The 57,671-nt window shown below is 41.1% G+C and carries 44 protein-coding genes (1 of these 44 only partly in view); 30 read left to right on the top strand and 14 right to left on the bottom strand.

Annotated features, from left to right (window positions below):
- The 7 genes from BUB08_RS17060 to BUB08_RS17090 all read left to right on the top strand — a co-directional run.
- Positions 1 to 682 carry the end of a DUF6377 domain-containing protein gene (locus BUB08_RS17060; RefSeq protein ID WP_073003127.1) on the top strand. 956 nt of this gene lie to the left of the window's left edge, so only the last 682 of its 1,638 coding nucleotides appear in the window; its start codon lies off the left edge, out of view; the stop codon is at positions 680 to 682.
- Between the two features lie 312 nt (positions 683 to 994).
- Positions 995 to 3,967 carry a SusC/RagA family TonB-linked outer membrane protein gene (locus BUB08_RS17065; protein WP_073003128.1) on the top strand — a complete coding sequence of 991 codons (2,973 nt, stop codon included), beginning with the start codon at positions 995 to 997 and terminating at the stop codon, positions 3,965 to 3,967.
- 12 nt (positions 3,968 to 3,979) lie between these two features.
- The gene (locus BUB08_RS17070; protein WP_073003129.1) at positions 3,980 to 5,518 is read left to right on the top strand and encodes a RagB/SusD family nutrient uptake outer membrane protein; all 1,539 of its coding nucleotides are present in this window, start codon (positions 3,980 to 3,982) and stop codon (positions 5,516 to 5,518) included.
- A 35-nt stretch (positions 5,519 to 5,553) separates the two neighbouring features.
- Positions 5,554 to 6,951, top strand: a complete 1,398-nt coding sequence (locus BUB08_RS17075) for a cadherin repeat domain-containing protein (protein WP_073003130.1) — start codon at positions 5,554 to 5,556, stop codon at positions 6,949 to 6,951.
- A 4-nt stretch (positions 6,952 to 6,955) separates the two neighbouring features.
- Positions 6,956 to 8,452, top strand: a complete 1,497-nt coding sequence (locus BUB08_RS17080) for a glycoside hydrolase family 30 protein (protein WP_083570832.1) — start codon at positions 6,956 to 6,958, stop codon at positions 8,450 to 8,452.
- Positions 8,453 to 8,464: 12 nt separating this feature from the next.
- Positions 8,465 to 9,799, top strand: coding sequence for a DUF5125 domain-containing protein (locus tag BUB08_RS17085; protein WP_073003131.1), 1,335 nt, complete (start codon positions 8,465 to 8,467; stop codon positions 9,797 to 9,799).
- A 345-nt stretch (positions 9,800 to 10,144) separates the two neighbouring features.
- Entirely contained in the window at positions 10,145 to 10,945 is an 801-nt protein-coding gene (locus BUB08_RS17090) for an HAD-IIA family hydrolase (protein WP_073003180.1), read from the top strand.
- 96 nt (positions 10,946 to 11,041) lie between these two features.
- Here the strand turns inward: BUB08_RS17090 and BUB08_RS17095 are convergent, their stop codons facing one another.
- Positions 11,042 to 12,457 (bottom strand): sialate O-acetylesterase, encoded by a 1,416-nt coding sequence (locus BUB08_RS17095; RefSeq protein WP_073003132.1) that lies wholly within the window; start codon positions 12,455 to 12,457, stop codon positions 11,042 to 11,044.
- 83 nt (positions 12,458 to 12,540) lie between these two features.
- Positions 12,541 to 13,602 carry an endolytic transglycosylase MltG gene (gene mltG, locus BUB08_RS17100; RefSeq protein ID WP_073003133.1) on the bottom strand — a complete coding sequence of 354 codons (1,062 nt, stop codon included), beginning with the start codon at positions 13,600 to 13,602 and terminating at the stop codon, positions 12,541 to 12,543.
- A gap of 122 nt (positions 13,603 to 13,724) precedes the next feature.
- On the opposite strand from mltG, the gene BUB08_RS17105 reads away from it, so the two are divergent.
- Positions 13,725 to 14,915 (top strand): FprA family A-type flavoprotein, encoded by a 1,191-nt coding sequence (locus BUB08_RS17105; RefSeq protein WP_073003134.1) that lies wholly within the window; start codon positions 13,725 to 13,727, stop codon positions 14,913 to 14,915.
- A gap of 203 nt (positions 14,916 to 15,118) precedes the next feature.
- Here the strand turns inward: BUB08_RS17105 and yaaA are convergent, their stop codons facing one another.
- Both yaaA and BUB08_RS17115 read right to left on the bottom strand, forming a co-directional pair.
- A complete protein-coding gene (gene yaaA, locus BUB08_RS17110) occupies positions 15,119 to 15,886 on the bottom strand; it encodes a peroxide stress protein YaaA (RefSeq protein ID WP_073003135.1) in 768 nt (255 codons plus the stop codon).
- 59 nt (positions 15,887 to 15,945) lie between these two features.
- Positions 15,946 to 18,309, bottom strand: a complete 2,364-nt coding sequence (locus BUB08_RS17115; protein ID WP_073003136.1) for a tetratricopeptide repeat protein — start codon at positions 18,307 to 18,309, stop codon at positions 15,946 to 15,948.
- Between the two features lie 176 nt (positions 18,310 to 18,485).
- On the opposite strand from BUB08_RS17115, the gene BUB08_RS17120 reads away from it, so the two are divergent.
- Positions 18,486 to 19,694, top strand: coding sequence for an NAD(P)-dependent oxidoreductase (locus BUB08_RS17120; protein WP_073003137.1), 1,209 nt, complete (start codon positions 18,486 to 18,488; stop codon positions 19,692 to 19,694).
- A gap of 46 nt (positions 19,695 to 19,740) precedes the next feature.
- On the opposite strand, the gene BUB08_RS17125 is transcribed toward BUB08_RS17120, so the two are convergent.
- The 4 genes from BUB08_RS17125 to BUB08_RS17140 are packed head-to-tail and all read right to left on the bottom strand — an operon-like array spanning position 19,741 to position 24,044.
- Positions 19,741 to 20,481, bottom strand: coding sequence for a TerB family tellurite resistance protein (locus tag BUB08_RS17125; protein ID WP_073003138.1), 741 nt, complete (start codon positions 20,479 to 20,481; stop codon positions 19,741 to 19,743).
- On the bottom strand, positions 20,465 to 21,067 hold the full coding sequence (gene coaE / locus BUB08_RS17130; protein WP_073003139.1) for a dephospho-CoA kinase: 603 nt from the start codon (positions 21,065 to 21,067) through the stop codon (positions 20,465 to 20,467). The genes BUB08_RS17125 and coaE overlap by 17 nt, the downstream gene beginning before the upstream one ends.
- An 18-nt stretch (positions 21,068 to 21,085) precedes the next feature.
- On the bottom strand, positions 21,086 to 22,075 hold the full coding sequence (locus BUB08_RS17135; RefSeq protein ID WP_073003140.1) for a CdaR family protein: 990 nt from the start codon (positions 22,073 to 22,075) through the stop codon (positions 21,086 to 21,088).
- Positions 22,076 to 22,097: 22 nt separating this feature from the next.
- A complete protein-coding gene (locus tag BUB08_RS17140; RefSeq protein WP_073003141.1) occupies positions 22,098 to 24,044 on the bottom strand; it encodes an ATP-binding protein in 1,947 nt (648 codons plus the stop codon).
- Positions 24,045 to 24,279: 235 nt separating this feature from the next.
- Here BUB08_RS17140 and BUB08_RS17150 point away from each other — a divergent pair, with 235 nt between their 5' ends.
- The gene (locus tag BUB08_RS17150) at positions 24,280 to 25,608 is read left to right on the top strand and encodes a UDP-glucose dehydrogenase family protein (protein WP_073003143.1); all 1,329 of its coding nucleotides are present in this window, start codon (positions 24,280 to 24,282) and stop codon (positions 25,606 to 25,608) included.
- A gap of 3 nt (positions 25,609 to 25,611) precedes the next feature.
- Positions 25,612 to 26,565 carry a UDP-glucuronic acid decarboxylase family protein gene (locus BUB08_RS17155; protein ID WP_073003144.1) on the top strand — a complete coding sequence of 318 codons (954 nt, stop codon included), beginning with the start codon at positions 25,612 to 25,614 and terminating at the stop codon, positions 26,563 to 26,565.
- 7 nt (positions 26,566 to 26,572) lie between these two features.
- On the opposite strand, the gene BUB08_RS17160 is transcribed toward BUB08_RS17155, so the two are convergent.
- Complete coding sequence (locus BUB08_RS17160) at positions 26,573 to 27,055, bottom strand: DUF456 domain-containing protein (protein ID WP_073003181.1); 483 nt, start codon at positions 27,053 to 27,055, stop codon at positions 26,573 to 26,575.
- Between the two features lie 339 nt (positions 27,056 to 27,394).
- Here BUB08_RS17160 and rpmB point away from each other — a divergent pair, with 339 nt between their 5' ends.
- The 5 genes from rpmB to BUB08_RS17190 all read left to right on the top strand — a co-directional run bounded on the left by rpmB (position 27,395) and on the right by BUB08_RS17190 (position 30,239).
- A complete protein-coding gene (rpmB, locus tag BUB08_RS17165) occupies positions 27,395 to 27,637 on the top strand; it encodes a 50S ribosomal protein L28 (protein ID WP_073003145.1) in 243 nt (80 codons plus the stop codon).
- Between the two features lie 11 nt (positions 27,638 to 27,648).
- Positions 27,649 to 27,837, top strand: a complete 189-nt coding sequence (gene rpmG / locus BUB08_RS17170) for a 50S ribosomal protein L33 (RefSeq protein ID WP_073003146.1) — start codon at positions 27,649 to 27,651, stop codon at positions 27,835 to 27,837.
- 11 nt (positions 27,838 to 27,848) lie between these two features.
- Complete coding sequence (locus BUB08_RS17175; RefSeq protein ID WP_073003147.1) at positions 27,849 to 28,004, top strand: DUF4295 domain-containing protein; 156 nt, start codon at positions 27,849 to 27,851, stop codon at positions 28,002 to 28,004.
- Positions 28,005 to 28,130: 126 nt separating this feature from the next.
- A complete protein-coding gene (gene ftsY / locus BUB08_RS17180; protein WP_073003148.1) occupies positions 28,131 to 29,087 on the top strand; it encodes a signal recognition particle-docking protein FtsY in 957 nt (318 codons plus the stop codon).
- A 378-nt stretch (positions 29,088 to 29,465) separates the two neighbouring features.
- Positions 29,466 to 30,239: an SAM-dependent methyltransferase gene (locus BUB08_RS17190; RefSeq protein ID WP_073003150.1), complete on the top strand. Its 774-nt coding sequence runs from the start codon at positions 29,466 to 29,468 to the stop codon at positions 30,237 to 30,239.
- A gap of 49 nt (positions 30,240 to 30,288) precedes the next feature.
- On the opposite strand, the gene BUB08_RS17195 is transcribed toward BUB08_RS17190, so the two are convergent.
- Together BUB08_RS17195 and BUB08_RS17200 are read right to left on the bottom strand one after the other, a co-directional pair.
- Entirely contained in the window at positions 30,289 to 31,635 is a 1,347-nt protein-coding gene (locus tag BUB08_RS17195; RefSeq protein WP_073003151.1) for a GntP family permease, read from the bottom strand.
- 12 nt (positions 31,636 to 31,647) lie between these two features.
- Positions 31,648 to 32,502, bottom strand: coding sequence for a Nif3-like dinuclear metal center hexameric protein (locus BUB08_RS17200; RefSeq protein ID WP_083570833.1), 855 nt, complete (start codon positions 32,500 to 32,502; stop codon positions 31,648 to 31,650).
- A 362-nt stretch (positions 32,503 to 32,864) separates the two neighbouring features.
- On the opposite strand from BUB08_RS17200, the gene BUB08_RS17205 reads away from it, so the two are divergent.
- Both BUB08_RS17205 and BUB08_RS17210 read left to right on the top strand, forming a co-directional pair.
- Complete coding sequence (locus BUB08_RS17205) at positions 32,865 to 34,175, top strand: sodium:proton antiporter (RefSeq protein ID WP_073003153.1); 1,311 nt, start codon at positions 32,865 to 32,867, stop codon at positions 34,173 to 34,175.
- Positions 34,176 to 34,424: 249 nt separating this feature from the next.
- Complete coding sequence (locus BUB08_RS17210) at positions 34,425 to 35,306, top strand: tetratricopeptide repeat protein (protein WP_139249774.1); 882 nt, start codon at positions 34,425 to 34,427, stop codon at positions 35,304 to 35,306.
- Positions 35,307 to 35,332: 26 nt separating this feature from the next.
- On the opposite strand, the gene BUB08_RS17215 is transcribed toward BUB08_RS17210, so the two are convergent.
- Entirely contained in the window at positions 35,333 to 36,040 is a 708-nt protein-coding gene (locus tag BUB08_RS17215) for a class I SAM-dependent methyltransferase (RefSeq protein ID WP_175550035.1), read from the bottom strand.
- Positions 36,041 to 36,059: 19 nt separating this feature from the next.
- Entirely contained in the window at positions 36,060 to 36,875 is an 816-nt protein-coding gene (locus BUB08_RS17220; protein WP_073003156.1) for an FRG domain-containing protein, read from the bottom strand.
- A gap of 192 nt (positions 36,876 to 37,067) precedes the next feature.
- Between BUB08_RS17220 and BUB08_RS17225 the strand changes: the two genes are divergently transcribed.
- The 12 genes from BUB08_RS17225 to BUB08_RS17280 all read left to right on the top strand — a co-directional run bounded on the left by BUB08_RS17225 (position 37,068) and on the right by BUB08_RS17280 (position 55,584).
- Complete coding sequence (locus BUB08_RS17225; protein ID WP_217651647.1) at positions 37,068 to 37,652, top strand: RNA polymerase sigma-70 factor; 585 nt, start codon at positions 37,068 to 37,070, stop codon at positions 37,650 to 37,652.
- Between the two features lie 79 nt (positions 37,653 to 37,731).
- The gene (locus tag BUB08_RS17230) at positions 37,732 to 38,748 is read left to right on the top strand and encodes a FecR family protein (protein WP_073003157.1); all 1,017 of its coding nucleotides are present in this window, start codon (positions 37,732 to 37,734) and stop codon (positions 38,746 to 38,748) included.
- 152 nt (positions 38,749 to 38,900) lie between these two features.
- The gene (locus tag BUB08_RS17235; protein WP_083570835.1) at positions 38,901 to 42,266 is read left to right on the top strand and encodes a SusC/RagA family TonB-linked outer membrane protein; all 3,366 of its coding nucleotides are present in this window, start codon (positions 38,901 to 38,903) and stop codon (positions 42,264 to 42,266) included.
- 18 nt (positions 42,267 to 42,284) lie between these two features.
- Positions 42,285 to 43,799, top strand: coding sequence for a RagB/SusD family nutrient uptake outer membrane protein (locus BUB08_RS17240; protein WP_073003159.1), 1,515 nt, complete (start codon positions 42,285 to 42,287; stop codon positions 43,797 to 43,799).
- Between the two features lie 192 nt (positions 43,800 to 43,991).
- Positions 43,992 to 45,962 carry an FG-GAP repeat domain-containing protein gene (locus tag BUB08_RS17245; RefSeq protein WP_073003160.1) on the top strand — a complete coding sequence of 657 codons (1,971 nt, stop codon included), beginning with the start codon at positions 43,992 to 43,994 and terminating at the stop codon, positions 45,960 to 45,962.
- A 278-nt stretch (positions 45,963 to 46,240) separates the two neighbouring features.
- Positions 46,241 to 47,317, top strand: coding sequence for a uroporphyrinogen decarboxylase family protein (locus tag BUB08_RS17250; protein WP_139249776.1), 1,077 nt, complete (start codon positions 46,241 to 46,243; stop codon positions 47,315 to 47,317).
- 82 nt (positions 47,318 to 47,399) lie between these two features.
- Positions 47,400 to 48,320, top strand: a complete 921-nt coding sequence (locus BUB08_RS17255; protein WP_073003162.1) for a dihydrodipicolinate synthase family protein — start codon at positions 47,400 to 47,402, stop codon at positions 48,318 to 48,320.
- Between the two features lie 23 nt (positions 48,321 to 48,343).
- Positions 48,344 to 49,825 carry a sodium:solute symporter family protein gene (locus BUB08_RS17260; protein ID WP_073003163.1) on the top strand — a complete coding sequence of 494 codons (1,482 nt, stop codon included), beginning with the start codon at positions 48,344 to 48,346 and terminating at the stop codon, positions 49,823 to 49,825.
- Positions 49,826 to 49,828: 3 nt separating this feature from the next.
- Positions 49,829 to 50,443 carry a NanQ anomerase/TabA/YiaL family protein gene (locus BUB08_RS17265; RefSeq protein ID WP_083570836.1) on the top strand — a complete coding sequence of 205 codons (615 nt, stop codon included), beginning with the start codon at positions 49,829 to 49,831 and terminating at the stop codon, positions 50,441 to 50,443.
- 32 nt (positions 50,444 to 50,475) lie between these two features.
- Positions 50,476 to 51,666 carry a beta propeller repeat protein gene (locus BUB08_RS17270; protein WP_073003164.1) on the top strand — a complete coding sequence of 397 codons (1,191 nt, stop codon included), beginning with the start codon at positions 50,476 to 50,478 and terminating at the stop codon, positions 51,664 to 51,666.
- Positions 51,667 to 51,893: 227 nt separating this feature from the next.
- Complete coding sequence (locus tag BUB08_RS17275; RefSeq protein ID WP_073003165.1) at positions 51,894 to 54,338, top strand: family 78 glycoside hydrolase catalytic domain; 2,445 nt, start codon at positions 51,894 to 51,896, stop codon at positions 54,336 to 54,338.
- A gap of 262 nt (positions 54,339 to 54,600) precedes the next feature.
- Positions 54,601 to 55,584: a metallophosphoesterase family protein gene (locus BUB08_RS17280; RefSeq protein WP_073003166.1), complete on the top strand. Its 984-nt coding sequence runs from the start codon at positions 54,601 to 54,603 to the stop codon at positions 55,582 to 55,584.
- A gap of 56 nt (positions 55,585 to 55,640) precedes the next feature.
- Here the strand turns inward: BUB08_RS17280 and BUB08_RS17285 are convergent, their stop codons facing one another.
- On the bottom strand, positions 55,641 to 57,413 hold the full coding sequence (locus tag BUB08_RS17285) for a histidine kinase N-terminal 7TM domain-containing protein (RefSeq protein ID WP_073003167.1): 1,773 nt from the start codon (positions 57,411 to 57,413) through the stop codon (positions 55,641 to 55,643).
- Positions 57,414 to 57,671: the final 258 nt, after the last annotated feature.

Below are 57,671 nucleotides of genomic sequence, written 5' to 3' on the forward strand. Positions count from 1 at the left end.
TAAAATTGAAAATAAAAACAGGCAGCTTCAGAATTATCTGGTGTTGATTAGCGCCCTGGTGCTGTTGCTTATGGTAGCTCTCATTTATATTTACAGCCAGATGAAGCGGTTGTCGGTAACCCGAAAGTATTTGCAGGAAGCAAATACGAATCTTAAAAATCTGAATAATGAGCTTCAGTTGGTGAACACACAGATGCAGGTGGTTAATACCGACCTTTCAGAATCCAATCATATTAAAGAAGAATACATTGGGCATTTTATCAAACTGTGTTCTACGTATATTAATAAAATGGATGGTTTTCGGCGGATGGTGAACAAAAAATTAACCGGCGGACACATGACCGAACTGTTGGATATTACCCGGTCGCCTGAAATGATGGATAATGAAATTAATGAATTGTACCGGAATTTTGACAAGGCGTTTTTACGGATATTTCCTCATTTTGTGGAGAAAGTGAACGAACTGCTTGTTGACGACGAGAAAATTGTATTAAAACGGGATGAGCTGCTGAATGCCGAGTTGAGAATTCTCGCTTTAATTCGTCTTGGAATCAGCAACAGTTCGCAGATTGCAGATTTTCTTCGATACTCGGTAAATACCATTTATAATTATCGTGCAAAAATTAAAAACCGGGCTCTGTCGCGCGAAGAGTTTGAAGAGCTGCTGGTGTCCATCAGGTAAATGCTATTCTTCACAAAATAGGACGCGCTTATTATGCCATTTGCCGAAAATGCCATTATGATAAAAATAGTGGCCTTATAAAGCGACCTCATTATTGTTGATTTTTATCCCCTTTGATTCCACTTTTTGTTGATGTTTGTTTTGTGTTAACATTAACTGTGTTAATTAGTTAGATAGTTTGAGTGTTTCCCCTTTTCCACTTAATTTTTCCACTGTAAATAGCTGCAGCCTGTTTAATTAACTTTGTAATGCACAAAAAAACGCAGGAATTAATTTCAACAATAGAACTGAGAATAACTAAATATTTTATCTATGGGAACTAATTTTTTTAAAACGAAAATTCCTCTCTTTTATGCGTTGTTTTTTATCGGCTTTAGCCTGTCGGTAACTGCACAGAATGCAATAAATGTAAGAGGTGTGGTAAGTGATGTTTCGGGAGAATCGTTACCGGGAGTGAATATCGTGGTTAAAGGAACATTCCAGGGAGTGGTTTCAGACATTAACGGAAATTACCAGATCAATGTGCCCGGCAGCGATGCCGTTTTGGTGTTTTCATATATTGGATACACTACAACAGAAGTAGCCGTGGGTAACCTCCATGAAATAAATGTCACACTGGAGGAAGACAAGAAAGAGCTTGAAGAAATTGTAGTTATTGGTTACGGTACGGTAGCCAAAAAAGACGTAACTACAGCCGTTTCAACCGTTTCTGTAAAAGATATGGATGAGCGTCCGATTGTTTCGGCTGCACAGGCCATTCAGGGCAAGGCAGCCGGTGTTAATGTTTATCAGCCCAGCGGCGCTCCCGGCGGGGATATGGTAATTCGGGTTCGTGGAACTACTTCATTCAACGGAAGTAATGAGCCGTTGTATGTAGTCGACGGGATTCCTGTTGATAACTTGGGGTTCTTATCGCCAATGGATATTGCCAATATTCAGATTCTGAAAGATGCATCTTCTGCAGCTATTTATGGTTCGCGTGCAGCAAATGGTGTAGTGCTTATTACCACCAAGCAAGCCAGTGGCGGAGCAAAAGTTAGTGCAAATATGCAGTTCGGGGTTAATCGGGTAGCCAACCAAATTAAGTCGTTGAACGCTGCTCAGTACAAAGAGTTGATTGATGAATTGCGCCCCGGTTCTATTCCTGAAGGAACTACCGACCGCACCGATTGGTTTAACGAAGTGTACGGCACCGGAATTACCCAGAATTACCAATTGCAGGTGTCTGACGGCAATGACAGGACACGTTATTTTGTGTCGGGCGGCTACCTCGACGAAAAAGGTGTGTTGAATTCGGCGTTTTTCCGTCGTTATAATTTCCGTAGCAATGTGGATAGCCAGGTGCGTAAATGGCTTCATTTTGGGTTGAACGTGTCGTACTCCGATAATACAAGTAATAGTGTTACTACGGGGCAGGGGTCTAATCGTGGCGGAGTGGTTCTGGCAGTAGTAAATCTTCCTACTGCTGCTACCATCAAAAATAATGAAGGATTGTACAACCGCCTTTTTTTCGGGCAAAACATTACCAATCCGGTTGAATCGATTGAAAATGGCAAGAACAATCAGAATAACGAAAATCGCCTGATTGCTTCCGGAAGTTCAACGATTACTTTTTTTCCGGAATTGAATTTGAAATCTACTTTTGCAATTGACAGGCGCAACGGGAAAGTAACTGGTTTTACTCCGCCTGTGCATGGCACCGACCGCGACGACTGGGGAAATGCCTGGGACACTCGCAGCATGAATACACTGTTGGTGTTTGATAATGTGCTGACCTACAAGAAAACTTTTGCAGAGAAACATAATTTCGAAGCGATGGCCGGTTCATCCTGGACTGACTCCAAATGGTCGCAGAGTTATATAAACGGTTCTCATTACAGAGATGAGTTTATTCAGACATTAAATGCCGCAAATAAAATTGCCTGGAACAACACCGGGTCAGGCGCTTCAGAGTGGGGAATCATGTCTGTGTTTGGTCGGTTATCATACAATTTCGAAAGCAAATATTTGTTCACATTTAACATTCGTGAAGACGGCTCTTCTAAATTGCATCCCAATCATCGCTGGGGAGTATTTCCTTCTTTTTCTGCCGCATGGCGTATGTCGTCAGAAGAGTTTATGCAGGGATTAACCTGGATTGACGATTTAAAAATCAGAGGTGGCTGGGGCCAAACCGGTAACCAGTCGGGAGTTGGCGACTATGCCTACCTGCAACGTTATAATATTACAAGGCAGGCATGGTTCGAATCGGGGAAAGAAGATGCCCTGCCGCTTATTACACCCGCAAACCTTCGTACCGCAGACCTCACTTGGGAAACCACTACTCAGGTGAATCTCGGAACCGATGCAACGCTTTTAGGAGACAGGTTGACGCTTGCAATGGATTTTTATTCGAAGCATACAAAGGATATGTTAATGTATGTTTCGTTGCCTGCAGGTGCAGCCGCTGCCACTGACATTGTGAGGAACGAGGGTGAGATGATGAATCGCGGTTTTGAATTTGCTGCCAGCTCACGCAATTATACCGGCGCTTTTAGCTGGAATACAGATTTCAATATTTCATTCAATAAAAATGAATTGAAAAGCCTTGAGTTGCAGCAAATCTATTACGACGCTGAAACTACCGATGCTTTCCACGGAACGCGTATTGTAAGAAATCAGCCGGGGCGCCCGCTGGGAGGATTTTACGGCTACATTAGCGATGGCGTAGATCCTGAAACTGGAGAACTGATGTATCGGGATATCAATGAAGATGGAAAAATTACCGCTTCCGACAAAACATATATTGGTGACCCGAACCCTGTTTTTACCTACGGTTTAACCAATTCTTTTTCGTATAAAGGTTTTAATTTGAATGTGTTCATTCAGGGATCAGTAGGAAACGATATTTTTAATGCATCCAAAGGCGATACTCAGGGAATGTACGACCTCAAGAATCAATCAACCGAAGTGTTGAGGCGTTGGCGCACCCCCGGACAAATTACCGATGTGCCAAAAGCCGGTTTTAACTTGCAGCCTTCAAGTTACTTTGTCGAAGACGGCAGTTACCTCCGTGTAAAAGATGTTACTTTCTCGTATAATTTTCAGGGAGATGTTCTCAAACGAATGGGCGTTACCCGCTTGCAACCATATGTAACGGCTAGTAATCTGCTAACTCTTACTAAATACAGCGGAATGGATCCGGAAGTAAACCAGTGGGGAAACAGTGGTGCTGTACAAGGTATCGACTGGGGAACTTATCCGCATAGTAAAGCTTTTGTTTTTGGAGTGAATGTTGAATTTTAATGAGGTAAACAAATGAAAACGAAATATATATTATCTATTTTTTCTGTCCTCGTATTTGCTGCTTGTTCGCTCGATTATGATCCGGTAGATACCTTTTCTGATGTGACTGAAGGAGCGAGCGAAGACAGTGTGCAGGTGGTATTTAAAGACAAAGCCGCAGTTTTGTCGCACAGGCAAACGTTGCTAAATCTGTATAAAAACGGACAGGAACACTGGTATCTGGATATGTTGCTGCTGGCAGAGTCGCATTCGGATAATGCATACGCAGGAGCACCAAATGCAGAAACTACACCGTTTGAAGTGAATTCCATCGAGGGGTCGAACACCAACCTGAAGCGTGATTGGAACGGGCACATGGGAAATGTTGCCCAGGCAAACCGGTTGATTAATTTCATTGACGATGTAAAAGACCCTGCGCTTTCTGAAGCAGAGAGAAATCAGTATAAAGCCGAAGCTAAAATTCTTCGCGGCATGATTTATTTCGATATGGTGAGAATATGGGGAAATGTTCCTCTGGTAACAACAACCGCGGGAGACATCACCTCCGAAACCATTACTGAAGTTTATCCGGCCTACTTCCCACCACAAACCGATGAGCTGACCATTTACCAGCAGATTGAAACAGATCTATTGGATGGATTGCAGTACGCTCCGGAAAACGATCAGGGAGATAAAACTCAACTTTCAAAATCGGTAGCGCGCGCGTTACTGGCAAAAGTTTATGCCGAAAAACCATTGCGCGATTACGACAAAGTAATTAAATATGCCGATGAACTTGCCGCTGACGGTTTCGATTTGGTTGATAATTTTGGCGATTTGTTTGACGTGGTGCTTACAGATCCTAATCTTCCTCCATCGCAGGAAAACAAAGCGATAGAAGCCAAAGCACGCAATACAAAGGAAACCATCTACGAAGCGCAATTCTTCCCGGGAAATACCAACTGGGTAACCTGGATGTATGGCCGCCCCTTGAATGACTGGACTTTTTATTTCACCTGGTTGAAATGGATTACTCCGTCGCGCGACCTGATCAAAGCTTTCAACAGCGAACAGGGCGATAAACGTTACGAACAAACTGTGGTTTTCTACGAATGCGACTGGAATGTTTATTATCCGGCCACAAATTATCCGTTTATGTATAAATGCCGCAGTGCATACAACAGTATTATAAAACTGCGCTATGCCGACATTCTTTTGCTTAAAGCGGAAGCATTAATCAGTAAAGGTAATTATGCCGGGGCAGCAGAAATAATTAACCAAACGCGTCGTCGAGCCGGATTATACAATTTGGCAGCATCAGCATCGGCAAGTAAAGAAGCCATAACGGAAGCTTATCTGAAAGAACGTCGTTTGGAACTGGCAATGGAAGGCCAGCGTTGGTTCGACCTGGTACGCCTCGATAAAGTAGAGGAAGTGATGAATGCTGTATTTGACAAGGATGAAGGACGCCCTGCACGGGTTTATCCATATACAAATTTGTCGTACATATTGCCGATTCCGCAGGATGTTATGGATCAAAATCCAAATCTGGTTCAAAATCCCGGCTATTAGTTTTTGTGTAGTAAAGAATTATTAAAGAGATAAAAATGAATTCGATATATAAACTTATTATGATGGTTGGGGCAATCGCACTTTTGTTCGCATCGTGCGAAGATGAGTTCGGACCCCGAAAGGAGTCGATTCCGGTTGTCGAGTCGGCAACTGTTACTCCCGCAAATTTTACGTTTGGCGATTCCATAACGCTAACTGCAAAAGTTACCGACCCTGCTACCATGCTCAGTTCAATGAACTACACTGTTGTTTCTGAAGGACGTGTTATTGCTTCGGGTGAAATTCCGCTAATTGGAGATGACTACGACGTGAAACACGCAATTTTTGTTCCGTTGCTGGAGAATCAGGCAGATAATGCAGACGTTCAGGTTAATCTTGTTGCCCGGAATGTGCTGAAAGGTTCTGTCTCCCATGAAATTATAGCGTTGACGGGAACTCGCCCTGTTTACAGCCAGCTTTACCTGGTTGCTGACGATGGAACCGTCGCTGTTCTGAAACCTCAGTCGGCAGAAAAGGATAAGTTTGAAGGAACAGACCTCACGTTGGAAACCTCTTTGCAATTTAAAATTGCTGAAAAGCTGACCACTGATAATTCTATCGATTACGGTGGTGCCGTGTTTGGAAATGTTAATGGCAAAATTGCCATGATAGATGAAAAAGGTGAGTCGGCATTTGTTTATACTGCCGATGCTGATTATACAAAAACGTTTTCTTTCGATAATTTCGTTTTAAGCGTGGCAACAGCGGGCGGCACACTGGGACCTGATGATTTTGCATTAAGCGCATTTGGAAGCCAGGATTTCAATAACGAAACGTTCCGCACCAATAAACGTGAACTGGAAAAGGGTAAAACCTATTCGTTGTTTGGGAAACTCGCTGATGCGGCGAATATTTATAATCCTGATTTTTTTGAACGCACAGCAGTAAACAAGGTGAAATTTCTTGGCGAAACCGGAGAGTACACCATCTACTACAATCCTGTTCGTAAGAATATAATAGTGGGTGTTGATAATCCTTCGTATCCAGATTACCTGCTGGCATGCGGCTGGGGATTGGGATATCCTACAAATGTAACTTCGGCAGAAATTGCCGCCGTGTATCCGGGGCACCAGCGAACCCACACTGATTGGGGATTCGGACATATAATGAACTACGTTTTGCTGCGTAAAATTGATGACGGCATTTTCCAGGGAACATTTTACACTCCGGGAGACAACGACCATTATGCAGGCTTCAAACCGTTTGAAAATACAGGTTGGGCCAATGAAAAAAAGGCCGGTGAGTTTACTTTTACAGGAGAACAAATAATTAAGGGCGATAACAACTGGGAAATTCCCAACGGAGAAAACGATCCGGTGGTGGAATCAACCAACTATAGGTTTACCGTTAATTTGAACGAGAAAACAGTAAATATTGAAAAGATAACGCTATAGAAAAATGAAGATATTATTTCATCTAAAATTTGTTTTGTTGCTGACGGTGCTTTTTAGCTTCTGTTCTTGCCGCGAAGTAAATAAAGAGAACAACGGTGGGGAGGAACCCGTAGCGCCTGAGGCCGGAGATGTGACGATTTACATCACTACAAATACCCGATCGCAGGATTTTAAAAAGCAGGCGACCAGTTTCAGTTCGAAAAGTAATATGTCGCCCACTACAATAAAACTTGACCCTGCTAAGCGTTATCAGACAATGGACGGCTTTGGAGCAGCTGTAACAGGTTCTACGTGCTACAACCTGATGCAAATGACAACTGAGAACCGCGATAAATTTTTGAAGGAGACTTTTTCTCCCACGGAAGGAATGGGGCAGAGTTATATTCGGATAGCTATCGGCTGTTCAGATTTTTCGTTGAGCGAATATACCTGTTGCGATACTCCCGGAATTGAAAATTTTGCTCTTACTTCGGAAGAAACAGAGTACGTAATTCCAATTCTAAAGGAAATTTTGACTATTAACCCCGATGTAAAAATAATGGGTTCTCCGTGGACTTCTCCCCGGTGGATGAAGGTGAATAATCTTACTGATTTGCAGCCGTTCAATTCGTGGACAAGCGGGCAGCTAAATCCGGCCTATTATGCCGATTATGCTTCTTATTTCGTGAAGTGGATTCAGGTTTTTGAGCAGCAGGGGATAAAAATTTATTCTGTTACTCCACAGAATGAACCATTGAACAGAGGTAATTCAGCGTCCCTTTTTATGGGATGGCAGGAGCAACTCGAATTTGTGAAAAACCACTTGGTTCCCCAGTTCAAAGAAGCTTCGCTGAGTACCAAAATTTATCTGTTCGACCATAATTTTAACTACGACAATATGGCTGACCAGAATGATTATCCGGTAAAAATTTACGATGCCGGAATTGATGCCAATGTTGTTGCCGGAGCAGCTTATCACAACTACGGTGGAAATAAATCGGAGCTTCTTGATATTCATGAAAAACACCCTGAAAGAGAACTGGTTTTTACTGAAACTTCTATCGGGACGTGGAATGACGGTCGGAATCTTGAAGTTCGTTTAATTGATGACATGAGAGAAGTAGCGCTGGGAACTGTAAACAACTGGTGCAAAGGTGTAATTGTCTGGAATTTGATGCTCGATAGTGATCGTGGCCCCAACCGCGAGGGTGGATGCCAGACTTGCTACGGCGCAGTTGACATTGATCGTAACAGTTATACCAATATTACGCGCAATTCGCACTATTACATTATCGGTCATCTTTCATCAGTAGTGAAACCGGGTGCAGTGCGTATCGGTACTTCAGGGTTTTCAGATGCTGGGTTTTATTTTTCAGCTTTTGAAAATACCGACGGAACCTACGCCGTGGTGTTGCTAAACAGCAATTCTGCCGCCAAATTAATTACCCTCGACGACGGTACAAATCATTTCAGCTACGAGGTGCCTGCAAAGTCTGTGATATCTTATCGATGGAAAAAATAAAAATCTAACGCAATGAAGAACTTAAAATATTTGATACTAAGTATAATCGGGTTTATCGCTTTTTCGTGTTCCGACGAAGTGAGCGAAATTCCCCAGGCGGGAAATCCTGTTCTGGAAATGGAAAACCAGTTCTCCGATGTGCATTTTGGAGATGTGCTTTCGTTTACTGCCACTGTTAGCGACGACTTATCGCTTTCAACACTAACGGCTATTCTTTATTTCGGCGAAGAAGAGGTGAAACGAACCACCATTCGTACCAAAGAAAATGGCGAGTATTCAGGAACCATTTCAGTGCCGTTTTATAAAGACATTCCTGATGGAACAGCAACGCTTGAATTCGTATTGTTGAATACCACCATGAAAAGTGTGAAGAAAACATTTGATGTGCCAATTACCCGTGCACAGTATCCGTATCTGATTTTGGTTACCGAAAACGGATCGTATCCGATGTTGCCTTTCGGCGAACCGAATGAATATGCAGCAACAGAAGCATTCCCGTCGACCGATTTGCCAGCCTACATTAAAACACCGGTTGTCGACGAAAAAGGTACTGAAATTGTTTTCGGCTGGGAAGCCGGAGAAATAACACAAGGTGTTTCCGGTAATATTCCGTTTGTTAGCCCGGTTGGCGGAACTTTTTCTGTAACGTTTAATACTAAAACCTACGAGGCTGCACCGTTCTTCGAAATTCTGTTTAACGGGCAGAAAATGAATATGGTTGACAAGGAAAATTTTGAGCTTGATGTTGACCTGACTCAGAAACAGGAAATAAAAATTGAAGGACTGGATGATATTGCCGACTGGTGGATTGATGCCGACTATTTTACGGAAAAAGAAACAGGCCTTTACGAATTTGTTCCGATAACCGGAAAATATCGGATTTCGGCCAATCTGAAACTGAAATATTTCAGGGTTGAAGTTCTGGATGGCAACTCAACGGCAGTGTTAAATGAAGATGGAACAGGGGCTGTCTGGATAATTGGCGACAATCTTGGCAAACCATCATTAACAGATAATTATTTAGGTTGGAACACCGACAAAGCGTTGTGTATGTCGCCGGTTGGTGATAAAAAGTACCAACTGACTGTAGTGGGAGGCGAAACCATTAGCACCGATGCAATTAATTTTAAATTTTTCCACCAGAAAGGTTGGGGCGGTGAGTTTGGAAGTGATGCCATTACCACAGAAAGCGATATTGTTTTTATTGGGGATGGTGACAACGGACGCGACAGTGGAAACCTTGGGCTGGTTCCTGACGTGACACTAGAAACCGGAGCTACTTATGTATTTACGGTTGATGTTTCTGCCGGCAACAAAAAAGCAGTGCTCACAGTAGTGAAGAAATAACAAAGAAGATAGCAGATAAAAAAGGTTATGCGCCGTTTAACGAATTGCATAACCTTTTTTCTTGTCTTTTCGTTAGCTTTTATGTACCCGCTTTTTTATTGAAAAACTGAGGTTACTTTTTAAAAGACTATCGCAAAAAAAACAGCTACTGAAACTTTAGAATGCATTTATATTTCCCATCAACAATTGATTTCACAAATACAACTCCCATCAAAAAATGAACACGGTTAATCCGAGGCAGATTATTAAATAATAATCAGCGAAGTGAAGTTTATTTCGAAAGTATTTAGTATTTAGCGTAATAAATTCATTATTTGCAAAAGTTTAGTTAAAAGAAAAATGGAGATGGTAAAAAAATCGATAATTGATAAGATAAGGAACAAGTCCGGTTTTATCTGCGACATGGACGGAGTAATTTATCACGGCGATAAAATACTCGACGGGGTAAAGGAGTTTGTATCCTGGTTAAAAAGTGAAAACAAAAAATTCGTTTTTCTGACTAACTCCAGCGAGCGAACCATTAAAGAGCTGCAGGGAAAGTTGTTCCGCATGGGACTGGATGTCGGCCCCGAGCATTTTTATACCAGCGCCCTGGCAACTGCTGCTTTTCTGCAAAGCCAGAAAGCAAACGGCAGTGCATATATTATTGGTGAAGCCGGGCTGATTAACGCCTTGTACAACGCCGGTTATTCAAGCAACAACATCGACCCAGATTACGTGGTGATGGGAGAAGCCAGATCGTACAGTTACGAGGTAATTGAAAAAGCTGTTAACCTTGTAAACCACGGAGCAAGACTGGTGGGTACAAATCCGGATCTGACCGGCCCAAAAGAAAACGGAATTTCTCCGGCAACCAAGGCACTTATTTCGCCAATTGAACTGGCCACCGGAAAACAGGCGTATTTTGTAGGCAAACCAAATCCGTTGATGATGCGAATTGCCCTGAAAAGACTTGGTGTAAAACGTGAAGATACCATTATAATAGGTGATCGTATGGATACGGATATTGTTGCTGGAATTGAAGCGGAAATTGACACCTGCCTGGTACTGTCGGGTATCTCAACTGAAAAAACCATCGATGAATTTGCATATCACCCTCATTATGTAATACAGGGTGTAAACGAAATTGTGAAGAATTACAAATAGTTTTTCTTTTGCTCAGAAAAAATGTCATTTCACGCGTTTCTTTAACAAGTGTAACGTGTAAAATGACATTTTTTTGTTTCTACTTTTTTCGAAAGTCTATTTCATTTCCCAGTCGTCTGTTCTGAAAGACGAAGCCGGCAATCCTTCGGTATTAAACAATTCGCCAATCACAAAATCGTCGAATGCATAACGAACCGCAACAGGTTTTTCAACAAGCGGGGAGGAGAGGGTAATTCCCTTTCGGGTTATGTGTGCGGTGGCCGGAACAAACCTTTTGTCTTCCCCGGCAACTTTAAAGTTTTTCAACTCTTTTCCGAAAGTGGTCAGTCCGTTTTTTGCATGGTCAAACGTAAGTTTTACCAAACTTCCTTCCACAGTCATCTCTTTAAGTACCGGGCCTGAGTATTCTACTCCTTTCATTCCGTAGGTATTTGCCAGAGCCAGGTATGCCAGGCGTTCGCCCACAACTTTTTTATTGGCCGGGTGAATGCAAAATTCTTCACCCACATCCATGGCACAAGCCATTCCGATATTCTGAATGGCAGTTGACGCTTTAAATTGTGCTTCGCGCAGAAATGCTGAATTTAAGCTGTTTGGTCCATAATTAAACGGTGCAATTTGTACGTAGTAAAACGAGAAATCGCCAATTCCCCATTCATTCCGCCAGTTGTCAATTAGCCCGGACATTAGTTTTTCGTACTCTTTGGGCTGATTTCTGTTGGCTTCGCCCTGGTACCACAAACCACCGCGGATAGAGTATCCGACCATTGGTGCAATCATTGCGTTGTACAGCACTGTTGGAACCTGCTGATTAAATTCTTCTTTGCTGTTTTTATCCGGAAGATTGACCCAGTCGAAGTTGCCAAATCCGTTTTCGCTTATCCAGGGCTCAATGCGTGTTCCGCCCCAGCTCGAACAGATTAATCCTACCGGCACGCCCAGTGTCTCATTAATCATTTCGCCAAAAAAGTAGGCAGCAGCACTAAATTGTGCTACGTTTTCCGGCAGACATTCCTGCCAGTCCCCAGAGAAATTGTATTGCTGTTCAAGGCTTTTTTCGTGCTTCACGGTAAACAGTCTTATTTTTTCATTTCGGGAAGTAGCAATTGCCTGGTTTGCCCCTGTTACCGGCTGGTTAAAGTAGCCGCTCATGGTCATTTGCATATTCGATTGCCCGGAGCAAACCCACACTTCGCCAATTAATACATTTTTTAGGGTTAGCGATTTCCCGTCTGAAATAGTTATGGAATAAGGCCCGCCTGCGTTTGGCGTTTGCACTTTTACTTTCCAGTTTCCTTCGTTGTCGGCTTTGGTTGAGTAGTTTTTTTTGTTCCACGAGGTGGTAACTTTTACTGTTTTGTTCTTTTCCGATTTTCCCCAGATGGCGGCTTCTGTTTGTTGCTGAAGTACCATGTTGTCGCCAAAAATGGCAGGTAGTTTTATTTCAGCTTGAATACCTGTTGTAACGAAAATAAAAATCAGAAAAGTGAGGGTAGAAAAATAGTGTTTCATTATTCATTAAGTTTATTTGAAAATAAAAAATCGATTAGCAAATATAGTAAATGTGTGCCCCTGTATTTTCGGGGGCCGAAAAATTATTTCCAGATTTTTTTCTGGTTTAATGCTTGCCGGTAGCGTGCTGCGTAGCGGTTGTGTTGGCTTAGTGTTTTAGAAAAATTGTGATACCCCGAAAAGTCTTCGCGGGCAACCATGTACAAAAAATCGTTTTTTTCGAAATTTAATACTGCATCAATGGCCGATACTTCAGGGAAATTAATCGGTGCAGGCGGCAATCCCGGGTTTTTATAAGTGTTGTATGGCGAGTCAATTTCGAGGTGTGCGTTCAGAATTCTCCGGAGCGAGAAATCGCCAACTGCAAATTTTACGGTAGGATCGGCCTGTAAAAGCATTCCGCGTTTTAGCCGGTTTATGTACAGCCCGGCAACACGTGGCAATTCATCGTTTTTTACCGTTTCTTCCTGAACAATAGACGCCAGTGTTATTACTTCAACCGGAGAAAGACCGATATCCTCGGCTTTTTTTAGGCGGGATTCATTCCAGAATTTGTCGTATTCGCGTTTCATGCGATGGGCAAATTGGTCTGCAGATGTGGTCCAGTAAAATTCGTAGGTGTTGGGAATAAACATTGCCTTAAACGTTTCGTGCGTAAACCCAAACTCCTCAATTTTTTTTTCATCGTCAAACAATTGGAGTATCGAAAGCGAATCGGCCTCAATGTAACGACTGACTTTGCCGGCCAAATCCTGCTTAAAACGTGCATTGTTAAACGTTACGTTAAGCGGAGTCTGTTCGCCCGAACGCAATTTGTTTACAACCTGGTTGGTGTTCATTCCTTTGTTAAACTGGTACCGTCCCGGTTTTATCATCTCCGGATACTTTTTCTTTTTCGATACCCACATAAACGCTTTGTAATCGAGAAGAATGTCGTTGGTCTTCAAACTATCCAGAACCTGGTTGAAAGTGGCGTCTTCCGGAATAATAAACGCTTTTTCTGTTTTTACGTTTTCTTTGAAAATATACATGTAACGCTGGTACCCGATTAACCCGGTAACAATAAATGCAATGGCAAAAAATATGATAATAATTTTTCCCACCCGGGGAAATAACATGAGTCTGCTTTTTTTCTCGATGGTCATAAGTAATTTGTTGAATTGTCCAAAGATAAGACATTTTTAATGTTTGCTGTTTTTGAAAGCTTTTTCCCCCGACTATCCTTGTAAATTACTTAAATTCGCGACAAAACGTAAAAACAGTACCGATGCAATATGTAAATCTTTCTGAAGACATTTATTTTTTAGGTTATAACGACCGTCGTACTCATTTATTTGAGAACATCTGGCCAATCCCTCATGGTATTTCATACAACTCATACATTATCGTTGATGAAAAGATTGCGTTGATTGATACGGTTGAACGTTCGTTTATCGACGAATACCTCGAAAGTATCGAAGAAATTATTGGTGACAGAAAAATAGATTATCTGGTAATTAACCACATGGAGCCCGACCACTCGGGAGCTTTAAGAGCCATCGTGCAAAAATATCCGGAAATTACCCTGGTTGGAAATAAAAAGACCTTCGGTTTTGTGGAAAATTTCTACATGGAACCGGAGCATTTGCTGATGGTGCACGACGATTATGTACTGGAACTTGGCAAACACAGGCTGCAGTTTCAAACTATTCCGATGGTGCACTGGCCCGAAACAATGGTGACTTACGAAGAAACCCAGAAAATACTTTTCTCGGGCGATGCGTTTGGCAGTTTCGGAACGCTTGACGGTGGTATTTTCGATGATGAGATTAACCTCGATTTTTACGAAGAAGAATCCATGCGTTACTTTACCAATATAGTTGGAAAGTATTGTCCGCATACCCAGCGTGCACTTAAAAAGCTGGCTCCGTTTGAAATTAAAATGATTGGCGCAACACACGGCCCGGTTTGGCGCACTAACCTGGACTGGATTCTTTCGCGGTATGAAAAATGGAGTTCGTACACTTTGGATGACGGCGTGGTGATTGTTTTCGGATCGATGTACGGACATACCGAAAAAATGGCCGAAGTGATTGCTCGCAGGCTTGCTGAACGCGGTATTAAAAACATTCGTATCTACGATGCTTCCAAAACACACGCATCTTATATTGTGAACGATGTGTTCAAATACAAAGGATTTATTGTTGGAAGCCCGGCATACAACAATACGCTGTTTCCTAATGTAGAATCAGTGATTTCCACCATTGAGCACCTGGCACCCAAAAATCATTACCTCGGAATATTTGGTAACTTTTCGTGGAACGGCGGCGGTGTGAAAAATTTAAAGTTGTTTGCTGAACGAATTAAGTGGGAGTTGGTGTACGACCCGGTAGAAGAAAAAGGTACTTTGAAAAAAGACAATAAAGAGCAGTTACTTAAACTGGCTGATGCAATGGCCGACAAGTTGCAGGCTGAATAGTGTTTCTGCTGAAAATATAATATAAAACCCGTCAGGATTTAATTTCTGCCGGGTTTGTTTTTTTTAGTGCTTTGTTGTTGTGATAATGTTTTAACGGTTGCATTTGTATTATGACGTTGTCAGGAGCTACACCCGCTGACAAGTCGACAACCTGTCAACGTCGTAAGGCTTGACAGCATTGAAAAAACGAGTCGGTTAAAACATTACCCCCTCGTAAATACCGGATTCCCGGGTGAAGACAGCCGCGGGTTGAATACGTATCCGTCAACATCAAAGGCTTGCAGGTCATCTGCATTTTCGATGCTGTTTTCCAGTATGAAGCGGGTCATTAGTCCGCGCGCCTTCTTTGCATAAAACGAAATCATTTTGTATTGCCCGTTTTTCATGTCTTTAAAAGCAGGGGTGACAATCTCCGCATTCAGTTTTTTTGTGTTGACACTTTTGTAATACTCGTTGGAAGCCAGATTTACCAATGTTTTAGTTCCCGATTCATCAACAGCTTCCTGTATTTTTGCCGTGATTTTGTCGCCCCAGAACGAGTACAAGTCTTTGGCTTTCCCAATGTTTAGCTTTGTTCCCATTTCGAGGCGGTAAGGTTGTATCAGGTCAAGCGGTTTTAATACACCGTAAAGACCCGAGAGGATGCGTAATTTCTGCTGTGCCGCCTTTAATTTCTCTTCCGGGAGGGATGTCGCATCCAGGCCGGAATAAACATCTCCGTTAAAAGCCAGTACGGCCTGCTTTGCATTTTCCGGAGTGAATGGCAAATGCCACATTTGATACCTTTCGAAATTTAAATTCCCGAGGTTTGCAGATATTCCCATCAGCTCAGAAAGCTTTTTGGCACTGGTTTTACGAAGTTTGTCAATCAGTTTTTCAGATTCAATTAAAAACTCGGGAACAGTAAATTCCGATGTAGTTGGCTTTTGTTTGAAATCCAACGATTTTGCCGGCGATATTATAACGAGCATAACTTATTTTTCTTTTTGAAGTAAACGGTTTTATTGCCCAAATGTTTAAAACAATTTGGTTATCCCTGCCTGTTAATTGCAGCCAGTGCCTGTTGAATTGCACTTTTATCCTGTGCCGAAATTCCCTCCGTTTTTAGTGCTTTTTCGTACAATGCCCGAACATCTTTAATCCGGCCGTCACGCGTATAAATTTCAGCCAGAAAACTTACTGCATTCAAGTAAAGCGGATGGTCGGCAATCAATTTTTTCAGGGTTTTTTCCGCCGTGGCTTTTTGGTTGTTCTCCAATTGATAGTAGGCAAGTGTGTAAGCATATTTGGGTTCGTCTGGACGGGCTTGAGCGGCAATTGTGGCATATTGAACTGCTTTGTCCATGTTCCGTTGAGAAACAATTACGCTAAGGTTGTATGCCGCCACTGCTTGTTTGGGGTTGGCTTCCAATGCAGTGAGAAGTGCCTTTTCTGCTTCGTCGGTTTTGCCTTGTTCGGCAAGCAAAAGTCCGAGATTGAGGCTGGCAGCTTCGTTGCCGGGATCAACTTCCAGCGCCTTTTTTAGGTTTTCTTCGGCTTTGGCCTGATTGCCAACGTAGGAATACAACACACTGCTGTTGATAAACGGCATCAACGATTCCGGATACAACCGCGAAGCTGTTTCGTACGATTCAAGCGCTTTGTGTGCATCTCCCTGGTTTTGGTGATATATTCCGAGGTTGTAATACGAACTCCAGTCGTCCGGACGGGCCACCATCGATTTTAAATATTCGTCGGTAGCTTTTGCTACTATATTTTTGTCGGCTTCAGAAAACTGACTTTCGTTGAACGTTGCCAGCGATGCGGCAGCCGAAACACGTACCAGCCGAAACTCATCTGCGGCAGCTGCCACAAGTGCATTCTTTGCTTTTTCTGAAAGATTTCCGCCTAAAGAAGTGGCGGCAGCTGCTCTTGCCAGCGGAGACGGGTTCTCTTTGATTGCAGCCAGCAAGGTTTCCCATTTTCTTTCATCGGGGCAGTTTACCAGCATGCGAATGAATGAAGTAACCACTACTTCGTTGTATTTATTTTCCTGGACTATTTTGAGCATTTCGTCAAGTCGGGTCCAGTTGTTTTCCCGCGCTTCTTTAATGAGTTGTGCCCAGTAAAGCGTTTCGTTTTGGTAATTGCCGTTGGGGCGCATTTTAACAATATTGTTGGCCCACTGCGGCGTTTTGTCGGTGTGGCATTGGTTGCATGCATTTGGTGAACCAAACTTAATGGTTGCTTCAGGCATGGGTGGCCTAAACGAGTGATCGCTGCGAATGAAATGCCCCACAAATTCGCGACTGGGGGCGTGGCAGTTCACACACAATGAACCCGGGCTGTCGGGTTGGTGCATGGTGTGCGCAACAAGTCCTTCAACTTTGTCGCTATGGCACGAAGTACATGCTTTATTCGGCGTTTCTTTAAAACGGTTTCTTCCGCTGGATGTGTGGCAGGTTACGCAATGCAGTTCGCTTTTTGTAACGCAGGCGTTCATTTTCCATCCGGTGAGCGTGTAGTTCTCGCCAAGGTCGCGTCCGTCGGGGTAAAAATCCTGGTCTTCAAGTGTTGCCAGGTTGAAATGGTCGAAATACAACTCGCCCGGCATGTAGCTTTCTGTAATGGGGTTGCCTTTGGCATGGCAGGTTGAGCACGAAGAATTATGCTGCTCCTGCGTAAATGTACTGGTTATAATAATTTTTAAATCGTCGGGCACAGTTCCTTCTTCTGCTTCCATGCAAACGCGCACGTGTTCTGCACTCGGGCCATGGCAGGTTTCGCAGTTAATGCCGGCCTCTTTCCAGGTGGTTTTGTAGGTGTCTGTGGCCAAATCGAAGTTCGAACTCAACTGGCTCACATGGCAATTGTAACAACCTGTATTAAATGTGTACATCCTATCTTTCCAGGGAAGAGCCTCGTCGTTTTGTTCCTGATCAACAAAATGGCGGACGGCCGATTCCGGGTAGTTGAACCAGCTTTTGCGATTCATGTCGTATGCCATTGGAATGGTTTGCAGTTTCCCTTTTTCCAGCGGAGCCAGAAAAGTGAAAACATTTCTTCCGCCCAGTGACCACTGCAGTGTATATTTTCTCAGCAGCTCATCGTCCTTCTTTTCTGTCATCACCATCGATGAGTCTTCGTAAACAATTTCATAGGATTTTTCCTCAATTGTCATCGGCCCGCTTTCGGGCAACGCGTATTCTTTTACAAAGCCAGCATTTACCGGTTGCATAGCCTTTCCGTGAAAAGAGGGCGCCCACAATTCGTAAAACCTTTCGTGGCATTGTATGCAACTTTCTGAGCCGGAAAAACCGTCGTCTGCTACCTCTTGTTTACTGCGCTGAACGCAAGAAGTTGCTGCAAAAAGAAATGATGCTATCGTTATCAGTATTAAATTTTTGGCTCCCATAATTTTTGTTTTACACCACAAATATTGGGATAATTTTAAGAAGAATGAATATAATTTACCCGGTGAAATGAAAAAAAAGGCGCTGGAATATGCTCTGTTTTCTCCGTCGGGCAGGCAATTCACGAGCTAAATAAAATAATTGTACTATTTTAGCTGGAAACGAAAAAATCAGCTCTATGAAACTCGGAATTTTACGCGAAGGAAAAACCCCTGCCGATAATCGGGTGCCGCTAACACCGGAACAATGTGTTGAGGTGCAGAAAAAATTTCCGGGAGTTCGGGTGCTCGTTCAGACTAGCGACGTGAGGTGTTTTAGCGATGAAGAGTACCGGGAGAAAGGGATTCCGGTGCAGGAAGATGTTTCGGATTGCGATGTGTTGATGGGCGTAAAAGAAGTGATTGTTGACGATTTAATTCCGGGAAAGATCTATTTTTTCTTTTCGCATACCATAAAAAAGCAGGAGTATAACCGAAAGCTGCTGCAAACAATTCTGCAGAAAAAAATTCAGCTGGTTGACTACGAAGTGCTGACTGACGAAAACAATATGCGGATTATCGGTTTTGGACGGTTTGCCGGATTGGTGGGTACGTACAACGGATTGCGCGCGCTGGGACTAAGAATGAAACAATTCGATTTGAAACCGGCTCATCAGTGCGACGGGCTGGAGGAAATGCTGTATCAGTTGGAGCGCATTCAGCTTCCCCCGGTAAAGATTGCTTTTACCGGAAACGGGCGGGTTGCAGGCGGTGTGCTGGAGGTTTTGGAGTTTATGAAAATTCGGCAATTGCAGCCTAACGAATATCTGGCGGCGCAACAACTAAACGAACCGGTTTATTGCCAGTTGCTTCCTCAGCATTATGTGAAGCGCAAAGATGGAAATCCTTTTGACTTGAAGCATTTTTTTGAACATCCGGAAATGTATGATAATGCATTTTTGCCTTTTGCCGCTTCAACCGATTTGCTGATTGCCGCAGCATACTGGGATCCCAAAGCGCCGGTACTTTTTACCGCAGCCGACGCAAAAAATGACGAATTCAGTATTGAGGTAATTTCCGATATAACGTGCGATATTGAGGGGTCTATTCCAACAACAAAAAGGGCATCAACGGTAGCAGATCCATTTTACGATTACAATCCGCATACCGGGGCTATGGAGCGGCCGTTTTCTTCGGACGAACACATTACGGTACAGGCTGTTGATAATTTGCCCAACGAATTACCGAAGGATGCGTCACTTGATTTTGGCCGGAACCTGATTGGCAAAGTTTTTCCTGCTTTATTTGGTGATGATTCCGAAGGAATTATAAAGAGAGCCTCTGTTACAAAAGGAGGAAAGCTGACGCAACAGTTTTCCTATTTGCAGGATTTTGTTTCGGGACAGTAAAAACTGTTTGTTTTCGTTTTTTCGAAAACTTTTACCGCATCGGAACTCAGGCGATTTTCCTTTCTTTTTTAATGTTTTCGTAGGCCTGGTTTACCATCTGAAATTTTTCTTTGGCCGCTTTCTGGAAATCTTCGCCCAGGTGGCTAACTTTATCCGGGTGATATTTCATGGCCATCCGGCGGTACGATTTTTTTATCTCCTCGTCGGAAGCAGTAGGCTCAATTTCAAGAATTTTGTAATCGGCATTAATATTCCTTACAAACATGGCCTGAATAGATTCAAAATCGCTGTTGCCAATTCCCATCTCCCCTGCAATGTGTTCTATTAATTTGCGTTCGTTTTCGTCTACATGTGCGTCGGCATTTGCAATTCCAAACAGAAAATGAAGCAACTGCAAGCGTGCCGAGTAATTCATGTTCTGTTTAATTTGTCGGCATACTTCGTTAACCGGAATGGTTTGTTTCAGCAAATCGCGAAGCATTTTTACAGCTTCGTGTGCAGATGCTTCGCCAAAGTTTTGCACCATAAATTTTTTGACATAATCCAGTTCTGACTTCATTACTTTCCCGTCGGCTTTCATTACGGCAGCTACTAAAACCAGAAGGCTCATAACATATCCGCCGGCAGTTGTGCGCCCGGAATAACCGGTTGTTCGTCCCGGTCCGGGCTGTATTTGAGCAGAGCTTCCGTCAATAACGGAACCAATCATAAACCCAAAAATTGCTCCGATGGGACCGCCAACTGCCCATCCCAGTCCTCCGCCAATCCATTTACCAAATTTTGCCATATTCTTTTAAATTTCTATCTATCTGAATGATTTCAGGAATTATCAAATTTTTATTGTCGTTAACCAGTATCTTACTGGCAAGTGGTTTTTTCTTTTCTTCGCTCCATTGTTTTGCCATGCGTTCGTGTACCATTTCTTCGGTAGCATTGTCGCGAGCCATAACCCTTGCTACGCGCTGTTCTTCCGGCGCAGTAACCAATAACGTAAAGTCCATCATTCTATATAAACCGCTTTCGAACAGAATTGCCGCTTCATGGATAATGTATGGCGCATTTTGCTGCATATTAATCCAATTTTCAAATTCTTTACGAACAACGGGATGTACCAATTCGTTTACTTTTGCCAGCTGAATATCGTTATTGAAAATTTCTGAAGCAAGTTTTTTTCGGTCAAGGTTGCCATCTGGTGTGTAAATGCTTTCTCCAAACAGGTGAATCAATCCGCTTTTGATTGGTTTGTTGGTATTGTATAAACTTTTGGCCACAGCATCTGCTTCGAAAACAGGAACGCCAAGTACTCTGAAAACGTTACAAACAGTAGATTTGCCGCTGCCGATTCCTCCTGTTATGCCAACCGCTAAAGTCATTTTTTTTGTTTTTTTGAATTATTCCGTTTCGATTAAATACTCAACCGAGGCGGGGACAACTTTTATGAGTTGAATAAACGACTGGCCTGTTTTAACAGAAACGTCCAGCGCATTGTTTCCGGAGAGTGCCTGTTGGTAATCTACGCTTGCCGTAAAATCGTGTGGCGAAACGTTTTCGTATTCATTTAAACCAACCATTACGGTTACGGTAATTTGTGGCGGAAATAGTTTTAAGTCAACTCCCTGGGGCACATTGTTCCCCTGGATGGGGATTGTAAGTTTTTTCTCGGTGAATTTTTCAACCGGGATGGAAATTGTCACTTTTTCGGGAGATACTTTTGTGTTTTGAGGAAAAATGATCGGGACTATTTTTTCCAGACTTTTGTTTACCTCTTTAAAATCTCTGGCTTCGGTAGGCAACACTGTCAGCGTGTCCAACAGAGCAGCCGGCCCTGCAATTTCAATACTGTCGGGAGTAGCTGTTACAACTCCTTTTAAGAAAAACTGCTGTTCAAATTCAAGTGAAACTTTAGGTAAAACCGGCAGTTTTTTAATTTGCATGCTGTCGAAAACCAGCGTAATGGTTTGGGGCGAAACAGCATTAATACTGATTTCTTTACTTACCTGGTCGCTTATCCGGCGGATCAGTATTTCCGACGGAACTTTATACTCGTTTGAAGCGCCTCCCATAGACTGGCTGATTGCCGAAAGATCTAAAATTACGGGCGAAAACGAGAATGCCAACTTGTGCCGAAGCAGGGTAAAACCGTGTGCCTGAACATTCAGATCTATTTTTGTGGGCGGAGTATTGGCCAGAAATAAATTTTTTGGCGGATTTACATATTTTACCGAGTAGGTTAGCTCTGTGGTATAATCTTTATTCAGCGCATTTAAAAACCACAGCGAAGTTGCAATGAGCAGGCAGATCGCAAACACTACAATCCGCTTGTCGTTTCGTAACTTTTCGCGGTTGAAGAATGTTAATATTTCCGTGATTTTTTTATTCATCTGACAATTTCAAACCCCAAAATTAATGAATCATTTTTTGATTATAACTTTCAAGTTTGCCAATTAAATCAGGAAATTCACCTAGTTTGTGTTTAATTATTTGAATGTCAAATGCTTTTAATCCATTATCCAGCTCTGAACAGTAATTTAATACAGGGCTGCAGGAATACCTGGAAGCCATTTTTTCCAGTTCTTCTTTAAAATGCTCTATTTCGAAAATGATCAGATTGTCTTTTATGTATTCCCATTTTTCCATAAAAACATCACGCGACTCTTTTAGGACGTTTTGCAAGTTATTCTGACACTCACCCTGAATTTTTATTTGTTTTTCAGAAGCAGTATTCTTGGGAATATTTTCTTCGATGTAGCTGAATTTCAGAAAACGTTTAAGCAAAGCATTCAGATCTTTTTTGAAGACAGGTTTTTGCAGGAATCCGTCGAACAGCTCGTTTATACGGGTGTTGTGGTCTTTTATGGTTGACGCGGTAAATGCAATTACGGGAATGTGATTCAGATCTTTGTCCTGTTTTATCAGTTCGGCAGCATCAAAACCACTGATTCCGGGCATGCGGATGTCCATAAAAATGAGGTCGGGCTTTTCTGTTTTTAATTTAGCCAACGCATCCGTCCCGTCGTTTGCCTCAATAAATCTTACATTTTCAGAGCCTATCAGTTGCTTTAAAACCATTATGTTATATTTTATGTCGTCTGTTATCATAATGGTACACGGAGCCAGTTTCATTGCTGCGCCGTCGCGAACCGGTTCCACGCGCGAATTATCGGAATGATCTACTTCAACATCGAAAAGAGTTACTGTAAATACCGAACCTTTTCCCTGCTTACTCGATAACTTAATTGTACCGTTAAGCTTTTTTAGCAATCCGTTGACAATGGCCAGTCCCAACCCGGTTCCTTCGTAGGTTTTGTTGGTCTGTCCGGGTTGCTGGGTAAACGAGTCAAAAATATTTTTTTGTTGGGCGGTTTTAATGCCAATCCCTGTGTCTTCAACCGAAAGCACCAGGTTTACTCTGTTTTTCTTCCGTGCTTTGGCCGCGTGGGCAGAAATATGAATATGCCCCTTGTCTGTGAATTTTATGGCGTTGCTTACCAAATTAAAAACGATTTGGTAAAACCGCAGTTCGTCCATTAACACAAAATCGGGCACGCTGGAGTCAGTCGTAATTTTCAGGGAAAGCTTTTTGTCTTCCACTTTCTGCTGGAAAACCATTTTTATGTCATTAATTACTTCCTGATAGTTCATCGGGTGGATATCAACATTAATTTTCCCCGATTCGATTTTTGATAGATCCAGAATATCGTTCAGAAGATTCAACAGGTTTCGAGCACTATGTAAAATGGTATTAATATATTCCCGATGCTGGTTGTTTGTTTCATTTTCGAACAACCACTGACTGAATCCCAGAATGGCATTTAGCGGGGTTCGTATTTCGTGCGATACGTTGGCCAGAAATTCGGATTTAGAACGCAACGCATTTTCAGCATTGATTTTTGCTTCTTCCAGCTCTTTTTTTAATAAGTGAGCTTCGGTAACATCTTTTATAATGGCCAGTGCTTTTCCTGTATCCACCCTCTCCAGGTGTACTTTGTAATAACTTTTTTCGCCTTCATTTGTAATTTCAAATTCAGATAATCCCGATGTCAAACATTTTTTTAACTCCCGTGTAAAAATTGCAGATTCCTTGTCCTGAAAGGCATTTTGCAGGGTTAATGTTTCAGCTTGGGAAAACTTTTTAAATAATATTGAATTATTGTGTATCGGAGTATTCAGGAATTTACCGTCTTCATCCAGATAAATAATTGTTTCCGAGATGAAATTCAAAAGAATTTCTTTTTTCTTTTCTTCAATTTTTGCTTCTGCCTGTTTTGTATCTGCTTTCTTTTTTTCGTGCTTTTGGATAGTTGCTTTTTGTGCTTGCCGGGTCTCCCTGTTAACATTTTTTTTGGTCATAATTATCCCTTAATTATTTCTTTGTCAGGTTCAAAAAATGAATTTTGTAATACTCTCTCTCTGTAAATTGTCTTTTTGACATGTTGAAAATACTTAATTTTTCTAATTCCCGGATGTATTCGGGCCTGAAAATTATTAATGTAGTTTTTTAATTGTATTTTGAGCAGAGCCGTGAAAAAAGTAATATTTTTGAATTCTATTAATCCTTTCAATAAAATAAGAAAATCATTTTTGAATGAAAATAGCAGTTGTAGGAACAGGTTACGTAGGGTTGGTTTCGGGAACTTGCTTTGCTGAAACCGGAGTAGATGTAGTTTGTGTAGATGTAAACCAACAAAAGATCGAAAAACTGAATAATGGGCAAATCCCCATTTACGAACCCGGACTTGAAGATATATTTAAGCGAAATGTAGAAAAAGGCAGGTTGCAGTTTTCTACAGATTTAGCAAGCAACCTCAAGGATACTGACGTTGTATTTATTGCTGTGGGAACGCCTCCCGATGAAGACGGAAGCGCTGATTTGAAATATGTATTGGGAGTGGCCGGCGAAATAGGGCGGAGCATGGATCATTATATGGTTGTAGTAACCAAAAGTACCGTCCCTGTTGGCACTTCGGTAAAGGTAAAAAATGCCATTCAGGCAGAACTCGAAAAGAGGGGAGTTGATATAGGTTTCGATGTGGCTTCCAATCCCGAGTTTTTGAAAGAAGGTAGTGCCGTTCAGGATTTCTTGCGACCCGACAGAATCGTAATTGGTACCGATTCTGAAAAAGCCCAAACAGTAATGAAAAGGCTCTACAAACCATTCTTGTTAAACGGACATCCCATTTTGTTTATGGATATCATTTCGTCTGAGATGACCAAATATGCTGCCAACTCCATGCTGGCTACCCGCATTAGTTTTATTAATGATATCGCCAATTTGTGTGAAATTTTGGGCGCTGATATCGATGCGGTTAGAAAAGGAATTGGTTCTGATCCCCGCATTGGAAACAAATTTTTGTACCCTGGTACCGGGTACGGCGGGTCGTGCTTTCCCAAAGATGTAAAGGCCTTAATCCGAACTGCCGACGAAAACGGGCATTCGCTGGAGATATTAAAGGCTGTTGAAGCCGTAAATGATCGTCAGAAATCCATTCTGTTTAATAAGGTAAAACAGCACTTTGACGGAGAGTTAAAAGGACGAAAATTTGCGATATGGGGACTCGCTTTTAAACCCAAAACTGATGATATGCGTGAAGCTCCTTCGTTGGTTATTGTGGAGAAACTGCTGGAGGCAGGAGCCACGGTTGTGGCTTATGATCCGGTGGCAAAGGAAGAAGCCAGACGCATTTTGGGAGATAAAATTATTTTGGCAAAAGACGAGTACGAAGCTTGTATTGATGCCGATGCGCTTTTGCTGGTTACAGAATGGCCCGAGTTCAGAATTCCGAACTTTAAAGTGCTGGGCAAACTGCTGAAAAACAAGCTGATTTTTGACGGAAGGAATATTTACGACTTGGCAGAACTTGACGAACTTGCATTTACATATTATCCTGTGGGACGAAAATCAATAATACACTAAACTATGAAACGGATTTTGGTTACCGGTGGTGCCGGCTTTGTTGGCTCTCATCTTTGCGAGTATTTATTGAATCAGGGAAATGAAGTCATTTGCCTTGATAATTATTTTACGGGAAAAAAACAGAAAATTGTTCACCTGATGAACAATCCGTGGTTCGAACTGATTCGACACGATGTAACCATGCCGTTTTACATTGAGGTGGACGAAATATACAACCTCGCCTGTCCTGCGTCGCCGGTTCATTACCAGTACAACGCCATTAAAACCATAAAAACATCGGTTATGGGCGCCATTAATATGCTGGGATTGGCCAAACGCACCAGGGCAAAAATTCTACAGGCCTCTACCAGTGAAGTTTATGGCGATCCGGAAGTGCATCCCCAGCCCGAGAGTTACTGGGGAAATGTTAACCCGATTGGTGTTCGTTCGTGTTATGATGAAGGGAAACGTTGTGCCGAATCGTTGTTTATGAATTACTATCATCAAAACAATGTGCGGATAAAAATTATTCGGATTTTTAATACTTACGGCCCCAAAATGGAACCCAACGACGGCCGGGTAGTTTCCAATTTTATTGTACAGGCTTTGCAAAATAAGGATATCACTATTTTTGGCGACGGAAATCAGACGCGCAGTTTTCAGTATGTGAGCGATTTGGTAGAAGGGATGGTTCGAATGATGAATACTGACGATTCTTTTACAGGCCCCATAAATATTGGAAATCCCGGAGAGTTCACCATGTTGCAGCTTGCCCGGGAAATTCTTGATATTACGGGGTCAAAATCGAAAATAGTGCATTTCCCTCTGCCGGAGGATGATCCGGTGCAGCGGAAGCCTGACATTTCGCTTGCCCACGAAAAGCTGAACGGGTGGGAGCCCAAAGTGCCGCTTCGCGAGGGGTTATTAAGAACCATTGAATATTTTGATAAGTTGCTGATAGAGGAGGGGAGGAGGTAACTGTTTTTTAACTAAAGAACAGTTCTTTTCCGAAGTGCCAGGCCATCAATCCTGAAACAACAAGCTTCATCAGAGTGCCAAGTAAAAAGCCGATGAATGAGCCAAACCCTGATTTTATGGCTGCAGCCGAGTCTTTTCCGGCAGTGAGTTCGCCAATAACTGCACCTAAAAACGGGCCGATAATAATTCCTAAAGGAGGAAAGAAAAACAGCCCGATGATCAGTCCGATAATACTTCCCCAAACTCCTCTGTTGCTCCCCCCAAAACGTTTGGTGCCCCATGCCGGGATGGCATAATCGAGAAGATACACCGCAACTGTTACAATGCCCCAAATGATTAAAAAACGCGACGAGAATTGATACTTATCTGTAAAATGAAGGAAGAGTAATCCGATATAACTAAGTGGCGGCCCGGGTAAAACAGGCAAAACTGCTCCGAGAATTCCACCAACTATGAATAATACTCCGAATATTATTAATACATAATCCATTTTTGCAACTTTAATTTGTTGGTTGCAAATAAACGTAGAAATTTGATTTTTTTTGTAAAGAAATATGGTGTTTGTGTGTTGTGGAAAATGAAGACCATATTTTTTCCTCCTCGCCATTTCTGCTTTTAGGCTCTTTGAGGGAGACGAAATTATTGTATTTTTGTTTTCTGAAACCGCAGAAGTCAATCGAAATCGAGGATTTCGGGGTTTTTAACAAGACAATGTTAATTGTTTCCTTAAAAACTTATAGAACAGTTTGATTTTTTATCAAAAAAGTATTTTCTTTGCAAGCCGTTTTAAGTAACGAGTTTATTTGTACATCAAGAAATTATAATAAAAATGTCACAAGTTTGTCAAATAACAGGTAAAAGAGCAATGGTTGGGAACAATGTTTCTCACTCAAAACGCAGGGTTAAAAGGAAATTTAACGTTAACCTGTTCAGAAAGAAATTTTATCTTCCGGATGAAAATCGCTGGGTTGTTTTAACTGTATCAGCTCACGGGCTTCGTATCATCAATAAAAAAGGTGTGGTAGCCGCCGTTAAGGAAGCAAAAGAAAAAGGATTTATCGAAAAAAATTAAAGGACTGAGCAATGGCTAAAAAAGGTAAAGGCAACAGGATTCAGGTAATTTTGGAATGCACCGAACATAAAGACAGCGGAATGCCGGGGACTTCACGGTACATTACTACCAAAAACAGAAAAAATACACCTGACAGGTTGGAAATGAAAAAGTACAACCCAATTTTGAAGAAAGTTACGGTTCATAAAGAAATTAAATAAGCATTTGAGTTATGGCAAAGAAAGCAGTTGCAACATTACAAAAAGGTGCCGGTAAAGGCCATTCTAAAGTGATTAAAATGGTTAAATCACCCGTGACCGGAGCATATGTTTTTAAAGAAGAAGTGATTACCAACGACGAGGTAAAAAACTATTTTCAAAAACAATAGAAAATATTACGCATGTACAGAAAAAGCTTTCATCAAACGGTGAAAGCTTTTTTTGTTTCGGAACACGACATGCCCGGTTACCCGAAAAATATTGCTACTTTTAGCCACTACAAATTTTTTTGAATAATGGGAATATTTGGAAGTTTTACCAAAAGCAAAAAAGATAATCTCGATAAAGGCCTTTCTAAAACAAAGGAAAGTGTTTTTAAAAAACTGGGGCGTGCTGTTGTGGGCAAGTCCAAGGTAGACGACGAAGTATTGGATAACCTCGAAGAGGTATTAATTACTTCGGACGTGGGGGTAGAAACAACCCTTAAAATAATTGGGCGCATCGAAGAACGGGTTTCGCGCGATAAATACCTTGGTGTAGATGAATTGAACCAAATTTTAAAGGAAGAGATTGCCGCATTGCTGGAGGAAAATAACTCAGAAGATGTTTCTGATTTTGAACTTCCTGAAACTGAAAAACCATACGTTATTATGGTTGTGGGAGTAAATGGTGTTGGAAAAACCACAACCATTGGTAAGCTGGCTCATCAATTTAAACAGGCTGGTAAAAAGGTTTACCTTGGAGCGGCCGATACTTTCAGGGCTGCTGCCATCGAACAACTGGAAATATGGGCAGAACGGGTGGATGTTCCTATTGTGAAGCAGAAAATGGGAGCCGATCCCGCGTCTGTTGCGTACGATGCGGTATCGTCAGCCAAAGCCAACAATGCCGATGTGGTAATTATTGACACTGCCGGGCGTCTGCACAACAAAGTAAATTTGATGAATGAATTGTCTAAGATTAAAAAAGTAATGTCTCGTATTGTTCCGGGGGCACCACACGAGGTTTTGCTTATTTTAGACGGCTCTACCGGGCAGAATGCATTCGAACAGGCCAAACAGTTTACCAAAGCAACTGAAGTTACTTCTTTGGCGCTTACCAAACTCGATGGAACAGCAAAAGGAGGCGTGGTAATTGGCATTTCAGATCAGTTTAAAATTCCGGTGAAATACATTGGCATTGGAGAGAAAATGGAGCATTTGCAGATTTTTAGAAGACGTGAGTTTGTTGAATCGCTGTTTTCTGAATCCTAATACTTTTTCCCGGGGGGTAATTTCCTGTCGTTGTTTTTTGTGTAGGTCGCGCAGTTGTTGGAATTACGACTGTGTTGAATTTGCATATTAAGGAGTTTCATGCAAATTTTGCGGGCATAATTGCCCCGTAAAAGTGAAAGCTGCCAACTACTTGAATACTGGCCAGAGTACCTTCTCTCGATAATTTTTTTGTTCAAAAAAACAAAATGGATCTGCATTTTGTCTGGCAACCATGTTTCTCATTTTTTGCTTGTTCGCAATAACATTGAACTTTTTATTGTAATTTTCTGTGTTCTAATGTTTCGACGTTTCTTTTTGTGGCATAAAATATTTATGTAAAACGAATGAAAGAACTGTCGAAAATGAATATTGTACCAGATGAAAACAATAGAAGAAAGTGTTGTATTGGCAATGGATGGCGATGATGAGAAGCTTTTTCCTTATTTGCCTTACATTTTACAAGACATTTGGGAAATTGGAGCCGACCCCGGTGTTATTATTGACTTAATAAGCAGCCGTTTTCGTAATTGTGCAGATTTGAATGTTTTGGACTTAGGTTGCGGCAAAGGTGCGGTTTCTGTACGTGTAGCCAAAGAGCTTGGTTGTCGTTGCCTGGGAATTGATGCAGTGGAGGCGTTTATTGCGGTTGCACAACAAAAAAGTCAGGAATATCAAGTTAGGCATCTTTGTACGTTTGAGGCGGGTGATATCCGGAAACGGGTAAATAGTTTATCTGGTTTTGATGTTGTTGTTCTTGGCGCAATTGGCCCTGTATTTGGCAACTATTATGAAACGCTAACTACTTTATTCGGATGCCTCAATAGAAAAGGAATTTTTATAATAGATGACGGATACATCGGTGATGAAAGTGAATTCTGTCATCCGCAAATGTTTAAGAGAAAGGAGATGCTTGAGCAAATTCATCTGGCAGGTATGGAGATTGTTGAACAGCGTATTTTCCCGAGGAAAGAATTAGTGGAGGAAGACGAGTGCATTTTCAAAAGATTGAAAAAAAGATGCCTGGAGTTATCCGAAAAACATCCTGACAAGCAGCAATTGTTTTTTGACTACATCAGAAAACAGGAAGTAGAAAATGATATCCTTGAAAATAAAATAGTTGTTGCAACTATGGTGATTAAGGCCAGAAACTAAACTCCCTGGGGAAAACAGTATTCTCGATTTTTGGTTGAAAACATTTTGATTATACAAAAAACAGGCTCAGAATGAAAATAAAAATCATTGCACTAACTCCCTGAATAAGTGTTGCAACGGTGTGTGTTTTGTATCCTGTTTTTACATCCATCCCTGAAAATTGAGTCACTACCCAAAAGAAACTGTCGTTGGCGTGAGAGATGGTCATGGCGCCGGCGCCGGTTGCCATAACAGCCAGTACTTTTCCATTTAACGAATCCAGGCCAATGGAAGAAAGCAACGGCGCAATAAGGGCCGATGTTGCAACCAGCGCCACTGTGGATGACCCCTGTGCTGTTTTAAAAGCAGCTGCAATAATAAAAGGGAGAAAAATTCCCAGTTGGTAATCTGCCAGCATGTTGCCCAACGTTTCACCAATATGCGTTTCTTTAAGGATGGCGCCAAAAGCTCCTCCTGCACCGGTAATAAGCAGAATTGGCGCTGCTGCGCTAATTCCATCGCCAATCCAGCCGGTAAGTGTTTCTTTGTTTAGTGCAGGAAACAGCAGGAATGAAAGTAAAAAACCGATAAGAAGAGCATTTACCGGTTGTCCGGAAAAGTTGAGGAATGAAACAAAAAATCCTTCGCCTAAAGGTTTTGAAGGATAAGTGGCTACAGAACGAAGCGCGATGAGAAAAATCGGCACCAGAATTGGCATCAGCGCTTTGGCTGCCGATGGCAGTTTTATTGCGCCGTGCAATTCAGCCGAGGGAGTTTCTGTGTCTTCGGTTGTTGTGAATTTTTTTCCGGCAAACGATGCCCATGCATAACCGGCAAAAAGTGCGACCAGCCCCACCGCCAGCCCGAACAGAATAACCAGTCCCAACTGATCGTTAAGTCCGAGGTTACCGGCAGCAGCAATTGGCCCGGGAGTAGGAGGCACAAATGTGTGCGCGGCATAAAGCCCGGTTGCAAGTGCAATGGAAAGCGCAACCGAAGGTTTTCCGGTTTGATGCACCAGTGACTTTTTTAATGAAGAAAGAATTACATAAGCCGAATCACAAAAAACAGGAATGGAAACGATGTATCCGATAATGGACATGGCCAACGCCGGATAACGTTTCCCTACCAGTTTCAATACAATATCAGCAAGCTTTATGGCGGCGTTTGACTTTTCTAAAACAGTACCGATGATAGTTCCCAAAACGATTACGATGCCAATGTAAGCCATGATGTCCCCGAAGCCACGGGCAATGGAAGCCGCAATGTTTTCAATTGGTAGTCCGGCCAGTGCGCCCGCCACGTATGATGCAAGCAGCAGAACGATAAACGGATGCAGTTTCAGGCGTGTTGTGCCAATAATTATAAAAAGAACCGAAATCAACAGTACCGAGATGAGCCAAAGTCCTTCGGGCATTGCGCAGGGGATTTATAACGTTTTAAAATTAAGCTGATTCTCAATGAAATGAATCGGAACTTCAGTGACAAATTTTTCGAGCCACTCTGCACAGTACTTCATTCCTGCTTCTTCAGACTTGGTGTGTCCAATAAAAATAATGGCTTTGTTTCGTCCCTGTTGCACTGCGTCGTTCATGTAAAGGTACGTTTCCCATTCGCGTGCCTCGCCGGCAAGCAGTACTTCCATTTTGTCGTTTCCCAGCATTTCTATATGCCGCTGTCCGCCCGGCGCGCCGGCCATAATTGCCAGCTTTGTAAACTTCATGTCGGGGTTGCCAATAATCCTTACCGTTTCCAGGTTAAGCTTTTCTTTCAGTTCTGCAGAATAATCTTCCAGCGTTTGTTCAGGGAGGTGAAAAAAGGTTCTGGAGCCATTATCCGAGTATTTTTCCAGATCCAATTTGCGAATCATTCCCGCCCTGATTCCGTCCGGGTCTGTTCTGTGAATGTGATCGTGAAACCTGAAAATTACCAGGTTGTGTTTTTTGATGAATTCCATTTTTTCGTTGAAAACCGGATCGTTCGAGTAACTTCCGGTTTCATCAAGATGATTGTAAAATATCGGCTCGTGCGTAATTATAAAGTTTGACCCCAATTCAACGGCCTTCTTTAAAACCTGCATGTCGGCAAACATACACACAGTAATGCTGTTTATTTTTGTTTTGGGATTTCCTGCTTTAAAAGTGTCCACTGTTTCGTCCGACCAGTTGCAGGTAACATGGTCTTTTATCCGGGTTACAACGTCTTCCGGAGTAATTTCCCGGTTTTGTGCATGCATAAAAAAGGGAATCAACAAGAGAAATGTGGTTGAAATATTTGCTTTCATTCGTTTTTTGATTGTTTGTTTTTGTTTGTGATACTGAAACTTACACGTTAAATACCTGCACGTTTCATAAAAAAAATCTATTTCGCTATAAAAGTAATTGATTTTTCGATTACGAAGAAGTTAAATCTTCACGGAAAAGGTTAAAAATACTGGTTGTGCAGGCTGTTTAACATAGCTTTTTCAGCAAACTCTAACTGGAACAGCGTGATATCAATTTTTCGGGTTTGGGGCTACGTTAAGTTTGTGACAAAAGTTACACGATGTTGATACATATCAAGGTAATAAAGATAAATTTGTCGTTTATTCTCAGAATAAATTGTCTATATTCGGCACCCTGAATTTAAAATCAAATTTTTATAATTATGAATCATGGAATTGTTGAATCAATGCCCTTGTGGATGTCGTTACCATTCCTGGTAATGTTGCTGTTTATTGCAGTGGGGCCATTGTTATTCAATCATTGGTGGGAAAAAAACAAAAACAAATTAATTGTTTCTCTTGTGCTGGGTATTCCGGTATCAATTGTTTTAATTCTCCGTGGTTTGCAACACGAGTTGATGCACCAAATTTTGTTTGATTACATCCCGTTTATTATTCTGTTGGGTGCTCTTTTTGTTATTACAGGAGGCATTCACCTGAAAGGCGACATCGAAGCAAAACCGATTACCAATACCTTGTTTTTGGCTATCGGGGCAGTGCTTGCATCGTTTATGGGAACTACCGGAGCAGCAATGTTGCTGATTCGCCCGCTCATCAGAACCAACGAAGAACGGAAGTTTAAAGTGCATACAATCCTGTTTTTTATAGCCATTGTGGCTAATGCAGGTGGTATGTTAACTCCGCTGGGCGATCCTCCGCTTTTTCTGTTGTATTTGAGGGGGGCGCCGTTTACCTGGTTTTTTGAGTTGTTCTGGCCATGGCTTTTTGTGAATTCGACATTTCTGATACTCTTTTTCATTACTGATAGTTACTACCATGCAAAAGAGCCAATTGCTGCAATTGCAAAAGATCGTTCGGTTCGTGAGCCCATCCGGTTAGAAGGAAAATTAAACTTTGTTTTTCTGATTGGCGTAATTTTGTCAGTTGCTTTTCTTAATCAGCAATTTATTCCTGCAATTCATGATAACCATTACTTTGCTTTTATTCGCGAAGGTGTTATTCTGACGATGGCTATTTTGTCGTTGACAACCAGCAACAAAACAATGCGTTATGTTTCTAATAACTTTACATGGACTCCAATTATTGAAGTAGCTTTCCTTTTCTTTGGAATTTTCATCACCATGGTTCCGGCGTTAATTTACCTGCGGGAAAATGCCGGGTCATTTGGAATTGATTCTCCTGCGCTTTTCTACAGTGCAACCGGAGGATTAAGCGCTTTCCTGGATAACGCACCGACTGCAGTATCTTTTCATAATTTGGCGCTGGGAATGGCCAATCAGCTTGGAAGCACAAACCTGGTTGCCGGAATACCCGAAATCTTCCTGAAAGCAATTAGTCTGGGAGCTGTATTTTTTGGAGCGATGACTTATATTGGAAACGGTCCGAATTTTATGGTAAAAGCAATTGCCGAAGAAAATAAGATTGAGATGCCGGGTTTCTTCGCATACATTTTTAAGTTTTCAGTAGTTGTTTTATTGCCCGTTTACGTGTTAACACAATACCTTTTTCTGTAGAAAAAGAACACAGATAAATGAAAATCGTCGGGAATTAATTTCCGGCGATTTTTTTTGCTCTATACTTTATGTTTGGAGTAATAGTTTGACGGTAACACTTTGGGGTGTTTTTATATTTTAACCTGATGTGTTTTGGAAAATAGCAATGTTAAGACAGGTTAAAAAGCAACAGCGTCGCTTAAAAAAAAGAAAAAACAATTTTAGTTTGTTTTTAATCTTATAGTTTTGCCGGCCATGAAAAACAGAAAAATGAGAAACAAAAATTTGATAATTCTTCTTTTAGCTTTAGTGATTGTAAGTTGTGGTGCCCCGAAAAACCTGATTTCGTATAAAGAAAATGCGGAGTTGGCAGCGAGTGGCGGAAATTACACGGAAGCAACAAAAGCCTGGAAAGAGTACTTTGCTCAGTTTCCGGGAATGAATGAATTGGACGGAGCCGAGTATGCCCGGGCTGCTCAAACCGCCATGAAAGCCGGAGACTCCGGGCTGGCAGTTGAGTGGTTCGACCAGGCTCGCTACAAAAACTACGGCGATGCTGAAATGTACGCCACCCTCGCCGGTATTTACCAGGAACAGGGAAATCTTTCCAAAGAGCTTTCGGCACTTGAGTTTTTAAAGACCAATTTTGAAAACGAATCATCCAATATAAACAACAGGCTTTTTTCGATATACGATGAAACAGGCATGAAAGAAAAAGCCTTGGAGGCGTGGGATGATTTGTCGCAGGAAGAAAAAAGCAGTGAGCAAAACCTGGAAAAATATTTTTTGCTGAACAGGGAAAAGGGAAACGATCAGCTATGTGATTCCGTTAGCATTGCTTTGCTGAATGTGAACCCGGAAAACGTTCCGGCACTGGAATGGACTGCTCCCAAAATTTATCATTTCGCGGAAAAACGCTACCAGACCGAAATGGCAAATTACGAAAAGAATCGCACCCGGAGCCAGTATCGTATTTTGTTAAAGGAGCTCGATAAAGTAACTGCAGATTTTAAGAAATCGCTGGGGTATTTTGAGAAGTTGTGGAAGCTGAGGCCCGATTCGCGTAAAGAATATGCCGGTTACATGTCGAACATTTACGTGCGTTTTAACGACGAGAAAAAAGCCGCTTATTACCGAAATTTTTTGGATTAGCTGTTTTGATAATTTTGAACAGCTTTTTATTGAGCTTCGGTTATTTGCGCAAGATAATCGAAATGCTCTCCTTCTTTAACTTTTTTGCAGTTCAGTCCTATGTCGCTACATATTTTCCGGAGCGTTTCAAAATCGGTATATAACCAACGAAAGGTTGTTTGGGCATCCTTATAAATAAGCTCGTACTCCATTTCACCAAAATATGCGTCACTGGCTAAGTCCACCCAAACAGAACCGTCCTCTTCTTCAAAAAGGTAGCTAATGTCAGACGAGTCAATCAGAATTTGTCCGTTTTTATTTAGCATGCTTTTCAGGCGGATGAGCAAATTTTTCAGCCCTTCTAAGGTTTCGCCGAGCCCGGTTCCGTTCATTAAAATCAGAATGGTATCAAATCCTTTTTCATTAAAATGAAAAATGTCTGAGCATACGACCTGGTTAACTCCTCTTTTTTTCATTACATCGGCTGCCAGCTTCGATTTTTCCAGGGCAATTACATCCAGCCCCTGTTTTTGTAATTCCAGTGCATGGCACCCGGCAGCTGCTCCAACGTCCAGAATTCTTCCCTTGCAGTGATTTACTGCTATTCCTTCCAAATCCTGCATATCCTCCGTGCTTCTGAAAAACAACGCAGGAGAGAGCGATTCTCCTTCGGTGTAGTTGGTGTGTATTTCAATATCAGGAGCCTCGCCAAACTCAAAATAATCGGCAATTGCCCTTCCAATGGGATCGTTCATGTGTGTATTTTTCAATAATTTATTCAACATTATTTTTGGGCTGATAATGCCTTTTTAGCCAGCTCGCCAGCCCGTCGAGCCCCTGAAAAAGCACTCGCTCGGTGATGTTTGCCTGATCAAGTTTATCGCGCACTTCCCATTTCAACTCTGCCGGGATAATAATCCGTCGATAAAGATCGGGGTGTTTAATCAGCCACTCATCGAAGATGGCAGTAGGATTGGTCATAATGGAGAACAACGCAAACTGGTTGACAATTCGCTCATCCAGCGATGGCGGCTCGAAAAAAAGTACATTTCCGGGCCCAATTATTTCGTCGAATTTTTGAAGTGTGATAAATTCTGATTCGAGCATTTCCACGGTAAAAGCATTGCATTGTTCCTGACTGAGTAAGGCATTTAGCGGTTCAGGGATTAAACGGTTTACTTTTACAAAATCGACTTTCCATATCACTCCGTCAACATCGAATTTTTCAGTATTTGAAGTGGCAAAATGCATGGCAACAAAAGGGGAGTAGGTCCAGTCCAGTAACCGGGTTGTGAGCCCGTGATGCTGTGCCAGCACCAACGACCGCAATTGTGTATTGGTAAGCTGAGGCTCGCTGGTCCGGGCATACTTTCTGAAATTTCGGAGAAGATGGTATTCCAGCTCGGGGTGACGACCGCAGTTTCTCAAAAAACTGTTTTTCAACTGGTAGGTGCAGTCAGACAATCCTCTGAAAGCATAATCGCTTCTGTACCTTCCCAGCTGCGGTTTCCATGCATCATGATACACTTCCTCAACCAGTTGATTCCATGTTTTTACCACCACATCGTTAGCCGTTATCTTGCAGGTCATTTTATCCTTTTTCGTTTTGGTGCTAAATTACGAAACAAACATGAGCTGCAATAGCAGTATCTGGATAAACATTGTTTTTGCTCGCAATTTACACGTAAGTGCGGTGCAACGTTCTTCTGTTTTATGTTTAAAAAAGTACTGGAAAATTATTTTTGTTGGAACTATCTGTTTATTTTGCATCGACTTAATCTTATGAACGAAATGGTCGATATAAAAGATCCATCTATTTTTATTTACATAAAAAAAGGCGACGAGAAAGCTTTTAGTCTTCTGTTTGAAGGTTATTATGCTGGATTGTCTTTTTTTGCCATGAAATACCTAAATGATTTGGATCTGGGACGTTCGCTGGTGCAGCAAGTCTTTATAGATTTGTGGCAAAACCGGCAAAAGATAGAAGTAAAAAAGTCAGTAAAATCCTATTTGTTCCAAACCGTAAGAAACCGTTGTATCGATTATTTAAGAAAAGCAAAAACTGTTGTTGAGGTATCCGAATTGCATGCCGACATGGAAGAAGTCCCTTTTCACGATTTGGTGGAAGAAGCTGAATTGAACGAACGAATTAATAGTGCAGTCAGTCAACTTCCTGAAAAGTGTCGTGAAGTTTTTTTGCTCTGCCGTTTCGAAGGGCTGAAGTACGCCGAAATAGCGAGAGAATTGAATATTTCGATTAAGACGGTTGAAATGCAAATGGGAATCGCTTTAAAAAAACTTCGGGAAAATTTATCTGATTACCAGATGATTAATCTGATGGCCTGTTTTTTTACTACAAATAATTGAATTACGTTACAGGGTAAATCGTTTTGTTTTCGTCTAAGTTTCGAAAGACCGTTGAGTTTTAAACGATTCAGACAAAACCGTGGAGAAAAACTATACTAATATTGATGTGCTTATTAGCAAAGCCATTTCCGGCAATGCTACACCTGAAGAAATGCATGAATTGGAGCAGTGGCGATCTGCCGCCGACAGCAACAGGGTTTTATATGAAAGAACAAAAAAAGCGTGGGATAGAAGTGAGGGGTATCTCTCAGAAGAACAACTGAACCAGGATAAATTCCAGCTCACCGCAGAGTATTCCAATTACCTTTCAGGGAAGATAAAGAGAATCAGCAGGCAATCATTTATTTATAAAATTGCTGCTGTTTTGGCATTTCCGGTGGCATTGGGCATCGGCTGGCATTTGTTTAATGGTGGTGAAAAGCAGCTTCAGCTTTCAGAACAGTTTTGCGAAATAAGCTCACCCAAAGGGCATGTTTCCAAATGTATTTTGCCCGATGGAACTGAAGTGTGGATAAACACCGGCTCTTCCGTTGTTTACAATACAGCCTCATTTAACAGGGGAATCAGGGAGGTTGAGTTAGAAGGAGAGGCGTATTTCGAAGTGACATCCAACAAAGAGAATCCTTTTGTTGTGGTTACTTCGCATGCCAATGTAAAAGTAACCGGAACCTCATTTAATGTGGTGGCGTATTCAGACAGCCAGGAGTTTGAGACGGTGCTTGCAGAAGGCAATATTGAGCTTCAGTTTAATGCCGGCAACAGAGAAAGTCTGGATATAAAGCCGGGTCAGCGTGCTGTTTATTATCCGGCTAATAACGATTTGAAAATTCAACAGGTAGAGGCCGATATGTTTACCTCCTGGCGAAACGGGGAACTGCTGTTTAAAGACGCGACACTGAACGACCTGGTTAAAGAACTTGAACGTATTTATGATATTAAATTTCACCTGAAGCCGCAGACTCTCGGTAATTTCCGGTTCAGGGGAATGTTCAGTTACAACAATAACCTCATTGAAGCACTGGAAAAAATCAAAAAGACTTCAGGAATTGATTACTACATCGAAAATAAAGAGGTGTGGTTGCGAAAAACTAACTAAAATTAAACGAAGATGCCTATGACAAAAATGTACAAGTTTAATTAGACCTGGCCTGCGAAAAGAAAAGAGGGAAACTGTGGTGGCTTTCCCTCTTTACAACCTTCATTAGCCAGAAAAAGCTAAATCAGTTATTAACAAAAACATGTAAATGTATGAAAAATTTGACAAAACGGGTGGGGAAGTTGTGTCCCTGCTCTAAAAAAACCTTGTTGATTATGCGGTTAAGTATTTATCTTATTTTAATTGCTGTTTTTTCCTCTTCGGCCAGTGTTTATTCGCAGGCCACAAGGCTTACGGTAAAAATGAAAAATGCCAAGCTGTCAGAAGTATTTGATGCCATTGAACAGCAATCAGAATTTTACTTTTTTTACAATCGTGACTATTTTGATGATGTGAAGTATGTTTCGGTTAATTTTGAAAATACGTTGATTGATGACGTTTTAAAAGAGCTTCTAAAAGATGAACGAATCACCTATGAGATTTATGACCGAAATATTTTGCTGAGTATTCCCAAAGCATCGTTAATTGCTTCGCAAAAAAACACACTTCAGCAACAGAAAATTGTGTCAGGAAAGGTGACAGACTCCGGTGGTCAGTCCCTGCCCGGCGTTACCGTAGTAGTGAAAGGCACTACCCAAGGTACAGTGACTAACGCCGATGGAAATTACTCGGTAACAAATATTCCTGAGGGGGCAACTTTGATATTTTCTTTTGTTGGAATGAGAACTCGTGAAATAGTCATTGGAGATCAAACAATTGTTAATCTGACAATGGATGTGGATGCTATTGGTATAGATGAAGTTGTTGCTGTTGGATATGGTACACAAAGGAAAGTAAATTTGACAGGGTCGGTAGGTCGAATTGATGCCAAAGAATTTGAAACAAGGCCAATTACCAACGTGACTCAGGCACTTCAGGGAAAAGTTCCGGGATTACTTGTTAATCAAACAGGAGGACAACCAGGAGGCGAACAATTCAAAATTAATATAAGGGGTGTTAGTACTTTTTCTAATAATGATCCTTTAATTATTGTTGATGGAATTGCTATGTCTTTGGTCAATCTTAATCCACAAGATATTGAAAGCATCTCAGTATTGAAAGATGCGGCTTCTGCTGCGATATACGGAGCTCGTGCATCAGGGGGAGTTATTTTGGTTACTACGAAGAAAGGTTCTGTTGGAAAAACCAAAATATCATACGATGCATATTACGGGATCCAAACCCCTACAATGTTGCCAGATATGGTGAATGCATACGAGCATGTAATGTTATACCGGGAGGCAGAGTATAATGGCAATCCGGAAACAACGGTTTATAAATATACATTGGAAGAAATGGAGGCATATAGAAAGGGTGAATTGCCGGAAACAGATCGTGTTGACTATTTGTTTAATTCAGCAGGTCAACATAGCCATAACCTTTCACTATCAGGAGGAAGCGAAATTAATCAATACCTTTTATCTATTGGAATTACCTCGCAAGACGGCACACTGAGAAATACGTCATCTAATAGATACAACTTTAGGCTGAATAATAATATCAGGGTAAGTGAACGCTTCAATATTAATTTGAATGTTCAATACGCACCAACCAGAAGACACCAGATGTCGGAGGCAACATATCCCTCCGGACCAACACGCGGACTTTCAGATATTATTTATAATGCTGCTTTTAGGAGGGGAGCGGATGATTTTATTTTTACGAGTGATGGAAGATGGGCCTCGGTAACAGGCTGGGCCAATAGGATAGGTCTGGCTTCAGAGGATGGCGGGTTTCAAGAACGAGCATTAAATAGATTTACAGGAGTTGTGACATTAGACTATAAGTTGTTACCAAGCTTATCAATAAATGGAATGTATGGAGGAAAATTCGATCATACTAGACAGGTAGATTATAGTAAAAGGATGCAGTTTATTAACCCAGATGATTTGACTACTGTAGACTTTGATTATAATATAAACTCGCTACTTATATATAATAAGGACAATTATCAGCATAATGCTCAACTATTATTGAATTATGATAAAACATTTGGTGAGAATCATGAGGTGAAAGGGCTTTTGGGTTTTTCACAAGAATGGAATACCGATACTTGGGAAAGGGTTGGAAGAAGAAATTTTGTAACAGATGATATCTATGTCATAAATGCTGGAAGTAGTGATCCTTCTGTTTGGACTACAGCCAGTAGCGCATCCGAATGGGCTCTTCGTTCATATTTTGGAAGATTGAATTATTCTTTGAATAATAGATATTTATTTGAAACAACCATGAGGTATGATGGATCATCCAGATTTAGCGAAAATAATAGGTGGGGCTTTTTCCCTTCTTTCTCTGCCGGTTGGAGATTAAGCGAAGAAAGTTTTATGGAAAATATTGATTGGGTGAACAATTTTAAAATCAGGGCATCCTGGGGACAGGTTGGAAACCAGAATATAGCTTTATATCAGTATTATTCAACTGTTGCAACCAGCGCATACTATTTTGGAGGTGTTGCACAAACTGCTACCTATTATTCGGGAACACCAAATGCTTCACTTAAGTGGGAAACAAAAACTACCAGCAATATTGGTTTTGATCTTGGTTTGGCAAATAGTAAACTTAATATTGAATTTGATTTGTTCAAGGAGAATACAGAAGGAATTTTAATGAAGCCTGCTGTTCCAACATCTTATGGGCTTGGAGCGCCCTATCAAAATGTGGCAACAGTCGAGAATTTTGGATGGGAAACTCAAATATCATACAGAAACAATATTAAGGAGTTCTCATATCATGTTGCACTTCAGATTTCTGACGCTCAGAATAAAGTAGTTTCCATGATTGGAAGTCCTCAGATTAGTAGCAACAGAATTACAGAGATTGGCTACGAAATGAATGAATGGTATGGATACAAAGCTATTGGCATCTTTGCAACACAGGAAGAGGTTGATAACTATGCCAAGTTAAATCCTAAAACCGGAATCGGAGATTTAAAAATCGAAGATATTAGCAATGATGGAAAAATAACAGCTGCTGACAGGCAACGACTTGGTAGTTCAAGGCCTAGGTTCCCGTATGGAATTAGCATAGATTTAGGTTGGCGGAATTTTGATTTTTCTGCTTTTGTTCAAGGAGTAGCCTACAAAAAGACTTTTATTGATAGGCCTACACAACCTTTTGGAGGTAGTCTTGAAACTGCCCAGAAAAACCATTTAGACAGATGGCATTTGGCAGAAGATGGCGTGACATGGATTCCTGGAGAATTTCCCAAAATGAGAATAAGTAGTTTTAATAATAGATTTTCTTCATTTTGGTTACAGAATGCTGCCTATTTAAGGATGAAGAATATACAGCTAGGTTATTCATTGCCTTCTTCATTATTGAATAAATATGGAATTGACCGTTTTAGACTATATGTAAGCGGAGAAAACCTATTTACATTAACGGGTATTTATGGATGTGATCCTGAGGCTCCGGATTCCAGAGCAACGTTTTATCCATTAAGCCGGATTATTAATTTCGGGATTAATCTCTCATTTTAAAAGTATAATAATGATATTATGAGAACAATAATAGCTAAATTTTTATTTTCTATAATGACAATATTTTTATTGTCATGCGGTGATTTTTTGAATACAGAACCATTAGCAGATATTTCAGATGCTACATACTGGAAAACTGAGAATGATGCTACCATGTGGATAAATTATGCTTATCGTTCTTTACCTGGGGTAAATGATTATCGATTTGATTCGATGAGCGATGACTGCGTTGGTGCAGGAGATTTAATAGCACAAGGACTTCAGGCTCCAACAGATGGTTTGGTAGGTATAAAATGGGGTTACAACACAATCAGACATTGTTTGGAGTTAATAGAGAGAGCAGATGAGATGTCGAATCTTTCATCAGAGGCGTATGATATGCTTACCGGACAGGCTCATTTCATTATTGCATATCAATATTTCGAGAAAATAACATTGTATAGGGATATTCCTTTTATCAAAGAAACCTTGCCTCTTGAAGAATCAGACTTACCGAATACAGAAAAAAGTGTAATTCTGGATTATGTTTTAGATCAGTTGGATTTGGCAATCAATAAACTTCCTGTTAGCTGGCCTGATTCAGATGTTGGTAGAGCAACAAAAGGAGCAGCACTGTCATTGAAGACCAGGGTCTTATTGTATAATGGTCGCTGGGAAGAAGCTGCCAATACCGCAAAGCAAGTTATTGATTTGGGAATTTATAGTTTACATTCGAATTATAATGAGCTGTTTCTTACAAGCTTTAACAATGTCACTAGTGAAGTGATTTTAGCTCATCAATATGCCAAAGACTTGTATACACACACATTGCAATTTCCATATAGCTTCTATCGGGTTGGAGGAACCAGTGGAAGTTTGCCTTTGCCTGATCTTGTAAATTCATATGAGTGTATAGATGGGCTGTCGATCGAAGAATCCCCATTATACGATCCTCTTGACCCGTGGAAAAATAGAGATCCACGTTTTAAAATGAATTTCATAGTTCCTTTTGATACTTTATCGGGAGTTGTATATGATCCTGTGAATAATTTGGATGACAGAACTCCCGCTAGAACATATGTCTATTTTAGAAAATATATTGCCGATATGGTGACCCAGCAAAGAACATCTTGGGTAAATTGGATTTTGTTTAGGTACGCTGATGTGTTATTGATGTATGCAGAAGCAAAAAATGAAGCTGCAGGTCCTGACGATAGCATTTACGATGCTATAGATCAAATTAGAAAAAGGGCAGGAATGCCGGTTTTAGATAGAAATAAGTATAACTCTAAAGATAAGCTGAGAGATGCAATCCGAAATGAAAGAAGAGTTGAATTAGCCGGTGAAGGATTAAGGTATTTTGATATATTAAGGTGGAAAACAGCAGAAATTGTATTGAATAAGCAAGTAGTTAGTTTTGAAATACCGGGGCTACTTCCACTAAGAATTATCCACACCCGAAATTTTGACCCAGCTAAACATTATGTCTGGCCAATTCCTCAAAGCGCGATTGATAAAGCGAAAAATCTAGAGCAAAATGCTGAATGGAGATAGTTGTATAAGAGTATTTTGACGATATTTTATGATTGGTAACCCAGTTATGGCGGCCTTCATAGCTGGGTTATCTTTAAAAAAAGTTTTTCAATAACATTAGTACAAAAACGATGTTGTTGATAATGATTAAAATAACACCGAGATTGATAGGCTTTTTTCAAACCTATTTAAGAATCCAAAATTAGTATATCGATGAAAAATAAATTGTTATTCCTTTATTTAATATTTTTCTGGTTCTTTTTTTTGCCATTTATGTCAATTAGTCAGCAACTTGAACGGCTGTCGTATAATAATCCTGATTTGTTAGTTGATTTAGGTGTTGGTCTTTGGGCCTGGCCGCTACCAATGGATTATAACGACGACGGGTTAATAGACTTAGTTGTTGTCTGTACAGACACCCCATATAATGGCGTTTACTATTTTGAAAATTCAGGGGATATAGATGCTGATAGACTACCAATTTTTAAATCGTCAAAGCGCATTGGCGATGGAGTGCGGAATGTAAGGATGTCATATCATAATGGTGTCCCTTTAGTAACAACACCGGGTAAATTGTATAAAGATTTTAAGGTTAATTGCTTCAACGCTCCGGAAAGCATTCCTGCGGATAATATGAATAATATTATTGCTCATCTGGATAGAATAAGGGCAAATCAATGGCAGTTAGTAGATTTTAATGGAAATGGTATATTGGACTTGCTCGTTGGTGTTGGAATATGGGGACCTAGGGATTATAGAGGGAGTAAATATTATGGATGGGATAATGCCTACAATAAAGAAGGACAGTGGACAAATGGACCAATTCGTGGATATCTTTATTTATCAAGAAATGAAGGTTCCAATGATAACCCTGTTTATGATGAAACGATTCAGCTTTTTGATACAGACGGTACTCCTCTAGAAGTTTTCGGTATGCCTTCTCCGAGTTATGCAGATTTCAATGGCGACGGCAACCCTGATATTCTTTGTGGTGAATTTCGTGATGGGTTTACTTTTTTTGAAAACGTAGGCACCATAGAAAATCCTTTATTTGCTACTGGCAGACCGTTAACAAATGGTGACCAGATTATCCGGATGGGGCTTTGCATGATTACTCCTATTGCTTTTGATTTTACTGGAAATGGCTGGCCGGATTTGATTGTGGGAGATGAAGATGGCAGGGTAGCATTAATCGAACATACAGGAGAAATTATTGATGGAATGCCTGTGTTTTTGCAACCACGATATTTTAAGCAGCAGGCGGATAAAGTTAAATTTGGGGCACTTGCAACACCTGTTGGCTATGATTGGAACGGAGATGGATTGGACGATATAATTACAGGAAATACGGCAGGACATATTGCTTTTATTAAAAATTTGGGTGGAACCCCCGTAAAGTGGGATGCTCCGAAATTACTGGAATCTGATGGTGAGGTGATAAAAATTTTGGCAGGCTCAAATGGTTCAATTCAAGGTCCGGCAGAAGCAAAATGGGGATATACAACATTGTCTGTTGCAGACTGGAATCATAATGGACTCCCAGATTTAATAGTAAATTCAATTTGGGGCAAAGTTGTTTGGTATGAGAATGTTGGTACTCTGACCAATCCGAAGCTGAAATCAGCTCAGCCCATAGAAGTTAAATGGGAGGATAGAGTTCCAAAACCCCAGTGGAATTGGTGGAATCCGAAAGGGGATGAATTGGTTACTCAATGGAGAACGACGCCTGTTGCGATTGATTGGAACGGCGATGGATTAACAGACCTTGTGATGTTGGATCATGAAGGCTATTTGTCGTTGTTTCGCCGGAAGAAAGAAGGTGACAACATCATTTTATTACCAGGAGAAAGAGTATTTCGTTTAAAAGAAAAAGAATGTCCATTAAGGTTAAATGAGAAGGAAGCCGGTGGCAGTGGACGAAGGAAAATATCAATAGCAGATTTTGACAATGATGGGCGATTGGATTTACTGCTCAATAGCCAAAATGCTACATTCTTTCGAAATATTGGAATGGAAAACGGTATTACTACTTTTGAAGATATGGGATTGCTAGATGATAGAAAGTTAGCAGGACATACAAGTAGTCCTACCGTGATAAACCTTACAGGAAAGGAAAGCAAAGATTTGCTTATCGGAGCTGAAGATGGGTACTTGTATTATCGAATTAACCCGTATTCGAAGTAGCTAAGCTTTTAAATTTTTTTTCTATGTGTATAATATCATTTTTCGTCTTACCCCTCCAAACCTTCCCTAAAGAGGGAGGATTAAAGTCCCCTAAAGGGGATTTAGAGGTAAAAACTAAATGGATACTTACAAGCTGCAAGTTGATTTCATTACTAAAAGACTTTTGAGACAGCCTCCTGTTTTGCTTGGTAATGGTATAAAAATTTGGTAAATGCTATACTTTGTATGTGAAGTATTTTGATGAGCCTGTTTACAGTTATAAAACGATAAATTTCAGAGTGGAACAGTTAGTTAGCTATATAGCTCCTTCGGCACCAGCCACACGTCGCCCTGCTGTCGGAGATGAGCCAGACGTCCGGCTGGAGATTGGATTTACCCCACGGTGGTATAGAAATAAATTGGGGATAGATTTCGGAGAGAAATGGCATAACAATCCAGAGTACAGAAAGCAAACTGTATTGGCTATGCGTCAGGAACTTAAAAAACGTTTTCATAATAGAGATGTTGGAATCCAATCGGAAAAGCCGGACTTATTAACCGGGCTTTACGGAGCATGCACTATTGCGGCTATTTATGAAATTCCTATTATTTATAGTCAAAATAACTGGCCGACCTGTGCTAGTAAATATTTGTCTGATTCAGAGGTCGATTCTTTAAACCCTCCAGACCTTATGGATAATTACTTTTTTCAAAAATTATTAGAACAGGTGAAATGGATTCATGAAGATCAAGGTGAGATAATAGGATTTATTAATTGGCAAGGAGTACTAAACAATGCTTGTAGATTGAGAGGAGAACAAATTTTTGTCGACATGTTCATAAACCCAGAAAGAGTAATGCATTTATTAGATTGCGTTAGCACAACAATGATTGAGGGTGTAAAAACACTATATATGCATCAAAAGGGAGAAAATTCGGAATATAAATTTGTAACCATAAGTAATTGTTTAGTTAACATGATTTCTCCTGAACAATATAGGGATTTTATAATGCCTTTTGACTTGAAAATTTCTAAGGTTTTTGGTACAGTGGGAATTCATAATTGTGCATGGAATGCCAATCCGTATATGGAGTATTATTCGAAATTTTCAAATCTTGGTTATATCGATATGGGAATTGATTCGGATTTGAAAAAAGCAAAAGAGTTTTTTTCTAATGCCAGAAGAGCTTTGATGTACACACCTATGGATTTGTATTCAAAATCAACAAACGAGATAGAAGATGATATAAAGTACATTGTAAATTCTTTTTCTCCTTGTGACATTATAATAGCAGATATTGATGAAGATATCCCTGATAGCAAAGTTTGCCATGTTATTGATTACGTAGAGAAGATAAATTTTAGAGTGAAGTAGATTAATAATAAATAGAAAATGTCGACTGTATCTTAATCAGAGTATTAAAAGAAGTTATAACAAACAAAAAATACATAAATAAGTGAAAAATAATTTGAACTTTCCTTTACGAGGTATTATTCCTCCATTAGTAACTCCATTGCTTGATAATGAAACGCTTGATTTAGATGGTTTGGAACGGTTAATTGAGCATGTTATTTCAGGTGGTGTACATGGTGTTTTTATTTTGGGCACCACTGGAGAATTTGCAAGCTTGAGTCACCTGTTGAAGTATGAATTAATAAAGACAACCTGCACCCTGGTCAATAAACGGGTTCCTGTTCTGGTTGGAGTTTCAGACTCTGCATTCACAGAAAGTGTTAATCTGGCCAGGTGTGCTGCAGAAAATGGAGCTGATGCTGTTGTATTAACTCCTCCGTACTATTTTGCATCTGCACAACCGGAATTGCTGGAATACCTAAACCGGATAATGCCCCAAATTCCTCTTCCGTTATTTATTTACAATATGCCTGTTCATACCAAGGTTATGTTTGCTCCGGAAACAGTAATTTCTGCTGCCGAAATTTCCGGAATAGTTGGAATGAAAGACAGTTCAGGCAATTTGACATATTTTAACCAAATCAGATATTTGATGAAAGACAAGTGCCCGGATTTCACCTTTATGATAGGCCCAGAGGAACTATTGTCCGAATTCGTTTTAATGGGAGGACATGGAGGGGTAAATGGCGGAGCGAACTTGTTTCCTGGTCTTTACGTTGATTTGTATAAAGCATCTTTAGCTAAGGATTTCGAAAGAATAAGTAAACTCAGGCAAAAGGTAATACAAATAAGTACCTCTCTGTATACTATTGGGCATTATGGGTCAAGTTATTTAAAAGGACTTAAATGTGCTTTGTCTGTTACAGGGGTTTGCAATGATTTTATGGCTGAACCATTCCATCGTTTTAAAAAGCCTGAAAGGAGTAGGGTCAAAGAGGCAATAGCTGCACTGGAGCTTGATTAATTACAACAAATTAATTTGAATAAATGACACTAATCGATATCCTTATTTTTGTAATTTATCTTCTGGGTATAGTTTTGTTTGGGAGTTCCTTCTATCGAAAAAATAAAACAGCGTCTGCATTCACTTTAGGAAACAATAAAGTGCCAACGTGGGTTATAAGCCTGTCTATACTGGCTACCTTTGTGAGCAGTATTAGTTACCTTGCCCTTCCGGGACAGGCTTTTCTGTCCAATTGGAATGTTTTTGTATTTAGTTTGTCTTTACCGTTAGCATCTGTGATTGCCGTAAAGTTTTTTGTTCCATTATACAGATCGATAAACAGCCCTTCCGCATACACATATCTTGAAAAACGTTTTGGTCCGTGGGCAAAAACTTATGCGTCTTTAATGTACCTGTTAACCCAGTTAATGAGGGCGGGAACAATTTTGTACCTTATGGCGTTGCCTTTGCATGCTCTTCTTGGGTGGAATATTGTAACCATCATTATTATAACAGGGGTTAGTGTGATGGTATACTCGCTTCTTGGCGGAATTCAGGCGGTTATGTGGACCGATGCCATTCAGGCCATTATTTTAATTATAGGCGCTTTGGTCTGCATCGGTGTATTGATGTTTTCAGGAACCGGAGAGCCGGAAGAAATTATTCGGGTCGCACTAGAGAACCAAAAGTTTAGTCTGGGAAGTTTTAGTACAGATTTGACAACTTCAACATTTTGGGTCGTGTTGATTTACGGCTTGTTCATTAACCTGCAAAATTTTGGCATTGACCAAAATTACATTCAACGTTATATGAGCTCAAAATCAGACAAAGCCGCCCAAAAGTCAGCTTTATATGGAGGACTTTTATATGTTCCTGTTTCAGCTTTGTTCCTCTTCATTGGAACAGCCCTGTTTAGTTACTACAAAATGAACAAGGGATTGTTGCCAGCTGGTGTAGAAGGAGATGAAGTTTTCCCATATTTCATAGTGAATCAATTGCCAACAGGGCTGACAGGACTATTAATTGCATCAATTTTTGCAGCAGGAATGAGCACTGTATCCACCAGTCTTAATAGTTCTGCTACCGTTATTCTAACCGATTTTTTTAAGTTGAGTTCTAACCATTCAGGAGTGGAAAGAAAGGCAATGAAGGTATTGTACTTCTCTTCATTCTTTTTTAGCATAATAGGTATTCTTATTGCCATTGCTATGATAAATGTAAAAAGTGCTTTGGATGCATGGTGGAAACTGGCATCGATTTTTAGTGGAGGAATGTTGGGACTGTTCCTGTTAGGATATCTTGCCCCTAAAGTGAAGAATAAAGCAGCCATTATTGGAACAATTACCGGCGTGCTGCTGATCGGTTGGATGAGTCTGTCCCCAATTTTCTTTACTGATGGAGCATTGGCCAAATATTCCAGCCCTTTCCATAGTTATTTATCCATTGTATTTGGCACTACCTCTATTTTTATAATAGGATTTTTTATTGGAATTGTTTCCAATAAGCTTATCCGTAAACAATGTTGAAAAATGAAAAATCAATTAGTGACTGTTCTGGCAATCTTAATTTTTATGACAACAGCATGCACACAATCAAAAAAGTCCGGTTCTGAAAACATAAAAAATGACGAACTTAATGAATGGTTCGAAAAAGGAGAGTGGAAAGAAGGATGGCATGTTCAGCCTGATGAGTCAATCAATCAGGAAGAATTTGCACTTCAGTATTCTAAACATCCTCAACGATGGGCAAAAGCATTTTCTTTTCTCAATAATGAGGATTTGGCAGCTTTATCGCCCGGACGCTATGAACTGGAAGGTTCGGATTTATTTGTGAATGTAGATGAGTACGTAACAAAAAACGAGGAAGATACCCGTTTTGAAGCCCACCGGCAATATGCCGATATCCAGTACCTGGTTTTTGGAGAAGAGAAGATTGGAGTCGTCCCACTTGAAAATACATTTGAAGTAGATCCTTATGATAAAGACCGGGACATTGCATTTTTCAAGGCTGAACAAAATAATTACCGGAATGCCGACTCCATAAGGTTTTTTGTATTTTTTCCCGATGATGCGCACCGTCCCTGTTTTAAGGCCAGTAAAAACAGTAAAGTAAGAAAGGTAGTTGTAAAAGTCAGAATCAACTAAATTCTAAATCATTACAATAAATAGTTAATTACATGAAAACTCAACAATTTATTAAGGCTTTTTTCCCTGTTTTGTATGTGCTTTTTGCAACGCAATTCTTGTGCGCTCAGTCTGAAAAAGTACCGGGGATTGTAGTCGATTATATTCCGGCATCAACTGAAACGTATATTGGGTCACCAAGTATTTGCATACTCCCAAACGGTGATTATATCGCCTCACACGACCATTTTGGCCCGAACTCCACAGAGCATGAGCAAGCATTAACTTCTGTGTTTAAATCTTCTGACAAAGGAAAAACCTGGAAGAAAATGTCAGAAATAAACGGACAGTTTTGGTCGAACTTGTTTGTGCATAAAAATGAGTTGTATATAATGGGTACATGGAAACACCATGGGAACTTTATAATACGCCGTTCGCTTGATGGTGGCCATACGTGGACTGAGCCTACTGACAGCAAAAAAGGGTTGTTGCTGGAGGGAGAGTATCACACGGCACCAATGCCAATGATTATTCATAACGGGTATATCTGGCGCGCCATTGAAAATGCTAAAGCCGATACAAAAGCCTGGGGAAAACGCTACAGTGCGATGATGATATCAGCACCGGTTGATTCAGATTTACTTGATGCAGCAAATTGGCGAACGACTAATTACCTGCCTTATGATTCAGCCTATCTTGAGGGAAACTTTAAAGGGTGGCTGGAGGGAAACGCGGTGGTTACTTATGAAGGCAAAGTATTGGATATTCTAAGGGTCGCCACTTCTAAACCTGGGTCGGACATGGCGGCAGTTGTGCACATCAGCGATGACGGCAGAAAAGCAACTTTCGATCCGGCTGGTGGATTTATGGATTTTGTTGGTGGTGCAAAAAAGTTCTCTATTCGGTACGACGAAAGGACTAAACGCTACTGGGCAATTGCCAATATGGTAAAAGAAGAGTTCTCTCATTTACCAGCAGCCGGTGTTAGAAATACAGCAGTTTTAAAAAGCTCTTTAGACTTAAAAAACTGGACTGTTCATGAAATCTTGTTGGAACATCCTGATGTAAAAAAACATGGGTTTCAATATATCGACTGGCAATTTGCAGGCAAGGATATTGTTTTTCTTTCAAGAACAGCCTTCGATGATGAATTTGGAGGAGCGCATAATTTTCATGATGCCAACTATCTGACTTTCCACCGCATAAAAAATTACAAGAAAATGATAAAAAAGGACGTGAGATAGAATGGACGTTTGAAAGCATCAACTCATAACCTGATAATATTGGGGGCGACAACAAAGAGTCGCCCTTTTTTATAGTAACGAATTGGTGGCAGAGAAAACGGAGGAAGAATAGAGCCATTTTCAATTCCTCCCGGATAAATTTATCCCATGTCAGCTTTTTTATCATGCAGGGCTTGCTATTTTTGTTCTGAGTTGATTGTCTAATAAAATTAACAAAACCAATAAAGATGTTTCCTACACTATTCAGATTAAGCGATTTAAAAGTTGTAATGTTGCTTTGCGTCGCAGTTGAACTGTGTTCTTGTTCCTCTAAAAACAGTAGTGTTAGCGTTTTGGAGCTTTCCAACGATGAAGAAACAGCTTACTGGATAGGCAATAACAAACCGGTTCCGGATTCAGATTCCCTTTTTTATCTGGATGATCCGGCGCCACTGTTCCGGAAGGAGTTTGTTGTGGATGGTGATTTAAAATCGGCCTGGGTACAGATAACGGCAGCCGGCTACTACCATGCCAATATTAACGGGCAGCGGGTGGAAAAAAATATGCTCGACCCCGCCTGGACCGATTTCAGCAAGAGGATTTATTATTCGGAATACGATATAACAGACTTGCTGGATGCAAAGGAAAACTGTATCGGGGTTACGCTCGGAAACGGGTTTTATAATCCGCTGCCTTTGAAGATGTGGGGGCGTCGCAACCTGCGGGATGTGATGCACACAGGCCGGCCGGTATTTATCGGGAAAATAGTACTGGAATACACGAATGGAGAAACCGAAGAAATAGGAACAGACGAAACCTGGAAATATGCAGATGGCCCGCTATTGAAAAATAATGTTTACCTGGGAGAGGTGTACGATGCACGAAAGGAAGTGGAAGGATGGGACGTGCCCGGATTTGATGATTCCTCATGGAATAATGCTGTTCGTTCTGACGGCCCGGGAGGAAAGCTGCAGAAAGCTTTTTTCCCGCCGATTCGGGTGACCGAACGAATTCGTCCGGAGAAAATTTATTCGTCTGAAAAAGGAATCTGGATGGTGGATTTGGGCGTGAATTTTGCCGGGACCTTCCGGATTAAACTAACAGGCGAGCCGGGAGATTCTGTCGTTTTCAGGTTTGGAGAGCGAATTTATCCCGATGGCACACTAAACCCGATGACTACGGTTTGCGGCCAAATCAAAAAAGAAGGGGTGGGAGGGCCCGGTGCACCGGTTGTTGCATGGCAAACCGACACGTATATTTTGGGGCATCAGAAAGAAGCATGGTACCAGCCTGAGTTTACGTTTCACACCTTTCGGTATATGGAGATTAAGGGGTTGAAAAAGCAACCCGGGGTTGATGAGGTGGAAGGACTGGCGCTGAACACCAATGTAGCGTCAAGCAGTCATTTTTCCTGTTCTTCCGAATTGCTGAACTCAATACAGGATGCTACCCAACGAACTTTTCTTGCCAACCTGATTAGCGTTCAGTCGGATTGTCCCGCCCGAGAAAAATTCGGGTATGGCGGCGACTTAAATGCCACCAGCGAGGCGTATATCTATAACTTCGACATGCAGTCGTTTTACCGGAAAACGATTTACGACTGGGTGGATGCCATGAATGATTCTGTTTTTGTGGATACCGCTCCTTATGTTGGAATTCAGTATTGCGGACTGAGCTGGGAATCGGCATTCCTCACCACACAGTATTACCTGTACCTCTACTATAACGATTTGGAGCTGGTCAGAGAAATGTATGAATTCAATAAAAAATGGATGGAAAAGGTAGCACGAATTCATCCTGAAAACTGGGTGGACTCGGGGTTGGGTGATCATGAGTCGTTGGTTCCTGTTCCGGTGGAACTAACCGGAACCAGCCATTATCTTTTGTGTGCCGAAATAATGCAAAAGTTTGCATCGGTAATGTCTGATAAAGAAGGGGAGAAGCAATATCAAAAGCTTGCAGCCCAGATTAAGCAGAGGCTGAAACAAGAGTTTTGGGACAAGCCGGTGACTCAGGAAATAAACCGCCAGACGCTTTTTTCTACCCTGTTGTATTACAACGTAGTTCCCGAAGAAGAAACGGAGGCGGCAGTCGATTCGTTACTAGCGGCTTTGGAAAACGCGCCGTCACATCATTTTACGACTGGAATTTTCGGAACGAAATACATTCTTGAGGCGCTTTCTAAATATGTGTCTCCCGAAAGGGTTTTTCAAATTGTGAATAGTACCGAATACCCGGGCTGGGGATTTATGATTGCCAATGGCGCAACAACCCTGTGGGAAACCTGGAAAGAGAGTGACAATATTTATTCCAATTGCCATCCCATGTTTGGAAGCGTTTCTGAATGGTTTTACCGCTGGCTGGGAGGAATTCAACCCGACCCGGAGTTTCCGGGTTTCAGAAAGTTTACTCTTGCTCCCGGTGTGCCGGAAAACATGGATTTTGTGAATTCCGGTTATACGTCTCCTTTCGGCAGAATTCAATCCGATTGGAAAAAAGACGAAAATAAAGTGGTGTACTCGTTTGAGATCCCTCGGGAAACGTCTGCCGTTGTTAAGTTGAAGAAGGAACCTGCACAATCAATTTCTATAATAAAAGAGGGAGATAAGTCGTTCGTATCTGGCTCCGTTAGTGGTCTTTCGTCGGGGCAATTTGAACTGACAGAAGGAAAATACCGCGTAACAGTTCAATAAACGTAACCGAATTTGTTCTGATCACAAGCAAGTATTTGGTGTTTTTAGAAGTTTTGAACCTGCCCGGTAATGTTTTGTTATGTTGAAAATTGGATTCCTGATTAAAAAGAAATTAATTGCAGACAGCAGAAACCGGTTTTTAAAAATCTTGCTTTATCTTTCGGAAGAAAAATTGAAAAACTGAATTCTTCCAAAGCATGCAAGTAGAACAAAACAGATTTGAATCAAACTGTTATCATAAAAAACAAATAATTTTAAACAAATGAAATTAGTTAGAGCGTTTATGTGTTTGGCTTTCCTGGCGGGTAGCATTTTTACAGCAAACTCGCAGGGTAAACCCAAACTTTCTTTTAATCAAAACGGCACTTTTAAAATTGCCCAGTTTACAGATGTTCATTTTAAACCGGGCGTGCCGGAATCGGAACCGTCTCTCGAGTTAATCAAATTTATTATTGAAACTGAAAAGCCGGATATGGTGGCATTTAGTGGTGATATTGTAACGGGCAGACCGGCGGCAGAAGGTTGGAAAACAGTTTTGGCTCCGGTTATCGAAGCCGGTGTTCCGTTTGCTGTTACATTGGGCAACCACGACGATGAGCAGGATTTGACACGTAGCCAGATTCGGGAGCTTCTGAAGAACTTCCCGGGATACCTGGGTAAAAAGCCGGCTGCAAAATCAAAATATGGAGACTATTTATTAAAAGTAAATGCCGACAAAAAAGAAGAATGCGCGTTGCTGTATTTTCTTGATTCCAATGCATACAGCACGCTCGACAGTGTAAAAGGTTACGGTTGGTTTTCGTTTGACCAGGTGAACTGGTACAGAAAGCAGAGCATGAAAAATACACTGAAAAACGGGGAGAAGTTGCCTGCTCTGGCCTATTTTCATATTCCGTTGCCTGAATATAAAACGGCTTTCGACAGTGATGCAAAGCGGAGCGGACAACGTAACGAAGATGAGTGCTCGCCGGAAATTAATACCGGAATGTTTACTGCAATGCTGCTTGGCGGCGATGTAATGGGCACTTTTGTGGGGCACGACCATGTGAACGATTACCTTGTGAATCATTACGGTATTGCACTAACATACGGACGCTGGTCCGGAGGAAAAACAACCTACGGAAATTTGCAGCACGGTTCGCGAATTGTTGTTCTGGAGCAGGGGAAAAAGCAGTTTAAAACCTGGATGCGGTTGCGCGACGGGCAGATGATTGATGAGGCTTTATTTCCTGACGACTTGAAGTAATAAAAAAGAATGACGTTTGGAGCAAAACTCCGAACAATAGTTCCGGGAAACGGGAATCAGGCGGAAGGAAGTTCAAACCAGAATTTGGCGCCTTCGCCTTCTTTCCCGGTACTGTCAACGCCAACCTGTCCCCCCAGCTTTTCGATAATCCGTTTAACAATAGAAAGCCCGAGTCCGTAACCGTCTGCTTTTTCGGGAACCAAGCGCGAGTACTTCAAAAAAAGCTTGGACTGATCTTCTGCTGAAATTCCATCGCCATTGTCCTGCACCCAGAACCGAATCATTCCGTCAACAGGTGCGTTTGAGCCGGCCTCAAGTTTTGGAGGGGCTCCTCCATATTTAATGGCATTTGTAATGTAATTTACCCAAACTTCTTCTATCCATGTACTGTATCCCAGTGCAACTGGCCATTCAGCCGGAAAAACAATTTGTGTTTTACTTTGTAAAATCAATTCTTCAATCTGGCTTTTAGCTCCTGAAAAAATCCGGAGCATATCCAGCGGTTTGCGTTCTATTTCGTCGTGGCTTACGGTGGCCAGTATCAGCAGCTCCTGCGTAATTTGTATGGCCTTGTTGGACGCAATTTTTATCATTGTTGCAAACTCTTCCGATACTTCCGTATTTCCTTCGTTTAAACTTTCGATAATAATTTCGCTGGAGGAATGAACCGAGCCCAGCGAATTTCGAAGGTCGTGAGCAACTGTATGTGCAAAAGCATCGAGGTCTTCAATTAGCCGGCCGCGTTCTTCTATTTCTTCTTTCAGTTTATTTTCGGTCTCTTTTAACGATGTAATGTCGTTTATTTGCAGCAGATGCCCTGAAAGCTTCTGGTTTCTGTCGTAAATTGGTGAAATGCGAACCTGGTAAAAGCTTTGCTTTCCGTTATTTGTTGTTTCAATTTCAACCAGGTTTGTGCTGTCGCCTGTCACGCCTTCAACCAGGTTTTCATATTGAGAAAAAGTAACTTCAAACCGTTTCCTGATAATGGATTTGGATTTGAGGTTGAAAATATGATTTACTGCCGGATTGTGGTCTTCGATAAAACCTTCGGCATTGATAACAATTACGCCGTCGCTCATTGTGTCAATCAACTTATTCCGGGCAAACGGAACCAGATCGAACATGCGGAATTTAATAATGCCAAAAGTAATTACCAGTCCGGTAAACGAAAAAGAAACCGGTGTCCAGTCAAATTCTGGAATAGGGCTGATTCCGGTAATGTACATCATGTTTCCGGCCAGGGGAATTAATGTGGCAATAAGCAGTATGTTGATTTGAGAACGGTAGTATGCGGTAAATTCGTAGATAGACCGCAGCAGATTAAAAAAACCGGCAGCTACCAGCGTAAAAGAGTACGCCCAGAAAATCCAGAACCACATCCCGTGTTCAATGACAAGCATGTTTTTTGCGGCGTCCAGAGTTACGTTACTCCAAATCAGGTGATGAAAATCGTTGGTGAAGGAAAGTGAGATGGTAATAAAAGGAATGACCAGAAGCAATGTAATGCTGGTTGGTGTAATGTACTTTATTTTTTGACTGAATGCCGATGCAAATAAAAAGTAAAGTAACGGCATAAACGAGAAACCGAGATAGGAGGCCTGTGACCATAATTGTTTGGTTTCCAATGTAGAAGACATAAACTCAAACCCGGCAGTTAGCGCCCAAATTGCTGCGGAAAGTTCAATGAAAATAAGGTATTTTACTTCCGGTGACTTTCTGTGCTTCCAAAGAATTGCCAAAGTTCCTAAAGCAATGGCAACCGCCAAAAATTCAATAATGCTCTCTTTGGGCAGAGATTTGAAAATAATATTAGCCAAAGAAATTATCATTCGGTTTTAAAAGTAAAAATAGTTCATTTCACGGCAAAATGTTTTTAGCAGTTGCATTGTTTTTTTTGGTTTTATTTTTTGAGCAATTTACAATCAATATCGATAAGTTTTGAAGCGAACGCATGGAAATGTGTTGGTTGTACTGATTTTTTATCATTTTTCTGAATTTTGAAAACTTAGTGAAACATACCTTTTTTCTGGAGTTCCGTTCTTCTTATCGCTTTTCTTTCCGAAAATTTTGCCTCATATTTTTTCTTG

Origin of the sequence: Mariniphaga anaerophila (genome assembly GCF_900129025.1) — a bacterium.
GTDB classification, from domain to species: Bacteria; Bacteroidota; Bacteroidia; order Bacteroidales; family Prolixibacteraceae; genus Mariniphaga; species Mariniphaga anaerophila.

What these genes read in the sequence shown, in the direction of transcription:
- BUB08_RS17065 (WP_073003128.1), top strand. Translation starts at nt 995, where the DNA reads ATGGGAACTAATTTTTTTAAAACGAAAATTCCTCTCTTTTATGCGTTG.
- BUB08_RS17070 (WP_073003129.1), top strand. Translation starts at nt 3,980, where the DNA reads ATGAAAACGAAATATATATTATCTATTTTTTCTGTCCTCGTATTTGCT.
- BUB08_RS17075 (WP_073003130.1), top strand. Translation starts at nt 5,554, where the DNA reads ATGAATTCGATATATAAACTTATTATGATGGTTGGGGCAATCGCACTT.
- BUB08_RS17080 (WP_083570832.1), top strand. Translation starts at nt 6,956, where the DNA reads ATGAAGATATTATTTCATCTAAAATTTGTTTTGTTGCTGACGGTGCTT.
- BUB08_RS17085 (WP_073003131.1), top strand. Translation starts at nt 8,465, where the DNA reads ATGAAGAACTTAAAATATTTGATACTAAGTATAATCGGGTTTATCGCT.
- BUB08_RS17090 (WP_073003180.1), top strand. Translation starts at nt 10,145, where the DNA reads ATGGTAAAAAAATCGATAATTGATAAGATAAGGAACAAGTCCGGTTTT.
- BUB08_RS17095 (WP_073003132.1), bottom strand. Translation starts at nt 12,457, where the DNA reads ATGAAACACTATTTTTCTACCCTCACTTTTCTGATTTTTATTTTCGTT.
- mltG (WP_073003133.1), bottom strand. Translation starts at nt 13,602, where the DNA reads ATGACCATCGAGAAAAAAAGCAGACTCATGTTATTTCCCCGGGTGGGA.
- BUB08_RS17105 (WP_073003134.1), top strand. Translation starts at nt 13,725, where the DNA reads ATGCAATATGTAAATCTTTCTGAAGACATTTATTTTTTAGGTTATAAC.
- yaaA (WP_073003135.1), bottom strand. Translation starts at nt 15,886, where the DNA reads ATGCTCGTTATAATATCGCCGGCAAAATCGTTGGATTTCAAACAAAAG.
- BUB08_RS17115 (WP_073003136.1), bottom strand. Translation starts at nt 18,309, where the DNA reads ATGGGAGCCAAAAATTTAATACTGATAACGATAGCATCATTTCTTTTT.
- BUB08_RS17120 (WP_073003137.1), top strand. Translation starts at nt 18,486, where the DNA reads ATGAAACTCGGAATTTTACGCGAAGGAAAAACCCCTGCCGATAATCGG.
- BUB08_RS17125 (WP_073003138.1), bottom strand. Translation starts at nt 20,481, where the DNA reads ATGGCAAAATTTGGTAAATGGATTGGCGGAGGACTGGGATGGGCAGTT.
- coaE (WP_073003139.1), bottom strand. Translation starts at nt 21,067, where the DNA reads ATGACTTTAGCGGTTGGCATAACAGGAGGAATCGGCAGCGGCAAATCT.
- BUB08_RS17135 (WP_073003140.1), bottom strand. Translation starts at nt 22,075, where the DNA reads ATGAATAAAAAAATCACGGAAATATTAACATTCTTCAACCGCGAAAAG.
- BUB08_RS17140 (WP_073003141.1), bottom strand. Translation starts at nt 24,044, where the DNA reads ATGACCAAAAAAAATGTTAACAGGGAGACCCGGCAAGCACAAAAAGCA.
- BUB08_RS17150 (WP_073003143.1), top strand. Translation starts at nt 24,280, where the DNA reads ATGAAAATAGCAGTTGTAGGAACAGGTTACGTAGGGTTGGTTTCGGGA.
- BUB08_RS17155 (WP_073003144.1), top strand. Translation starts at nt 25,612, where the DNA reads ATGAAACGGATTTTGGTTACCGGTGGTGCCGGCTTTGTTGGCTCTCAT.
- BUB08_RS17160 (WP_073003181.1), bottom strand. Translation starts at nt 27,055, where the DNA reads ATGGATTATGTATTAATAATATTCGGAGTATTATTCATAGTTGGTGGA.
- rpmB (WP_073003145.1), top strand. Translation starts at nt 27,395, where the DNA reads ATGTCACAAGTTTGTCAAATAACAGGTAAAAGAGCAATGGTTGGGAAC.
- rpmG (WP_073003146.1), top strand. Translation starts at nt 27,649, where the DNA reads ATGGCTAAAAAAGGTAAAGGCAACAGGATTCAGGTAATTTTGGAATGC.
- BUB08_RS17175 (WP_073003147.1), top strand. Translation starts at nt 27,849, where the DNA reads ATGGCAAAGAAAGCAGTTGCAACATTACAAAAAGGTGCCGGTAAAGGC.
- ftsY (WP_073003148.1), top strand. Translation starts at nt 28,131, where the DNA reads ATGGGAATATTTGGAAGTTTTACCAAAAGCAAAAAAGATAATCTCGAT.
- BUB08_RS17190 (WP_073003150.1), top strand. Translation starts at nt 29,466, where the DNA reads ATGAAAACAATAGAAGAAAGTGTTGTATTGGCAATGGATGGCGATGAT.
- BUB08_RS17195 (WP_073003151.1), bottom strand. Translation starts at nt 31,635, where the DNA reads ATGCCCGAAGGACTTTGGCTCATCTCGGTACTGTTGATTTCGGTTCTT.
- BUB08_RS17200 (WP_083570833.1), bottom strand. Translation starts at nt 32,502, where the DNA reads ATGAAAGCAAATATTTCAACCACATTTCTCTTGTTGATTCCCTTTTTT.
- BUB08_RS17205 (WP_073003153.1), top strand. Translation starts at nt 32,865, where the DNA reads ATGAATCATGGAATTGTTGAATCAATGCCCTTGTGGATGTCGTTACCA.
- BUB08_RS17210 (WP_139249774.1), top strand. Translation starts at nt 34,425, where the DNA reads ATGAGAAACAAAAATTTGATAATTCTTCTTTTAGCTTTAGTGATTGTA.
- BUB08_RS17215 (WP_175550035.1), bottom strand. Translation starts at nt 36,040, where the DNA reads ATGAACGATCCCATTGGAAGGGCAATTGCCGATTATTTTGAGTTTGGC.
- BUB08_RS17220 (WP_073003156.1), bottom strand. Translation starts at nt 36,875, where the DNA reads ATGACCTGCAAGATAACGGCTAACGATGTGGTGGTAAAAACATGGAAT.
- BUB08_RS17225 (WP_217651647.1), top strand. Translation starts at nt 37,068, where the DNA reads ATGAACGAAATGGTCGATATAAAAGATCCATCTATTTTTATTTACATA.
- BUB08_RS17235 (WP_083570835.1), top strand. Translation starts at nt 38,901, where the DNA reads ATGAAAAATTTGACAAAACGGGTGGGGAAGTTGTGTCCCTGCTCTAAA.
- BUB08_RS17240 (WP_073003159.1), top strand. Translation starts at nt 42,285, where the DNA reads ATGAGAACAATAATAGCTAAATTTTTATTTTCTATAATGACAATATTT.
- BUB08_RS17245 (WP_073003160.1), top strand. Translation starts at nt 43,992, where the DNA reads ATGAAAAATAAATTGTTATTCCTTTATTTAATATTTTTCTGGTTCTTT.
- BUB08_RS17260 (WP_073003163.1), top strand. Translation starts at nt 48,344, where the DNA reads ATGACACTAATCGATATCCTTATTTTTGTAATTTATCTTCTGGGTATA.
- BUB08_RS17265 (WP_083570836.1), top strand. Translation starts at nt 49,829, where the DNA reads ATGAAAAATCAATTAGTGACTGTTCTGGCAATCTTAATTTTTATGACA.
- BUB08_RS17270 (WP_073003164.1), top strand. Translation starts at nt 50,476, where the DNA reads ATGAAAACTCAACAATTTATTAAGGCTTTTTTCCCTGTTTTGTATGTG.
- BUB08_RS17275 (WP_073003165.1), top strand. Translation starts at nt 51,894, where the DNA reads ATGTTTCCTACACTATTCAGATTAAGCGATTTAAAAGTTGTAATGTTG.
- BUB08_RS17280 (WP_073003166.1), top strand. Translation starts at nt 54,601, where the DNA reads ATGAAATTAGTTAGAGCGTTTATGTGTTTGGCTTTCCTGGCGGGTAGC.
- BUB08_RS17285 (WP_073003167.1), bottom strand. Translation starts at nt 57,413, where the DNA reads ATGATAATTTCTTTGGCTAATATTATTTTCAAATCTCTGCCCAAAGAG.